The following is a 57,671-nucleotide window of genomic DNA, read 5'->3' as shown; positions in this document are numbered from 1 at the left end:
CCGCGGTCTTCGGGATGTACGCCTTGCAGGTAGTCGCTGATCGGCAACCGGCTGGCGTCGCTTGGATCAACCCCGTGCAGGTAGGCGAAGTGCGCGTCGGCGATAAAGCGGTCTTCGCCAATGTCCCAGTCCCAGGTGCCCACCGCATCGGTGGCGGCCAGGGCCAGTTGCAGGCGTTGTTCGGTGTTGTGCTGGGCCTTGCGCCGTTCGTTGGTTTCGATGGCCGTGACCAGGATGCCGGCCACATTGGCGCTTTCATCGCGGATCGGGCTGTAGGTCAGGTCCAGCCAGATTTCGGTGTCGCGATTGTTGCGTTGCAGGACAAAACGCTGCTCGCTGAAGGTGCGCACCTGGCCGGTCAGCACGGCGTCGTAGATCGGCGCAGTGAAGCTTTCGAGTTCCGGCCAGGTCTGGTGCGCCGGCTGGCCCATGGCGTCCGGGTGTTTATTGCCCGCCAGCAGGGCGAAGCCGTCGTTGTAGAGTTGGGTGAGTTCGCTGCCCCACAGCAGGAGCATCGGCATCGGAGAGTGGATGACGATGTCCACGGCTGTGCGCAGGCTTTGCGGCCAATCATTGGCCTCACCGAGGGGGCTGTGCGCCCAGTCCAGCCGCGCAATCAATGCAGCGGCTTCGCTGCCGGTGGTTGTTCCCTTCATAAAAAGCCCTGAGCGTAACGCTTTGAAAAATGACAACACCCATTATCCCGTGGGACACCGATGGGTGACTACCCTCGAAAAATAGCATGCATTGAGGGTTTGTCTTCAAATGAGTGCGGCAGGGCTGAAACCTTTCATCTTTCCGCCAGTTCGGGGCGGTCGCGAAATTGCTCCAGGGCCTGCGGGTTGGCCAGTGCGTCGGTATTCTTCACCGGCTCGCCGTGCACCACGTTGCGCACCGCCAGTTCGACGATCTTGCCGCTGATGGTGCGGGGGATATCGCTGACGGCGAGGATCTTCGCCGGCACATGGCGCGGCGTGGTGTTGGCGCGGATCACCTGGCGGATCTGCTGCGCCAGGGCCTCATCCAGTTCGATGCCGTCATCCAGGCGCACAAACAGCACCACCCGCACATCGTCCTGCCAGCGTTGGCCGATGGCCAGGCTTTCCAGCACCTGCGGGACTTTTTCCACCTGGCGATAAATCTCCGCGGTGCCGATGCGCACGCCGCCGGGGTTGAGCACTGCGTCGGAGCGGCCGTGAATCAGCAGGCTGCCGTTGGGGCGTTGCTCGGCGTAGTCGCCCTGGGCCCACACGCCGGGAAACTGGCTGAAATACGAGGCGCGCAGCTTCTTCTGGTGCGGGTCGTTCCACAAACCGATGGGCATCGCCGGGAAGTGCCGGGTGCACACCAGCTCGCCTTTTTCCCCGACCAACGGTTGGCCCTGGTCGTCCCACACCTCGATGGCCATGGCCAGGCTCTTGCACTGCATTTCCCCGCGCCGCACCGGCAACACCGGATTGCCGATCACAAAGCAGGAGACAATATCGGTGCCGCCGGACATCGAGGACAGGCACAACTCGGCCTTGATCTCGCGGTACACGTAGTCGTAGCTCTGGGGCGACAAGGGCGAGCCGGTCGAAATCAGGCCCTTGAGGCTGCCCAGGTCGTGGCTCAGGCGCGGTTGCAGCCCGGCCTTTTCCAGGGTGGCGAGGAACTTGGGGCTGGTGCCGAACACGCTGATCTTTTCCGCGTCGATCAGGTCGATCAAGCGTTCCGGGCCGGGGTGAAACGGCGAGCCGTCATACAGCACCGCCGTGGCCCCGATCGCCAGCACCGAAACCAGCCAGTTCCACATCATCCAGCCGCAGGTGGTGTAGTAGAACAGGCAGTCCTCGCGGTAGATATCCGCGTGCAGGCCGTGTTCCTTGAGGTGGGTGAGCAGCACGCCGCCGGTGCCGTGGATGATGCATTTGGGCACGCCGGTGGTGCCGCTGGAGTAGAGGATGTACAGCGGATGGTCGAACGGCACTGCGACGAACACAGGCTCGCCGCCGGGTTGGTAGAAGTCGTTCCACAGGGCGACGCGGGCCTGGGTCTGATAGTCCTCGACGCAGGCCTGGGGCCGTGCATACGGGACGATGATCAATTGTTCCAGGGACGGCAGGCGTTCGAGGATTTCATTGAGCTTGACGCTTTGGTCGATGGTTTTACCGGCGTAGCGGTAGCCGGCGCAGGTGATCAGCACCTTGGGCTCGATCTGGCCGAAGCGGTCGATGACGCCTTGGGTGCCGAAGTCTGGCGAGGAGCATGACCAGATCGCGCCGAGGCTGGTGGTGGCCAGCATGCCGACCAGGGTTTGCCAGGTGTTGGGCATGCAGGCGGCGACCCGGTCACCGCGGCCGACACCGGCCGCCCGCAGGCTGTCCTGCAGGCCGGCGACGTGGGCGGCCAGTTCGGCGTAGGTCAGTTGTTCACGCTGGCCGTCTTCGCTGATCGCGACCACCGCCGGGTGATCGTCGCGGCGGCGCAACAGGTGTTCGGCAAAATTCAGGGTCGCGCCGGGAAACCACTGGGCGCTGGGCATCTCGACGTCTTCGATCAGCACTGCGCTGGGCGGGCTGCGAAACTGCACCTCGAAGAATGCCACGATCGCCTGCCAGAAATCCGGGCGCCGGTCGATGCTCCACTGGTGCAGGGCCGGGTAGTCGCTGAGCTGCACGCCGTGGCGATCATTGATAAAGCGTCGGAACTGGTCCATCCGCGTGGTGCGGATGCGTTCGGGGGAAGGTTGCCAGAGGATTTCGGACATCAGCACGGTCTCTTGTTCTTATGCAGGTTTTCCAAACTATAGAGTTCTAATGTGTCTGGCCTTATTGGGCCAGCCAGCCGCCATCAATGTTCCACGCCGCCCCCCGCACCTGGGCTCCGGCCTCGCTGCACAAGAACAGCACCAGCTCACCCAGCTGCGACGGCGTCACAAACTCCAGGGACGGCTGTTTCTCCGCCAGCAGATCATGTTGCGCCTGCTGCGGATCGACGCCATTGGCCACGCGATCATCAATCTGCTTCTGCACCAGCGGCGTCAGCACCCAGCCGGGGCAGATCGCGTTGCAGGTCACGTTGCTGGTGGCGGTCTCCAGGCCCACCACCTTGGTCAAGCCGATCACGCCGTGCTTGGCTGCCACATACGCGGCCTTGCCCACCGAGCCGACCTGGCCGTGCACCGAGGCGATGTTGACGATACGCCCCCAGCCCTTGGCCTTCATGCCCGGCAGGCTCAAGCGCGTGCTGTGGAACACCGAGGACAGGTTGATCGCGATGATCGCGTCCCAGCGTTCCACCGGGAAGTCCTCCACCGCCGCCACGTGCTGGATGCCGGCGTTGTTGACCAGGATGTCGACACCGCCGAACTCACGCTCGGCGTAGGCCAGCATGTCGGCAATCTGCGCCGGGTCGCTGACGTCCGCCGGGTGGTGGCCGACCTTGCCGCCAAACGCCTGCACCTGGGCGACCACCGCGCTGGCGTCGCCGAAGCCGTTGAGGATCAGGTTGGCACCGGCCTTGGCCAGGCTCAGGGCGATACCCAGGCCGATGCCGCTGGTGGAACCGGTGACCAGGGCGGTCTTGCCGTTCAATCTTGTCATGAAAACCTCACACAATGCCGGTGGCGTAGAAAGTACCGATCACCACGAACACCGCGAGGGTCTTGATGATCGTGATGCCGAAAATGTCCTTGTAGGCTTCGCGGTGGGTCAGGCCGGTCACCGCCAGCAGGGTGATCACCGCGCCGTTGTGGGGCAGGGTGTCCATGCCGCCGCTGGCCATGGCCGCGACCCGGTGCAGCACTTCAAGGGGAATATTGGCCGCATGGGCCGCCGCAATAAAGCTCTCGGACATGGCCGCCAGGGCGATGCTCATGCCACCGGACGCGGATCCGGTGATACCGGCCAGCAGGGTCACGGTAATCGCTTCGTTGACCAGCGGGTTGGGGATGCCCTTGAGCCAGTCCGCCAGCACCAGGAAGCCCGGCAGCGAAGCGATCACCGCGCCGAAACCATATTCGGAAGCGGTGTTCATCGCCGCCAGCAATGCGCCGCTGACCGCGCTCTTGCTGCCGTCGGCGAGCTTACTTTTGATCGCCGACCAGCCGAATACCAGCACCATGATGATGCCCACCAGCAACGCCGCCTGCACCGCCCAGATCGCCGTGAGCTTGGCGATTTCGGTGGTCACCGGTGCGCTCATGCCCGGCAGGCTGAGGCTGTGGGTCTTGCCATACCATTGTGGGATCCAATGGGTGAACAGCAGGTTCATCACGCCCACCAGGATCAGCGGCGACAGTGCGATCCACGGGTTGGGCAGCGTGAGGTTCTCGGCGGTTTCCGGCTCGTTGCGCAGCTGGGTGCCGTAGCCTTCACCGGCGCGCTGGGCCTTGTTGCGCTGGCGCGCCAGGTAGAGCATGCCGGCGCAGAACACGAAAATCGTGCCGATCAGCCCCAGCCACGGCGCTGCCCAGGCGGTGGTGTTGAAGAAGGTGCTGGGGATGATGTTCTGGATCTGCGGCGTGCCGGGCAGGGCGTCCATGGTGAACGAAAACGCACCGAGGGCGATGGTCGCCGGGATCAGGCGCTTGGGGATATTGCTCTGGCGAAACATCTCCGCCGCAAACGGGTACACCGCAAACACCACCACAAACAGCGACACGCCACCATAGGTGAGCAGGGCGCAGACCAGCACGATCACCAGCATCGCCTGGCGCGTGCCGAGCAAACGGATCGCCGCCGCCACGATAGAGCGCGAGAAACCCGACAGCTCGATCAGCTTGCCGAACACCGCACCGAGCAGGAATACCGGGAAATACAGTTTGATAAAGCCGACCATTTTCTCCATGAACACCCCGGTAAAGGCAGGGGCGACGGCGGACGGGTCGGTGAGCAGCACGGCGCCGAGGGCGGCGATGGGGGCAAACAGGATAACGCTATAGCCACGGTAGGCAGCCAGCATCAGCAACGCGAGCGCTGCCAGGGCAATGATCACACTCATGGTGTGTCTCCATCGGATTGTTATTGTTGTGGGTGAAGCGGTGGGGAGGGCTATAGCGAGATGTGTGCCATATTTTCAAGCTATTGAAATATATGGATATTTTTTAGTTTCTTTCGAGTATTTCGGGGTGCTGTCTCAATTTTGAGACAAATGAATATCAAATGTGGGAGGGGGCTTGCCCCCGATAGCGGTGTATAAGCCAGCATATGTGTTGACTGACCTAATGCTATCGGGGGCAAGCCCCCTCTCACAGGGAATGTCTTTATATGGAGAATCTTGTCTCTGTTTGGAGATCAGGCAATTCCCAGTGCCACCATTTTCTTGTACAACGTCGACCGCCCCAACCCCAATCGCCTGGCCGCCTCGACCACATTGCCCTCACACGCCCTGAGTGCCGCCGCAATCACCTGCCGATCAAACCGCTCCCGCGCCGCCGCAAACGTCTCGCCCTCAACCGTGTCCACCGCACCGCGTTCCACCGGGCTGAACGTGCCAATCGCCGCACGAATGTCCCCAGCGTTCAACACCAGGTCATCGCTCAGCAACGCCGCGCGCTCCAGCACGTTGCGCAGTTCGCGGATGTTCCCCGGCCACGCATGCTGTGCCAACAGCGCCAGGGCCTCGCGGTCCAGTTCATGCTGGCTGCGCAGTTCCTCGAGGATCGCTTCGCTCAGCGCCGGAATGTCCTCCAGCCGCTCACGCAGCGGCGGCACCTGGATCGGCAATACGTTCAGGCGGTAATACAGGTCCGCACGGAACTCACCGCGCTTGATCGCCGCTTCCAGGTCCATGGAGGTGGCCGCGATCACCCGCACATCGCTGTGCAGCATTTCGTTGGAACCCACCGGTTCGAATTCCTTTTCCTGCAACACCCGCAGCAGCTTGCTTTGCAGCGGCAGCGGCATATCGCCGATTTCATCGAGGAACAGCGTGCCGCCCTGGGCAATCTGGAACTTGCCCGGACGGCCCTTGCGATCTGCACCGGTAAAGGCGCCCGGCGCGGTGCCGAAGAACTCGGCTTCCAGCAGGTCATGGGGAATCGCCGCGCTGTTGATGCTGACAAACGCCTTGTGCGCCCGCGGTGAGGCGCCGTGGATCGCCTGGGCGAGCAATTCCTTGCCGGTGCCGGTCTCGCCCAGCAGCAGCACCGGTGACTCGGCGCTTGCGCTGCGCCGGGCACGGCGTTTGACTTCCAGGCTGGCGGCGCTGGTGCCGATAAAGTGCGCGAAGTTGTATTTGCTCTGGCGTGAGCGCAGCAACGAGCGGGTGGAGGCCAGTTCCTGCTGCATGCTCAGGTAGCGTTCGATCAGTGGCGACAGGTTGCGCAGCTCATCGAACAAGGCAAAGCCAATCGCACCGATCACTGCACCGGCGTCGTTGTGGATCGGCAGGCGCATCACCACCAACGGGCCTTTGGGGGTGTCCTGGATGTCCAGCAGAATCGGCCGGTCGGTGCGCACCACCTGGCGCAACAGGCTGTTGGAAATCACCTGCTCGCACGGCTGGCCGATGGCTTCATCGGCACTCTTGAGGCCGAAGCGCTTGGCGTAGCGCTCGTTCATCCAGACGATATTGGCGTCGCGGTCGACAATCACCGTGCCTTCGCTGGACTGCTCGATGATCTCGAACAGCGACTGGATCGCCAGGCCGCGAACCTGTTGGTAGTCCGTCAGGCTGGTACTCATGACGACAGCCCGCCGGCCGCCGCCAGGAGTTCTTTGGTATACGGGTGCTGCGGTGCTTCGAAAACGTCATGGCTCGGCCCGCGCTCCACCACCTTGCCGTCCTTGATCACGATCATGTCATGGGCCATGGCGCGCACCACGGCGAGGTCATGGCTGATAAACAGGTAGGTCAGGCCGTACTTTTCCTGCAATTCACGCAGCAACGCTACGACCTGCTTCTGCACCGTACGGTCCAGTGCCGAGGTCGGTTCATCCAGCAGCATCAGCGCCGGCTTGAGCACCAGCGCGCGGGCGATGGCGATGCGTTGGCGCTGGCCGCCGGAGAATTCATGGGGGAAGCGATGGCGGCTGGCGGGGTCGAGGCCCACGTCCTTGAGCACCTGGATCACTTGCGCATCGCGGTCGGCCAGGCTGCACGGCGCATGCACCTCCAGGCCTTCGCTGATGATCTGCTGCACCGACATGCGCGGGCTGAGGCTGCCGTAGGGGTCTTGGAAGACCACTTGCATCTGCTTGCGCCACGGGCGCATCTGCTTGTGGTTGAGCGGGTCGAGGGCCTCGCCCTGGAAGCGGATGCTGCCGGTGGAATCCAGCAGGCGCAGGATCGCCTGGCCGAGGGTGGACTTGCCCGAACCGGACTCGCCGACAATCCCCAGGGTCTTGCCGCGCTGCACGCTGAGGCTGATGCCATCCACCGCGCGCAGGTAGGTCTTGCGCCGGAACAGGCCGCCGCCCAGTGGGAATTGCACGCTCAGGTCGTGCACGTCCAGCACGGTCTCCCGTGGCTCGCTGCACAGCACATCGCCGGACGGCTCGGCGTCCAGCAGCAGGCGGCTGTAGGGGTGTTGGGGGGCCGTGAACAAGGTCTCGCAGTCAGCCTGCTCGACAATCTCGCCGGCACGCATCACGCACACCCGCTGGGCAATGCTGCGCACCAGGTTGAGGTCATGGCTGATCAGCAGCAGCGACATGCCCAGGCGGTGTTGCAGGGACTTGAGCAGCAGCAGGATCTTGCGCTGCACGGTCACGTCAAGGGCGGTGGTGGGCTCGTCGGCGATCAACAGCTCCGGCTCACAGGCCAGGGCCATGGCGATCATCACCCGTTGGCGCTGGCCCCCTGAGAGTTGGTGCGGATAGGCCTTGAGGCGTTCCTGGGGTTTCTGGATGCCCACCAACTGCAGCAACTCGAGGATGCGCGCCTGCGCCGACTTGCCGCCCAGGCCCTTGTGCAGCAGCAAGGTTTCGCCGATCTGTTTTTCGATGCTGTGCAGCGGGTTGAGGGAGGTCATCGGCTCCTGGAAGATCATCGCAATGCGGTTGCCGCGCAGTTTCTGCAAGGTCGGTGCCGAGGCGCCGACCAGTTCCTGGCCGCGATATTTCACGGAGCCACGGGTGTCGGTGCCGGCTTCGGGCAACAGTTGCAAGATTGAGTGCGCCGTCACCGACTTGCCGGAGCCGGACTCACCCACCAGCGCCAGGCACTCGCCGGGACGGACGTCCAGGCTCAGGTTGCGTACCACGGTCTGGCCGCTGAAGGCGACGCTGAGGTCGCGGATTTCGATCAGGTTCATACGCAGTCACTCATGAACGTGGGTCGAAGGCATCACGTAGTGCCTCGCCGATAAAGACCAGCAGCGACAGGATCAGCGCCAAGGTGAAAAACGCCGTCAGGCCCAGCCACGGCGCTTGCAGGTTCTGCTTGCCCTGGGCAATCAGCTCGCCCAGTGACGCACTGCCCGCAGGCATGCCGAAACCGAGGAAGTCCAGGGCGCTCAGGGTGGAAATCGCCCCGGTGAGGATGAACGGCAGGTAGCTCAAGGTGGCGGTCATGGCGTTGGGCAGGATGTGCCGGCGAATGATCTTGCCGTCGCCCAGGCCCAGGGCCCGTGCGGCCTTGACGTACTCCAGGTTGCGCCCGCGCAGGAACTCGGCGCGCACCACATCCACCAGGGCCAGCCAGGAAAACAGCGCCATGATCCCCAGCAACCACCAGAAGTTCGGCTCGACAAACCCCGACAGGATGATCAGCAGGTACAGCACCGGCAGCCCGGACCACACTTCAAGGATGCGTTGGCCGAGCAGATCCACCCAGCCGCCGTAATAGCCCTGCAAGGCCCCGGCGGCGATGCCGATGGTGGCGCTGATGGCGGTGAGTGCCAGGGCAAACAGGATCGACACGCGCGCGCCGAAGATCACCCGCGCCAATACATCCCGCGACTGGTCATCGGTACCCAGCCAGTTCACCGTCGAGGGCGGGCTGGGGGCCGGGCGGGTCAGTTCGTAGTTGGGCGTGTCGTCGCTGAACGGGATGGGCGGGAACAGCATCCAGCCGCCGTCCTGCTTGATCAGCTTTTGCACGTAGTCACTGCGGTAATCGGCCTGGAACGGCAGTTGCCCGCCGAACTGCTGCTCGGTGTAGCGCTTGAATGCGGGGAAATACAGCTCGTTCTTGTAGCTGAGCACCAAGGGCTTGTCGTTGGCGATCAACTCGCCGCCCAGGGTCAGGATAAACAGCCCGATAAACAGCCACAGCGACCACCAGCCACGACGGTTTTTCTTGAAGCGTTCGAAACGTCGACGGGCCACGGGAGACAGGTTAAGCATCAGGCGTTCCTCGCGGCGAAGTCGATACGCGGGTCCACCAGGGTGTAGCAGAGGTCGCCGATCAGTTTTATCAGCAGGCCGAACAAGGTGAAGATAAACAGCGAGCCAAACACCACCGGGTAGTCCCGGGACACGGCCGCTTCGTAGCTCATGCGGCCGAGGCCATCGAGGGAGAAAATCACCTCGATCAACAGCGAACCGGCAAAGAACACGCTGATGAACGCCTGGGGAATCCCCGAGATCACCAGCAGCATGGCGTTGCGAAACACATGGCCGTACAGCACCCGCCGTTCGCTCAGGCCCTTGGCGCGGGCGGTCACTACGTACTGGCGCGTGATTTCATTGAGGAACGAGTTTTTGGTCAGGATGGTCAGGGTGGCGAACCCGCCGATCACCAGTGCGCTGACGGGCAACACCAGGTGCCAGAAGTAGTCGGCGATCTTGCCCACGGTGCTCAGCTCGGCGAAGTTTTCCGAGACCAGCCCGCGCACCGGGAACCAGTTCAATGACGTGCCTCCGGCGAACACCACGATCAGGAACATCGCGAACAGGAACGCCGGCATCGCGTAGCCAATCACGATGGCGGTGCTGCTCCACACATCAAAGCTGCTGCCATGGCGCACCGCCTTGCGAATGCCCAGGGGGATCGACACCAGGTAGGTGATCAGCGTGGCCCACAGGCCGAGGGAAATGGTCACCGGCATTTTTTCCAGGATCAGGTCGATCACGGTGGCGCCGCGAAAGAAGCTGTTGCCGAAATCCAGCTGGGCGTAGCTCTTGAGCATCAGCCACAGGCGTTCCGGCGCGGGCTTGTCGAAGCCGTATTGTTTTTCGATGTCCTTGATCAGTTTCGGGTCCAGCCCGCGGCTGGCACGGGAGCCGCTGCTGACACCGTCGCCGGATGAGCCGCCGACCGCGCCGCCGCCGATGCCCTGCAAGTGGGCGATGGCTTGTTCCACCGGTCCGCCGGGGGCGGCCTGGACGATCACGAAGTTGACCAGCAGGATGATCACCAGCGTCGGGATGATCAGCAGCAGGCGCCGCACGATATAGGCAAACATCAGCGAGCTCCCGCGCGTTTTTTCAACTCGGTATTCATTTGTTCATTGGTCAGCGGGGTAGGGCTGATTTCCCACCAGGTTTCCAGGGCTTCATCATTCCTGGCCTCGATGGCCGGGCGGCCGAAGCGGTTCCACCACGCGGCGGAGGTGCCGGGCGGGTAGTAATTGGGGATCCACAGGTAATTCCATTGCAGCACCCGGTCCAAGGCATGGGCATAGGTAAGCATCTGCGCCTGGGTGTCGGCCTTGACCAGGCCCTTGATCAGGCTGTCGACGGCCGGGTCCTTGAGCACCATGTAGTTGTTGGCGCCCGGATCGAATGCGGCGGTCGAGCCGAAGTAGTTGTACAGCTCCATGCCGGGCGAGGTGGTGACCGGGAAGCCGGTGACGATCATGTCGTAGTCGCGGGCCATCAGGCGGTTGACGTATTGCGAAGAATCGATGCGGCGGATGTTCAAGGTAATGCCGATCTGTGCGAGGTTGCGTTTGTACGGCAACAGCAGGCGTTCCAGCCCGTTCTGGGCATTGAGGAAGGTGAACTCCAGCGGCTCGCCCTCGGCGTTGACCAGTTTGTCGCCGTCTGGCTTCCAGCCGGCTTCTTCCAGCAGCGCCAGGGCTTGCAGCTGTTTGTCGCGGATCATGCCGCTGCCATCGGTGACCGGGGCCTTGAACACCTGGGTGAATACCTCGTCGGGAATCTGCCCGCGCAAGGGTTCCAGAATCGCCAGTTCTTCCGGGGTGGGCAGCTGGGTGGCGGCCAACGGGCTGTTGGAGAAGTAGCTTTGCTGGCGGATGTACAGGTTGCGCATCATCTGCCGGTTGGCCCATTCGAAGTCCCACAGCATCGCCAGGGCCTGGCGCACGCGACGGTCCTTGAACATCGGTTTTTGCACGTTGAACACATAACCCTGGGCCGGTTGCGGCATGTCCTTGGCCAGGTGCGCACGTTGCAGGCGGCCATCGTCCAGGGCCGGGCCGTTGTAGCCGATGGAATAGCCGGTGGCGGAAAACTCACGGTTGAAGTCGTAGGCGCCACCGCGCAGTACCTGGCGGGCCACTTCGGTGTCACCGAAGTACTCCAGGCTCAGGTGATCGAAGTTGTACAGGCCGCGGCTGACGGGCAGGTCCTTGCCCCACCAGTCGGGGTCGCGGGTAAAGGTGATGGTGCTGCCCGAGTCGATCTTGCCGACCTTGTACGGGCCGCTGCCCAGTGGGGCTTCGTAGCCACCGCCGTTGGCGAAGTCGCGGGTTTTCCACCAGTGCTCGGGAAACACCGGCAGGGTGGCGACATCCAGGGGCAGGGTGCGGTTTTCATTGCTGGAGAAATCAAAACGGACCTGGCGCGGGCCTTCGACTTCGACGTGCTTGACGTCGGCGAACAGCGTGCGAAAGCGCAGGCTGCCTTGGGTCATCAGCAGGTTGAAGCTGTAGCGCACGTCTTCGGCGGTGATCGGCTTGCCATCGGCAAAGCGCGCCTTGGGGTTGAGGAAGAAGCGCAGGGACAGGCCGTCCTCCGCGCGTTCCATCTTCTCGGCCACCAGGCCATACACCGTATAGGGCTCATCCAGGGAACGCAGGGCCAGGGGCGCATACAACCAGCCGTCGACCTGGGAGACGCCGATGCCTTTGTCGATATACGGCAGCACATGGTCGAAACGCCCGATCTCCAGCGCCGAGCGCCGCAGGCTGCCGCCCTTGGGGGCGTTGGGGTTGGCGTAGTCGAAATGGCTGAAACCGGCGGGATACTTGGCCGGTTCGCCGTACACGGTCATGGACGGTTGGGGCGCCGCGATCACGGCGCTGCTGGCCAGCAGCAGGGCCAGGGAGGTACTGAACAGTCTGGAAAAAGCCAATCGCATTGTCAGCCTTGAACGCCGGGTGAAGAAGAATAAGGATTTGTACGCTAACGGCATCAGCGTCGCCAGTCGTCACATGCACAACGGCCCACCAAGAGGCGGGCCGTTGTTTCAAGCAGCAGCGCGGATGGGATCAGTCCTGGCGGCTGGTGACTTCCAGCAGGTGGTAGCCGAACTGGGTTTTTACCGGGCCTTGCACGGTGTTGACCGGGGCGCTGAAGACGACGGTGTCGAATTCCTTGACCATCTGGCCTGGACCGAACGAACCCAAGTCACCGCCCTGGCGGCTGGATGGGCAGCTGGAGTTGGCTTTGGCGACTTCTGCGAAATCGGCGCCGCCTTCGATTTGGGCCTTGAGTTCGTTGCACTTGTCTTCAGTGGCAACGAGGATGTGACGGGCGGTGGCTTTGGCCATGGGGATTAACTCCTTGAGTAAAAACGGTGAGCGTACCGGATTCAGGCGGTTATTTCCTGGCAAAGTTCCGCTGGGGTTCAGGTTGGGGCGTTGGGCTTGGGGATTGGCGTGATGGAGTGAGACCCAGAGCAGGCTGGTATCTACCTGATGCATAGAGATCACATGTGGGAGGGGCGGTGCGACGATTCGACTTGCTCCCGATGGCGGCCTGATGGCCGACCAGGATTTGGGATCAGACCGAGTACATATCCGTTGCTGCGGTAACGGCCACCTAGGGTTCCGCCCTTACGGCGGCTCACTTTGGAAAAGCCCCAAAGTAAGCAAAGGGCTCTTGCCCCAACACTCGGCACCTCGCCTAGGCTCGGTGTGCCCTCACTCCGGCTTGACTCCGTGGGCCGCCGTCATGGGCCATCCCTGGCCCAGGACGGCTAACCCGGCGTCCTGCCGGGTTACCCACGGATTCAAACCTGCGTTCGGCCAGCGTGTTTGACGGGGCGCCTGAGATCAAGAGCAACAGCAACAGCAACAGCAACAGCAACAGCAGTGTTACGTCTGACGTTGCTGGAGTTATCTGATGTCAGGTCGAATAAGCCTCCATCAATTTAAGACGATATAGTCGTTCTGCTGAATGATCGGCCGATGGGCGCCTTGCATCAGGTGAAGGTAGCGGCCGTCCACCAGGTCGATGGGCAGGCAGTCGTCGATATCCATCACGCCGTCGGTGTGGGCCTGGGACCAGTGGCGCAGCATTTGTTGCTTGCCCTTGCTGGTCGCCTCCCGTTTGTTGCGGGCCACCACCAGCAGGTAGTGGTGGGCCTCGCCAAAGCTATTGGTTTCATAACCGCCAAGGTTGATGAAGTACAGGTGATGGGCGTCGGCAGCGGGGGCCAGGTGGCTGAGTTCGACTTTCCAGCCGTCGACGCCGTCCACCCCCATCCACGAATCGATATGCACGCCCTTTGGGCTGCCAAACCAGCCCTCGCGCAGTTGCGGGTAGGTGCCTTCCAGGGTGTCTGCTACGGCGAACACTACATCGTGCACTTCAATCCTTGCCCGTGGGTGCTTGCCCCCGAGCATCACGACAAACAGCATTGCAGGTCCTTCCTGGCGACTTGGCAAAGGGCAACCATACTTCGATTGAACCCTTTTGTCTGGTCAATGCCACACTGTTAATTCGCGAACTCATCAGGAGGTTGTCATGCGCACCATTGATCTGGCGGGTGTTCCCGTCCCTGTCATCGGCCAGGGAACCTGGCGCATGGGCGAAGACCCGGACCGGCGCCGCGCTGAAGTCGCGGCATTGCAACTGGGGATCGACGAGGGCATGACCCTCATCGACACCGCCGAGATGTATGGCGAGGGTGGCGCCGAGGAAGTCGTCGGCGAAGCCATCAGCGGCAGGCGTGACCAAGTGTTCCTGGTGAGCAAGGTCTACCCGCACAACGCCAGCCAAAAAGGCGTGCCCCGTGCCTGTGAAGCCAGCCTCCGGCGCCTGGGCACGGACTACATTGATCTGTATCTGCTGCATTGGCGTGGCCAGTACCCCCTTGAAGAAACTGTCGAAGCGTTCGAGCGCCTGCGTGAGGCCGGCAAGATCGGCCGCTGGGGCGTCTCGAATTTCGATGTGGCCGACCTGCAGGAGCTCGCATCCCCGGCCTGCGCGACCAACCAGGTGCTGTACAACATCGAAGAGCGCGGGATCGAATTCGACCTGTTGCCCTGGTGGCAACAACACCATTTGCCGCTGATGGCGTACTGCCCGATTGCCCAGGGTGGGGCGTTGCTGTCCAGCCAGACCCTCAAGCAGATCGCCCGCCGCCACGAGGTCACGCCTGCCCAGGTTGCCTTGGCCTGGGTGCTGCGCCAGGACGGTGTGATCGCCATTCCCAAGGCGGTCACCCCGGAGCATGTACGGCTCAATGCGGCCGCCGCCAAGGTGGTGCTCGATGAGCACGACCTGGATGCCATCGACCGGGTGTTCGGCGCACCCAAGCGCAAGCATCCCTTGGCGATGGTGTAGTTGCCTGGCAGAAACGGTGCCGTCCCTGGCTCCCGTTCCTGCTCAGGTCCGACTTAGCCCGCTACCGGGTTGCGCCAGTCATCCGATCCGGATGTGCCCGACACTTCGTGGGTCCACACGATCTTGCGATAGGTGAAGTACACATCCTCCAGGTGAGTGAAGTGGGCATTGTCCGGGTCCTGGCAATTGGGCATGCGGGACTGGATGTCCACGAGCGTCGCGCCCTCCAGTTCTATCGTGAAGTAGTGCTCCTGGGTGCCGGCCGATGATGTGCGGAACCACTCCAGTCGGCATTTGACCTCTTCACCGCTGGTCAATGCGCTGAACAGCAAGGGCGATGACTTATCGAAGACCTTGCTGATCATCAGCGGCTTATGGACCCTCTGGCCTGTCGGCTGACCCGACTGCGGATCGCGGGGGATGATTACTTGATGAGCAAAGGCCTGGACCAGAATCTGGTCTTCATGACCTTCCTGATAAATGTTGCCTACCGAGTCCTGGGTAAATGTGCCTGCCGTAATCAAACCTTGTTTGACACCGGTGATGGAAAGATACGCGGGTGTTGGCATGACGGGTTTCCTTGTCTGATTGATGAAGTAGTTCCAACGGTTAATCGTACCGGTTGGAAATGTGGTTATTACAAGAAGCGTGCCGGAAAGTGCGGGAACCAATACGGACTTGGCATGCTGTGGATATAGGCGTTGGGTTTAAACGGATGTTATGGTTTTTTTGGATGTTTTACGGAAAGTGTTTGCGCATAAGTGCGCATTTAGTTGCTCATATTGCTACGTCTCTTAGTAGTTGATTTTCCGCTGGGGTTAGGTGAACTACATCTCTGTAGCTGCGCAAAAGTCTGCATATGCCTTGGTTTACGGGGTGTGTAGGAAATGTCTTAAGTGTGAGCCTGTTGCTTGCTGGATGTTATTGTCGTGGCTAAGGTTTACGAACTTCGCGGCGAATCAAGCGAAGGGTTCATGGCAATCTGGTGTGAAAGTTAAATGCACTTAGTTTGTCTCTCGTGCCTTGGATAGTCGAGTGCGCCCCTAAATGGTCCATTCAGAAAAACTCTGCGCTTATTACCTCGAGCTTGCCCGGCAGCCCTGTTTACCAGCGAACTTTGCCGGCAGTGATATGCGCTATTCAAATGAATATGAAACCCTGGAGTCCGAACTGGCAAAGATGCAGTCCATGCATGGCGCCGGCCAGCCGGACTGGCAAAAGCTCCTGGAAATCAGCGAATGCCTGTTGCGTGAGCAGTCCAAGGATCTGCGCGTGGCCGTCTGGCTGACCTGGGCGCTGTACCACCGCGATTCCTTTGCCGGACTGCTGGCTGGCCTCGGGTTGCTGCGCCATCTGTGTGAGCACCATTGGTCGGCGGTATACCCTGGAAAGCTGCGCACCCGCGGCGCGGCGTTCGGCTGGCTGGTCCTGCGCCTTGAGACACTGCTTGTCCAAGACCTGTCGGTTCAGGACCAGCAACCCCTATTCCAGTCCATGCTTGAACACCTCACGCGCCTTGATGAACTCTGGACTGCACATTTGGGAGGCGACGCGCCGCTGTTGCTGCCGATTCGCAAACAATTGGAGCAGTGGTTGGCGCTTGCTGTGCAAGGCCATCCCCCTGTCGCCGGGTTGAACGCCGCCGTTGCGCAAGTGCAACCCGCTGCTACGCCATCCTCAACGGCCAAACCGACGGTAAACAACGAAAAAGACGCGCATGAATTGCTGTATGCCTTGCAGGAACAAGCTCGTCCGTTGTGTGCCTGGTGGTTACGCCAGGACGCCGCCGACCTACGGGCCTTGCACCTGAGTCGAACGCTGGCCTGGCTGTCCATCGTTCGCTATCCGGATGCCGACGGTGAGCGAGTCACCGCGTTGTGCGGGCCTGCCCCCGACAGACTCAAGTACTACCAGCAACGTTTTGCCCAAGGCCATCACGCCGAGCTGCTGCCTGAACTTGAGGCCGGCCTCTCAGGTGCGATGTTCTGGTTCGATGGGCTGTACATGCTCTGGCAATGCCTGGAAGCCCAGCAGGCGGAACTGGCCATGAGCGAGTTGGAAGTGAGTTTCGCCCTGCTGTTGCAACGATTGCCGGACTTGCCGGCGTTTCGCTTTCAAGGGGGCGCTCCTTTTGCCGACGACGCCACTCGCGACTGGATCGCACTGCATGTCTCCCATTACCTGCAAACCCCTGAGGCGCCCCGCGTGGGGGGCGATGCCGAGCCCTGGGAGATCGCCTTGCAGGATGTGCTACCGCGGCTGCGCAAGGATGGGCTCAAAGCCGCGGTACATGAGCTCAATCAAGGCCTGCATGCCGCTCGCAGCGATCGCGCCCGCTTTTATTGGCGGTTGGCCCTGGCGCGCTTGTGTGCACACGCTGGCAAACATGAACTGGCGAAGATCCAGCTCGAACAACTGGACTTCGAGCTGCAGCGCTCGGGCCTGGAGCGCTGGGAGCCGGAGCTGGCGTTTCAAGTGACACGCCTCTTGCACCGCTGCTGCGACCTGCTGCCACAAAACCATGCCGTGCGCGAGCGCAAGGAAGACACCCACCGCAGGCTGTGCCTCTTCGATCTGGAAGCGGTACTTGAATAGGCTTACGAGCCGCTTGAAAAGGAGATTTACCATGGCCAAAGAAGGTTCGGTAGCACCCAAGGAACGCATCAATATCACCTTCAAACCCGCCGTCGGCGGTGTGCGGGAAGAAGTCGAGCTTCCGTTGAAACTCCTCGTGCTGGGGGACTTCACCCAGCGTGAGGACCTGCGCAAGCTTGAAGATCGCAAGCCCATCGCCCTCAACCAGAACACCCTCGATGAGGTGTTGGCCAAACAGGCGCTGAGCCTGACGCTGAATGTCCCCAATCGGCTCCAGGACGGCGCCGAGGTCGAAGACCTGGCCATCCAGTTACGAATCAATTCGATGAGGGATTTCAACCCGGCGAACCTGGTGGAGCAGATCCCCGAGTTGCACAAGCTGATGGCCCTGCGTGAGGCGCTCATGGCGCTCAAGGGACCACTGGGCAACACGCCGAGCTTTCGCAAAGCCATCGAACAGGCCCTGGCCGACGACGAATCCCGTGCCCGAGTATTGGCGGAGCTGGGCCTGAGCGGCCGGACCGCCTGACATTCTTCAGTAAAAGGACACTGGCGCCATGACGACTCAACACACCTCGATACCCGTACTCATCACTGACGAGCACAGCATTCTCGACAACATCATCGCCCAGACTCTGTTGAGTGCGGATGATGAGGCCTACGGCATAGCCAGGCGTGGCGTCTCGGCATTTATCGAAGAGCTGATCAAGCCGCAGAACAGCGGGGAACCGGTCAAGAAACACCTGGTTGACCGGATGATTGCGGAGATTGACGAGAAGCTCGGTCGGCAAATGGATGAGATTCTGCACCACCCGCGCTTCCAGGCCCTGGAATCCTCATGGAAAGGCCTGCAGTTGTTGGTCGAGCGCACCAACTTTAGAGAAAACATCAAGATCGAACTGCTGAATGTCTCTCGGTAAGACCTGCTGGATGACTTCGAAGACTCACCCGAGGTGACCCAGTCCGGGCTCTATAAGCACGTCTACAGTGCGGAGTACGGTCAGTTCGGCGGTCAACCTGTGGGCGCAATCATCGCTGACTTCTTTCTTTCCCCCAGCGCCCCCGATGTGAAGCTGATGCAATACGCTTCCAAGGTCGCCTGCATGGCCCATGCACCGTTTATCGCGGCCGCCGGGCCGACTTTTTTCGGCTTGGAAAGCTTCACCGATCTGCCTGACTTGAAGGATCTCAGGGATCACTTCGAAGGTCCGCAGTTCGCCAAATGGCATAGCTTTCGCCAGAGCGAAGATGCCCGTTATATCGGGCTGACGGTGCCGCGATTCCTGCTGCGCACGCCTTACGATCCCCTTGAATGTCCGGTCAAGACCTTCGCCTACCGGGAAACCGTGGTGAACAGCCACGAGCACTACCTTTGGGGTAATACCGCCTACGCCTTTGCCACACGATTGACCGACAGTTTTGCGCGGTTTCGTTGGTGCCCGAACATTATCGGTCCGCAAAGCGGCGGCGCAGTGGAGGACTTACCCCTGCATCACTTCCACAGCATGGGCGAAATCGAAACCAAGATTCCCACTGAAGTGCTGGTATCCGACCGTCGCGAATACGAACTGGCGCAAGAGGGTTTCATTGCCTTGACGATGCGCAAGGGCAGTGACAATGCCGCGTTTTTCTCCGCCAGCTCGGTGCAACAGCCAAAGCGTTTCGGCATCAGTGCCGAGGGCAAGGAGGCCGAGCTGAATTACCGCCTGGGCACCCAGTTGCCCTACATGATGGTGGTCAACCGCCTGGCCCATTACCTCAAGGTCCTGCAACGGGAGCAACTGGGCTCGTGGAAGGAGCGTACCGACCTGGAGCTGGAGCTCAACAAGTGGATTCGCCAGTACGTGGCCGACCAGGAAAACCCCAGTGCCGAAGTGCGTGGGCGGCGGCCATTGCGGGCGGCACGTATCGTTGTCAGTGATGTCGAGGGCGAGCCTGGCTGGTACCGCGTCAACCTGAGTGTGCGACCGCACTTCAAATACATGGGGGCGGATTTCACCCTGTCCCTGGTTGGCAAGCTCGACAAAGAATGAGCAGGGGCCAAGGGATGATGCGTAACCAAAACCTCTTCGAGCGACTTGAAAGTCCGGCCGCAAAATCATCATGTGCCGTGACGTCCGTCGCAGCTCATCTGGGAAAGATGCTCAGCATCCGCGCTGGCAGCGTGCAGACACTGGAGGATTACGGTATGCCGGATCTCAATGACATGAGTCAGAGTCTGCATGAGTCATTGAGCCAGTCGCGCTTGTTGATCGAGCGGTTTATCCGGGCCTATGAGCCCCGCTTGAAGGATACGCACGTGAGGGCGTTGCCTTGTGGTGACGATCCTCTGGCGCTGGCGTTTGCCATTGACGCCACGCTCTGCGTCGACGGGGTGACGCAGCCCGTGGTGTTCACCGCGCGCCTGCAGGATGCTGGACAGGTTGAGGTCTTGCCTGATGTCCTTTAACCACTATTACCAGAGCGAACTCAGTGCGTTGCGACAGCTCGGGCGGCGCTTTTCCGAGCGCAATCCTGCTCTCGCGCCCTTTTTAGGGGAGGCCGGTCAGGATCCGGATGTGGAGCGGCTGCTGGAAGGCTTTGCTTTCCTCACCGGTCGCCTGCGCCAGAAGCTGGATGACGAGTTGCCTGAGCTGACTCATTCCTTGATGCACCTGCTGTGGCCCAACTACATGCGGCCCCTACCTGCGTTCAGTATCCTGCAGTTCGAGCCGTTGAAACATGCGGGGCCCGGTGTGATGGTCGCACGGGATACACCGGTCGAAAGCGCTGCGGTCGATGGTGACCGCTGTCGTTTTCGAACCTGCTACGCCACCTGCATCTTGCCGCTGCAACTGAGCGCGCTGGAGTACTGCGTCCAGGGAGAGCAGGCGTTGCTGAGCCTGCGCCTGGACATGGGCGGCGAAGGCAATTTCAGCGAATGTGCGTTCGATCAATTGCGCCTGCATTTGTCGGGAGACCGCTACATCAGTCAAGCGTTGTACCTGAGCCTGTTGCGCGAGGTTGAGGGTATCGAGTTGCTGCCATTGGGCGGTGATGGGCTTGCGGTCAGCGGGGCTGATGGCCAGCCCCTGCTGTTGCGATTGGGTGGCGATCAGGTCAGTCCGGTGGGGTTCGCGGAGGAGCATGCGCTGATGCCTTATCCGCAGAATACCTTTCGTGGATACCGCCATCTGCAGGAGTATTTCGCCTTTCCTGAAAAGTACCTGTTCGTCGATGTGCTTGGCCTGGATGCGTTGCAGCGGTTGCCCCAGGACGTACTCAAGCAAATCTGCAGCGTCAGGCTGTGCTTCAAGTTACGCACCCGGTGCCAGGCAACCGGATACCCCACGCTGGACAACGTGAGGCTGTACTGCACGCCCATCGTCAACCTGTTCAAACATGATGCGGTGCCGATTCGCCTGGACGGCAAGCAGGACGAATACCTGTTGATTCCTGGGGAATATGCGCGCGCAAACGCCTGTGTATTTTCCGTCGACAAGGTCACGGGCTGGCGCCCCGGCGGGCTGGGGTATCAGGCGTACGTACCGTTTGAATCCTTTGAGCACGACGGCGTTATCGATGCATCGGCAGCGCCCACCAGCTACAGCATTCGTCAGCGTGCTTCGGCGCATCATGCCGGGCTCGATACCTGGCTGGGGTTCGGAAGCGGGCGGGGGCATACCCAGGAAACGCTGTCGATCGAGCTGACATGCACCAATCACAACCTGCCTCGGCAATTGCAGGCAGGGGAGATCAATCAGCCCTGTGAGCAGACACCGGAGGGCTTGTCATTTCGCAATATCTGCGCACCGACTGCGAGTTTCGCACCGCCCCTGGACCAGGACTTTCTCTGGCGACTTATCAGCAACATGTCGCTCAACTATTTGTCACTGAGCGACATCAATGTCTTGAAGGTGGTCCTCGAAACCTATGACGTGCCGCGTTACCACGATCTGCAAGCGAAAAAGGTCAGCCAGAGAAGGCTGGGGGCCTTGCGATCCATCAGCCATACGGCCGTCGACCGCTTGCACCGGGGCATGCCGCTTCGAGGGTTGAGGGTCGACCTGAGCATTGATTCCCAAGGTTTCCTGGGGGCGGGCGAAGCGTTTTTGTTCGCCTCGGTGCTCAACGAGTTCTTCGCGCTTTATGCCAGCCTTAATGCCTACCACGAGCTGCGTGTCATCAGCACACAAGGAGATGTGTACCTATGGCCACCTCAGATGGGGCAGCAGCCCCTGCTTTGAAGCAACTGTGCCGTGCCATCCGTGAATATTCGCTGTTCCAGGCGATTTCGCAGGTGATCAAGCGCCTGCGCGATGCCCATCCGCTACTGGATGACAACGCACTCTATGAGCGGCTGGAGTTTCAGGCCAACCCGGGTCTTGGTTTTCCCGGTCACGATATTGACCGGTTGGAGTTTTTTGTTGAACACGATCAATTGCGTGCGCGTCTTCGCCTCAATGTCCTGGGCCTCTGCGGCGCAGGTTCACCCTTGCCGGCCTTTTACGGTGAGCAGGCGAGTGCCGATGGAGCGGGCGGCCACGCGACTCGAGACTTCCTGGACCTGTTTCACCATCGTCTGCAACGGCTGATGCTGCCGATCTGGCGCAAATACCGCTACCAGGCGTGTTTCCAGGCGCAGGCGCGTGATGCTTTTTCCGAGCAGATGTTTGCGTTGATCGGGTTGAGGGGCCAGCGCATCCGTACCGCCGCGCAGTTGGACTGCAAGCGACTGTTGCCCTACCTGGGGTTGCTTGGCCTGCGGGCGCACTCGGCGGCGGTGATCGAAACAGTGCTGCGTTACTACTTCGGGCATGAGCGCGTGTTTATAGAGCAATGGGTGGAACGCACGGTTGCCATTGCTCCCCCGCAGTTGAACCAGCTTGGCTGTGCCAACAGCCTGTTGGGCTTCGACCAGGTACTGGGAAGCCGGATCACCGACTGCAACGGTAAGTTCCGGGTGCATATACAGGATCTGGATTGGCAGCGCTTCCATGGTTTCTTGCCGACGGGGTCGGAGTATCCACTGCTGTGTTCGTTGGTGCGACTGGCTGCACGAGACCCGCTGGAGCATGACCTGCGGCTGGTGCTGGCCAAGGAGGCGCTCAGGCCGTTGCACGTGGGTGAACACAATGTCTGCAGGCTGGGGTGGACCACTTGGCTGGCACACGAGTGCGCCGATGGTGCGGTCATCGTGGCCAGCAATGCTCACTAGGGACTAATGACCATGATGAATGTAGACCTGCAACAGCTGATCCTGACATTGACGCCCGCAGTCCGTCAGGACCTGGAGCGCTCGGCCGAACGTTGCGTGACGCGAGGTGGCAGGGAGGTCCTGGTGGAAGACCTGCTACTGACCCAGCTGGAACGTCCCAGGGGGCTCTTGATACGAGCCTTGGCCGACGCCGGGATCGAGGCGCAGACGCTGCAAGCAACGCTGCAGCCCAAGGGGCAGGCAAGTGCCACGCGTAATCCGGTGTTCGCCCCGGCCCTCGTGCAGTGGTTGCAACAGGCGTTGATGGTTGCCCATCTGGAGTTGCGCCAGAGCGTCGTGGACCACGGTGCACTGTTACTGGCGTTGTTGCGTCACCCGCTGCAGCACGCGGGTACCGGCTATCACGCGTTGTTGAGCGGTTTGGATGCACAGCGTATACAGGGGTTTGTGCTGGACCAGGGGCCTGACGTCTGCCCGGCAGCAGGCGGCGAGTCACTGCTGGCGCGCTTTACCCATGATCTGACACGCCAGGCCCAGGAAGGGCGTATCGACCCGGTGCTGTGTCGCGAGGGTGAGATCCGCCAACTGATCGACATCCTTATGCGGCGGCGCAAGAACAATCCGATCCTTGTCGGCGAGGCCGGGGTGGGCAAGACCGCGGTTGTCGAAGGCCTTGTCCTGCGCATCGCCAGCTCGCAGGTGCCGGAGCCACTCAAGGGTGTGCGTGTGCTGACCCTGGACATGGCACTGCTGCAAGCCGGTGCCAGCATCAAGGGCGAGTTCGAGCGGCGTCTCAAAGGCGTGATCGACGAAGTGAATGCCGCGCCGACACCGGTGATTCTGTTTATCGACGAGGCGCATACCCTGGTGGGGGCGGGTGCCCAGGCGGGTGCCGGCGATGCCGCCAACCTGCTCAAGCCGGCCCTGGCCCGCGGTGAGTTGCGTACCCTCGCTGCCACCACGTGGTCCGAATACAAGAAATACTTTGAAAAAGACCCTGCCTTGGCGCGGCGTTTCCAGCCTGTGCTGGTTGGCGAGCCCAGCGTTGAACAGGCGACTTCGATCCTGCGCGGGCTGGTCCCGGCCTACGAATCCAGCCATGGCGTGCATATACGTGACGATGCCGTCGTCGCGGCGGCGCAGATGAGCGCCCGCTACCTGGCAGGGCGTCAGTTGCCCGATAAGGCCGTGGATGTGCTGGACACCGCCTGCGCACGTGCGCGAATCAACCAGATAATGGTGCCCGAGGCATTGGAGCGCCTGTGTACCGAGCACGCTGAAGGCTCGCGGCAGCGCGACTCGCTGAATCGAGACAGGGACGCCGGATTGCCAATGGATGAGCCGGCTGCACAAGCATTGGGCCTGCGATTGGCGGCTGTCGAGAGTGAGCGTCAACTTCAGGAGCAGCGCTGGCTGGAACAGCGCGCGTTGGCGGAGCCGTTGCGTGTATGCCCGCGACTGGTGGCACAGGTCATCAGCGCCTGGACCGGCATTCCGGTTGAACAACTGTCCCTTGAGCACAGTGCATCGGTGCTGGGGGTTGCCGATGCGCTGCGGTCGCGCATTCTCGGCCAGGAACCTGCCATACAGGCGCTCGACCGCAACCTGCGCGCTGTGGCTGCCGGACTGAACAAGGCCGATGCGCCGGTCGGTGTGTTTCTGTTGGTAGGCCCAAGTGGTGTGGGCAAGACCGAAACGGCCTTGGCCCTGGGTGATTTGCTGTATGGCGGCGAGCGTTTTGTCACCACCCTCAACATGTCGGAGTTTCAGGAAAAACACGCCCTGTCTCGGCTGATTGGCGCACCTCCCGGTTATGTCGGCTATGGAGAGGGCGGAGTGCTGACGGAAGCCGTGCGCCGGCGCCCCTATTCGGTGGTGCTGCTCGACGAAGTCGAAAAGGCCGACCCGGAGGTGTTGAACCTGTTCTATCAGATCTTCGACAAGGGGCTGGTCAACGATGGCGAAGGCCGGGAAATCGATTTTCGCAATACGCTGATCCTGATGACTTCCAACCTGGGCAGCGATTGCATTATCGACTTATGTGCAGGCGGCCGACGACCTGGCACACAGGTGCTGCAGGACGCAATTCACCCTCTGCTGCGCGACTATTTCAAACCGGCACTGCTCGCCCGGATGCGAGTCGTACCCTATTACCCGTTGATGGGCGCTGTGTTGCATGACCTGGCAAGACTCAAGCTCGACCGTCTTGGGCGAAGGTTGCAGTCACGCAAGCTGGCCTTGAGCTATACGGCCGAACTGGTCACGCATATGGCTGAGCGGTGCGTCCATAGCGACAGCGGAGCGCGGTACATCGACCAATGGATCGAGATCCACCTGTTGCCGCAGATGGTCGATCGACTGCTTGGGGCGGTGGCGATGGGTGAGCCGCTGTCGCGGGCCCACGCCTGCCTGGATGGTGACGGGCTGCCGATCTGTGAGTTCAGCCAATGATGAACGATGTGCTGGCCCCTTTACCCCAGCCCCTGGCCTACGCCGAGACGTTGCTGGCCTGGTTCACCCGAATGGGCATCGAGGGTGACGAGACAACGTTGCCAGGCCTGTGTGTTGCAGCGGCTGCGCAACTGAGTGAATGCGAACTCGGCCAGTTATATTGGCGGGACGAGGACACGGGTCGGCTGGACTTGATTGCCCAGTATTTTCCTGGCGCATTGCCCCTCGGCGAGGGTGCTTGCGGCGCAGACTTTCAGCATCAGCAACTGTTGCGTCACGTGCTCGGCCATCCCAGTATCCTGAGCGTGGATAACCTGGACGACAGTGTGTACGAAAGCGGTTTTCTACCCGCGACAGCTACGCCCTGGCACTCGTTGATATGCCTGCCGCTGTTCGCTCGCCACAAGGCCGTTGCCGGTCTATTGCTGTGCGCCAGCCAGCGGCCGAAACTGCTCCAGGACTACGGACCCTCGTTAAGCCAACTGGCAAGCTTCGCCTTGAGTCAGCTGGCGCTGTTGCGACGTGTGCGTCCGCCGCACAACGGCTCCCAGGCCAGGCCTTGTCTACCCTCGGCGCGTATGACGTATGGGCTGATCGGCAACAGCGCAGCCATGGAAGAAACCTACCGGCTGATCGGCAAGGTGCTGAATGCGCCCTGCACGGTGCTGCTGCGCGGGGAGACCGGAACCGGCAAGGAGGTGGTGGCACGGGCCATCCATGCTGCCGGGCCGCGCAGTAGCAAAGCCTTTGTGGTGCAGAACTGTGCGGCCTTTCCCGAGGGGCTGCTGGAGAGCGAGCTATTCGGTTATCGCAGGGGCGCCTTTACAGGCGCCGAACGTAACCATGCGGGGCTATTTGACGCCGCCGATGGCGGCACGTTGCTCCTCGACGAAATCGGCGATATGCCGCTGTCACTCCAGGCCAAGCTGCTGCGGGTGTTGCAGGAAGGCGAGGTTCGCCCGTTGGGAGCCGATGCGGCCCATAAGGTCGATGTGCGAATTATCGCAGCGACCCATCGTGATCTGGCTGCAATGGTGGCGGAGGGCAGTTTTCGCGAGGACCTGTACTACCGACTGGCGCAGTTCCCGATCGAATTGCCGGCCTTGCGCGAGCGCGACGCAGATGTGCTGCTGTTGGCGCGACAGTTCGCACAATCGGCCTGCGCGGCAATGGGGCTCTCGCCGGTGGAATGGTCTGCTGCGGCCTTGGATCAACTCTCGTGCCACCCTTTTCCCGGGAATGTCCGTGAACTCAAATGCCTGGTCGAGCGCGCGGTACTGCTGTGTGACGACGCAGTGGTGCTGCCTGAACACCTGGGCCTGTCGTCCGGGCCGACCACTATTGCCGTCGGCGCGACGTTGCGCCAGCGCCTGGAACGGGTTGAACGGGTATTCCTGATCGACTGCCTGCACAAGAACCGTGGCAACCGGACCCGTACGGCACGCGAGTTGGGGCTAGCACGCCGCACCCTGCTTTACCGCCTTGCACGCTTGAACATCCCTGGCGGCGATGTCCGAGGGGGACGCTGAATGGTGCACGTATGGCTTCCACTCTTCGCCGCCAGCCTTACTTTCATTGGAGATACCTGATGCCACTTCGTACTTGGAAATCCTTGGGGCTTGTCCTGTGCTTGTTGAGCGGCTGCAACGCCAATTACGTTTTTGATGACGCTGACTACCGTCCGCTGGGTGACCCCCAGGCGACACGTCGCAGCGATTGAACAGCGGAGCCTTGTCATGCAACTAGTGTTTGAGGTGTGCAATACCGGAAGCGGTGAGCCTGCATCCTGTAAGACATTCGACGGCGTCGGCGGCGTGATCGGCCGCGGGATCGGCTGTGACTGGGTCATCCCGGACGCGAGTCGCTTGCTCTCCAGTCATCATGGCCTGGTCAGTTACCGGGATGGCCAGTATTTTTTCACCGACATCAGCAGCAATGGCATTGGCGTGTCGGGCAGCGCGGAGCGCTTGTGCAAAGGGCAGGCACGACTGATCAGCGAGGGTGATGTCTACCAACTGGGGCCAGTGGATATCCGTGCACGACTTGTGGCGCCCGGGAGACAAAATGGCCGGCAGGTGTTTTTCGGCAACGATACGATTCCGGATGACGCGTTTTTGGTGCTTGACCCCTTGCGAGCACTCGATAGCGAGCAGGTGCATGGCAGCTCACCCGGGGATCCGGAGGCGCTGAAACTCTCGGCTGCGAGGGCGGCCTGCGCACTGTCCCACTGCCCCCTGGAACGGGATCACCTGATCGTGCCGAGATGGGCCGAGCCAGTAACGGAAGAGGCCTCGACTCAACCCGCCCAGGTGACTGCAGCCAGTCGTGCTCCATTCTGGTCGCAGTTCGCGGACGCGATGGGCGTGCCCCTGGATACGCTTGATACCCAGGCATGCGAAGCCCTGGCGATCAAGGTGGCTGGTCTGTTCAGGCAAACCATCGAAGGGCTGCAGCAGAGTCTGCGTACTCGCGATGAGCTGAACGGCGAGTTGAACCTCGGTTGGACCGTGCCTGCCATTAAGAGTCACAACCCCTTGAAGGATTGCACCGATACCCCGTCTGCCCTGGCCTCACTGTTGGGCCTCGGTGAGCCGGGCCCGCTGCCTGCAGAGGTAGCGGTCGCCCAGGCATTCCGGGAAATGCAAATCCACCAGCTGGCCTTGGTCGTGGCTTGCCGTGCTGCAATACGTGGCGCTGTGGAGGCATTTGCACCAAGCCATCTGTTGCTGTGCTTCGAGCGCCAGGACATGCCGGCCAGGTTCTCTACCGATGGAGCCCACTGGCGGGCCTACCAGCGCCATTACCGACACCTTATCGACGAGCAACCCTTGGGCGAGCAGCTGTTGCGTAACCAATTTTCCAAAGCCTACGCGGAGCAGGTGCGCCTGGTCGCCACGCTGCATGCGCCTTATCCGGGATGACTGTCATGTATCGAGCTGCCGTTCTGTCAATGCTGCTTGTACTCGGCCTGCTGACCGGGTGTGCCAGCGTGTCACCGTATTCAACCCTGACCAAGCTGGACCTGGCGTTGAGCGCCAGCGACGGCGTCAACCGCGACCTTCACGGTCGCCCGTCTCCCATCGTGGTGCGCCTGCTGGAGCTGCGGCACGCGGTGGCGTTCGAAAACGCTGATTTCTTCACCCTCTATAGCCGCGCAGAGCAGGCGCTGCCCAAGGACTGGGTCAACAGCGAGGAGTTGGAGCTGCGCCCCGGTGAGCGGCTGGCGCTGAAGCTCAGTGTCGAACCACAGAGTCGTTATGTCGGGGTGGTGGCTGCCTATCGGGACCTGCCCCATGTGCAATGGCGGCTTGTGCTGCCCGTCGCCCGGCAGCGCCTGACGCGTGTCGAGCTGATGCTCGACGAGTCCGGGGTTCGCGTCGTTACCCCTCAAGCCCGGAGGTCGGAGGATAGACATGCAGGTTCATAAAGTCGTGTGGCAGGAGGGCATGCTGCTGCGCCCCCAACACTTGCAGCACAACGACCGTTACTACCACCAGCAACTCAACCGTACCCGTTTGCTGGGCATTGATGGTTGGGGGTTCCTGACCCTTGATGTCGATATGCAGTACCTCAATCTGGGGAAGCTGGTCGTCAACCAGGCCAGCGGTGTATTTCCCGATGGCAGCTTGTTCGAGCTGAGCAGCGTGATGGAGCCACTGGCGTTGCAGGTTCCTGCCCACACCAGTGGGCAAGCCATTTACCTGGCGTTGCCGTTGGCCATCGGCAATCAGGTGGAAGTGCGCCAGCAGGAGCACAGTGATGTGCTGGCGCGCTACGTAAGCTGCGAAGCGGAGATCACTGATTCGAACGCTGGCTTTGATTCCCGTTGCCGGATCAACTGCGCACGCCCGGACCTGCGATTGCTGTTAGGGGAGCAAACCAGTGACACGTTGCAGGTGAAACTCCAGGTTGCCCGGGTGCTGGATTCGACCCGCGAGGGCGGCGTGCGGCTGGACGCGGATTTCGTACCGGCGTTTATCTATGTGCAGGGCTCAGGCTATGTCGCGTCATGTATCAAGGAAGTGCTGAGTCTGCTGGGCACCCGAGGCGATGCGATTGCCGCGAGGATCCGGGGAGGTGGCGGGGCGGAGGGGGCCCAGGTCGGCGATTTCCTGATGCTGCAACTGATCAATCGAACCGAGCTGGTGTTGCGTCACTTCCTGAGTCAGAGCCAGGTACGTCCGGAGGTGTTGTACAGGCAGTTGTTGTCGATCCTCGGCGAGTTGTCGACGTTCGCCACCGACAACAAACGCGCGCAACTGGAGACTCGTTACCAGCATGGTGAGCAGGGGGCGAGTTTTCGTGGGTTGATGGAAGGCATTCGCACCGTGCTGTCGTTGGTGCTGGAACAACACGCCACTGAGCTCCCGTTGGAGCCGCGACAGTATGGTGTGCTGGTCTGTCCGGTGAGTGATCTCAAACTGCTGGGTAGCGCAACATTCATTCTGGCGGCAACTGCCCAATGCGATTCGGAGGAGCTGCGCCACCGCCTTCCGGCGCACTTGAAAATCGGCTCCGTGGAACGCATCCGCGAGCTCGTCAATCTGCATCTGGCCGGCATCAAGGTCAAGCCACTGCCGGTGGCGCCCCGACAGATCCCGTTCCATGCCGGCAAGACCTATTTCATGCTCGAACTCAGTGCCCGTGATATCACGCAGCTGGAACAATCGGGCGGTTTTGCCTTCCACGCCAGTGGCGAGTTTGCCGAACTCAAACTCAATTTCTGGGCCATCAGGAACTGAATGCCATGACAATGGACAGCGAATACCCGCAGGACGAAAAAACTATCCTGCTTGACCTCGATGGTCGCGCGCCCGCAGGGGCGCCGGTGACGGACTTCCCATCGCCACCGCGCTTCGAACGGTTGGAAGACCGGATGATCTACACCGCCAGCCTGCAAGGGGCACAGAGTTTCAAGATCGGGCCCAACATCCTGGTGGCCGCCGCCTGGGAACTCCTGTCGCAGGTCGTTCGACTCAAGCGCAGTTCCGGCCGGGAAAGCTTGCAGGCCCTCAATGACCGGTTGTCGTCGGGGATCACGGCGTTTGAAGCGTATGCCTTGCACCAGGGTGCAGAGGACAGGCAGGTCATGTCGGCGCGCTATGTGCTGTGCAGCGTTATTGACGAAGCCGTGGTCACTACCCCGTGGGGCAGTCGCAGTGACTGGTCGAAATCCAGCTTGTTGAGCCGCTTTCACAACGAAACCTTCGGTGGCGAAAAATTCTTCCAACTGCTGGAGCGTTTATCCCGCGACCCCGTCAAGCACCTGGCAATGCTGGAGTTGATGTACCTGTGCCTGTCGCTGGGGTTTGAAGGTAAATACCGCGTCATGGAGCGGGGCGGGCCGCAGTTGGAAGCGGTACGCGATGGCTTGTATCGACAGATCCGGCATGTGCGCGGTGAGCGCCCGCCGATGCCTGTACCCGCTGCCGCAGCACAGGCACCGGGTGCCGGGATGCACATCTTTTCCCCTGCCGGGGTCGTCGTCTTCACGCTCGCCTGTTTGCTGGCCATGTACCTGGGTTTTGCCTGGGCATTGGGCAATGAACGCATGGCGGTGCTGCAACCTTTTCAATCTTTGGCGTCGGATCAGACACGGTCGCCGTTGTAACGCTGGGAGCAATGAATGAACGCATTCTTCAAGGGCGTGGGCACGGCGCTGCGCAAGACTTGGGTCTGGAGCCTGTTTGTGGTGTTCGCCAGCGCGTTGCTGGTGTGGTTTTTCGGGCCATTGCTGGCGGTGGACGACCACCGTTTCTGGCAGGGCGCTCCAGCTCGTCTGTTGACCATAAGCGGGTTATTCCTGCTGTGGGGGTTAGCGATGGTCATGGTCGACTCACGCCGTACCGCACGATTGAATCGGCGCCAGCACCAGGAGCGCCACCAACGCAAGGGGTTGATTGACGAAGAGCGGAGGCAGGTGCGGGGGCGTTTCAAGGAGGCGTTGCACACACTGAAAACCTCCCGTCGTTATGGCGAGCGCAATGAGCGTTGGCGCAACGACTTGCCGTGGTATCTGTTGCTTGGCCAGCAGGGCAGCGGCAGAACCCGTCTGCTGGCCGCCTGCGGATCGCAGTTCCCACTTGATCGGGAGGAAGCGATGGCACCGGGCGCAACCCAATATTTTGATTGGTATCTCGCCGACGAAGCTGTCCTTGTCGAGAGCGCAGGGCGCTACCTGGCCCAACCTGACAGTGCCGTGGATGGGGCCGGTTGGGCGACGTTTCTGGAGCAGCTCAGATTGCGGCGCAGGGCTCGCCCCCTCAATGGCGTGGTGGTGACGCTGGCGGTGGAGACGCTGCTTGGCAGCAATGATCGCGACCTGGACATGCATGCGCGCCACGTGCACACCCGGTTGCAGGACGTACAGCAGATGCTGCATGTGGATGTGCCGATCTATCTGGTATTGACCCAGGCTGACCGGTTGCCGGGCTTTGTCGAGTTCTTCGATGCGTCCCAGGGCGACGGCGCCGAAGCCCTGCTCGGAGAACCTGTGGCAACAGGTCCGGCCGGTACCGCGATCACCCAGGTTCGCGAAGCGTTTGAGGCGTTTCTGCAACGCCTTGGAGCAGAGCTGATTGCGCGTTTGCATCAGGAACGCAATATCGAACGTCGCGGGCTGATGCTCGATTTTCCTCGGCAGGCTGCGCAAATCGGTGAACGTTTGTGCCTGTTTGTGGAGTCTGCGTTCTCCTCTCATCGCTTTCAGCGTATTAACGGATTGCGTGGCTTTTACCTGACGAGTGCGCAGACTGCCGACAGGCGTTCCTACTTCGTCCAGGGCCTGTTCAAGCGGGTGATTTTTGCCGAGGCCAATCTCGCCGGGCTGCAGACTCCGGAACGACAGCGTATCCGTCGACACCAAGGGTTGCTGGCGTTGGCCGCCTCCCTGGTCATTGTCGCGGCGGGGTGGCTGTGGGCACACAGTTATTCGATCAATCACCAGCGGCTGGTGCAACTGGCGCAACTGCTCAAGCCACAGCCGCCCGCGTCACCCGGTCTGGACGATACCCTGGTGCTCCTGCGTCTGCTGGACGACCGCCTGGCTGCGACCCAAGTGTTTCCAGCGTTGGCGGAGGCCCGTGCGGTGGAGCGGGGCGGCTTGTATCAAGGGGAGGCGAGTCGGCCACTGTTGGTCAGTGCCTATGAAGACTTGCTGCACCAGCAGTTGTTGCCGCTGGTATCTACGATGCTTGAAGAACAGGTACGGGCCAGCCTTGGCGACCGCGAGGGGCTTTTGGACATCCTGCGGGCTTACCTGATGCTCAGTCTTCGCGAGCGTCGCGATAAGGTTTGGCTGGCGCAGCGCGTGGCCGTTCATTGGGCTGTGCGCTATGCCGGGGATGCTTCGGTGCAGAAACGATTGAATGCACATTTTGCACGGCTGCTTGAGCGCCCCTTCGCGATGCCCTTGAACGTTGAGCTGCTCGCCGAGGCCCGCCAGGAACTGCGCGGCGAGTCGTTGGCGGGCGTGGTCTATCGGGTGCTGCGTGACCAGGCGCGTGACCTTGAGCCCTTGCGCCTGGCCGAGGGGAGGGGGTTCGCAGCGGTCGAGCAGCCCATCCCCGGCTTCTATACCCGGCGGTATGTGCAGTACTTCGAAAGGCAGGGCTCTCGGCTGGTGAATGCCATTGTTCAGGACAACTGGGTACTTGGGGAGGACGCAGACCTCAGCAGCCTGGATTTGCGCCAGTTGATGCTGGAGCTCGAGCAACGTTATTTCAGTGAGTACGCCGGCACCTGGAGCCAAGCCATTGGCCAGGTGCGCCTGCAGGAAAGTGACAGCCTGAGCCAGCATGCTGACGGGCTTGCCAGCCTGGCGTCTGCGCAGTCGCCGTTGGTGCAGCTGTTGCGACAGGTTCGGGAAAACACACGCCTGCTGTCGACCAACGATCCCCTTGAGGATTTCAGCCCGCCCTCCGGCGAGTTCGGGACCAGCGCTTCCAGCGTGCTGCCCAGCCAGCTGCATGGGCAGGCAAAGCCTGATTCTGCCCGGCGTGCACTGCAGCGTCGGTTCGAGCACCTGCATCAATTGCTGGACGCGGATCAGAACCCTGGAGCTGAACTGACGCAGGCGTTGCGGCTGCTCGATGAATGGCATCTGCAACTGGCGGCCCTTAACCGCGAAGCTACCCCAGGGCAGGCGGCATTCATGATGGCCAGGCAACGAATGGAAGGGCAGCAGCCATTGCTGGGGAATCTGCGGGATGCTGCCGGGCGCCTGCCGTTGCCGGTCAAGGGGTGGTTTGAAGGCATTGCCGATGACAGTTGGCGGCTGCTGCTCGATGATGCGTATGTGTATATAAATCAGCGTTACCAAAGTGAGGTCTATGGCTTTTACGCCAAGGCGATCCAGCGTCGGTACCCATTCAACCCACGGTCCGAGAGTGATGTTGCCCTTGGCGATTTCCAGGACTTTTTCAAGCCGCGGGGTGGCATGGCGCGCTTTTATGAAAGCTACCTGCGGGCCTTTGTCAGTGCCGAGTCCGGTCGCTATCGTCTACGCGGCCTGGATGGCCGTAGCCTGGCGCTGTCGCGCTCATTGCTGGACCAGCTGACGAAGGCCCAGGTGATTCGCCAGGGGTTTTTTACCGAGGACCAGGGTGAGTGGGCGGTTCGCTTCACGCTGGCGCCCTATAGCCTGGACCAGGCGGTCAGCCGAGCGATCCTGAGCATTGGTGATCAACACCTTGAATACCGCCATGGCCCGATCGTGCCCATGGCTTTCCAGTGGCCAGGCGAGGCGGACGATGGCCGTAGCAGCCTGGTGCTGGAGCGGGGGGCGGAGCGGCCGCTGGGCATGGAAAAAAACGCTGGTCCCTGGTCGTTGTTCCGGTTTTTCGAGCTGATGCAAAGTGAGCCTGGGAGCGGCCGGGGTTCTCGGCTGCTCAAGGCTGAGCTCGCTGGCACGCATGCCACCTTCCTGCTCAACAGCCATCGCAACCCTGGTCCTTTTCAGATGGCGAACTGGCGCACCTTCCGTTTGCCGGAGCAACTGTGAGGCAGGTGCATGCCGATGGGTGCAGCGCCGGGCGAACGGCGCGAGGCAAGACGCGCGCGCGTAATGAGGATGCGTTCCTCGACTGCCCCCGGCGCGGTTGTTGGGCGGTAGCGGACGGAATGGGTGGGCATCTGGCTGGGGATGTGGCCAGCCACTGGGTCATCAGCAGCCTGGCTTCGTTGCCCGACCAGGGCAGCTTTGACGAACGGATCGATGCCATACGATGCTGCTTGCGACGGCTCGACCGTCAAATGGGGCAAGCCACCACGGAACAAGCTGCCGACGGCATCATGGGCAGCACCGTGGTTGCGTTGCTGCTGGAGGGTAATCGCGCAGCCTGCATCTGGGTCGGGGACAGCCGTTGCTATCTTTGGCGGGGACGACGTTTGTACCAACTGTCGCGGGACCATTCCCTGTGGCAGCAACTGATGGACAAGCAGCAATTGAGCCTGGAGCAGGCCCTGGCGCATCCGGATGCCAGGGCCTTGACCCGTGCCATCGGTGGGCGGCAGCCATTGAGCCTGGCGGTGCTGGAGTTCATTACCCAACCTGGGGATGTGTTTTTATTGTGCAGCGATGGTTTGTATCAGGGGCTCAGCCATGGCGAGTTGGGCAGCGCCCTGAGTGTGGGGCCGCCCCGCCAGGTAGTGGATCGGTTGTTTTCCGACGTGCTACGGGGGGCGGCCCAGGATGACCTGACGGCCGTGGTAGTCCAGCCATGAGCGAGGTCGCCGGCCCGCCGAAACTGCTTGCGGGGCGCTATCAGCTGGATCGGTTATTGGGCAGCGGTGGCATGGGAGTGGTCTACCGAGCCCGGGATATGCTGCACGAGGCGTTCGGCGAGCCCGACGCGTGGGTGGCACTCAAGTTGTTGAGCGATACGCTTGCCGAATCTTCCGACGGCCATGTATTGCTGTACAGCGAGTTCGCCCTGACCCGGAGCCTGCGGCACGATCACGTGGTCAGAACGTACGCTTTCGAGGTCGATACTCCGCGTCAGGTGGCGTTCTTCACCATGGAACTGCTGCAGGGCAGGACCCTTGACCGCATCCTCTCGGAGTGCCCGGATGGATTGCCGTGGCGGGAGTTGCAACCCATCGCCCTGCAACTGTTGGATGCACTGGCTTATGCCCACAGGCGGGGCGTTCTCCATGGCGATGTGAAACCGGCCAATATCATGCTGGGCGAGCAGGGAGTGCGGCTGTTCGATTTCGGCCTGGGCCATGCCGAGGCGGAGCAGGCTGCGGGGCTGCCCACTTTGAGTCGCAGTCGCTTTAAGGCTTGGACGCCCGGGTATGCGGCGCCGGAACTGGTGGCCGGGGGGAACATCTCCGCCAGGGCCGACTTGTATGGCGCCGCCTGCGTAATCTATGAGCTCGCCCAGGGACGGCGCCCCGGCGAGCATCAGTCGGATCAGCCATTGTCCAGGCCTCGGCAATTACCTCGGCGGTGCTGGCCGGCATTGCGTTCTGCGCTGGCCCTGGACCCTGAGTGCCGAACCATTGCCATCGAGGAGTTGGGCGAAGCGATGAATAGACGACGGCGCTACTGGTTTGTGTAGTGGGGGTGTCAATCAGCCAAATCATGCAGTTGGCAGTATTCGGTCCAACTCAAGCCGGCCATCTGGGCAACTTCCTTGTGTACTTCCAGGCGCCGCGCCTCGAAGTCAGCAGGGGATTGGCTGGTCAGCCTGAGGGTCAGCTCCCAGGCAAACAAACCCAGGCGTTCTGCTTCCGCCTCGAAGGCTTCATGCAGCCGTTCGGCGCGGTACTGTGCCAGGGTTTCACCCTTGGCCTGAGCGGCCAGTGGGTTCAGGGTGTTCAGTTCGGCAGCCACATCGGGATGTTCGTTCAGGAATCGATCCAGCGCGAGCTGGTGGTTATCGCCGGGAGGTGACAAGGGCGTGCTCCAAATCAGGTGGGACCAGGCCTCGGTTTCTGGCCCGGGGCAAGCCGTGTGTGCACAAGCAACACGGATAACGGGTATTGAAGCAGATTCCAGGACCGGTCCAGACCAGAAAATTAAACTATTGGAGATACCCGGCTTTGACTGTCACTCATTGCTGGAAATTCACCGATACCCATGGCAAAGGACTTTCGCTCCCGGTGCCAGGACGTGTAGCGTTAGCCCCGGTGCTTCCGACCCTGCTTTCCAAGGGCAGCGGGCGATGGGCAGAGGGATGGGTCATGGCGCAAACGCTGTTCAAACTTTTCTTTACCCAGCGCCTGGCCGCTTTGGCCAGTGCCGATTCGTTGCGAGCGATCCGCGAAGGGCTGCTGTGGATCTTGCCGTGCCTGCTGGTGTCTGCGGCCTTTCTGATCCTGTCCGAATGCGCTCGGGTGTTGGGCTGCAGCCCGCAGGTGGTAAGCTTCCTGGCGGGGTTGCACAATCAGATCAGTTCGGTGATCCCGTGTCTGGTGGCCGCCTCCATTGGCTACATGCTGGCGATCCAGCACCGCCTGCCGCAATTGCCGGTGGCGTTCCTGTGCCTGGCCCATGTGGTCTTGGCGACGTTTATCCTGCGGGAATATCCCCGGGCATCGGCCACCTTCCTGCTTTTTATTGCTATTGCCTCGCCGCTGCTGAATGTACCGGCCTTGGCCTGGCTGCACCGTTTTCGCTGGACGCGCCTGGTTAATGAAGACCTGGTGGGGTACAACCTGCGAGGCACGATCAATATGGTAGTGCCTGGGGCTATTACCGCCCTGGCGCTGGTGGCTGCGCTGTCCTTGTTGTTGCAGATACCCTATGTGGCGCAGCTGCAGGGCCCCCAGGTGCTCGATGCGCTGGAGTCGCCCTACGGCAGCGGTTTGTTTGTCACCGTGATGAACTCGCTGTTGTGGTTTTTCGGGGTTCACGGCGTCTATGCCATGCAACCGCTGTTTGATGTGCTGGACCAGGCCGTGGTGCTCAACGGCGCCGCGTTGGCAGCGGGCGAGCCAATCAGGTATGTGCTGAACGGCGGCCTGTTGGGCAGCTTTGCCTTTATCGGTGGTTCGGGCGGTGCGTTGTGTTTGTTGATCGCAATCCTGCTGTTTTCCAAGAGCCAGTCCATGCGCCTGGTGGCCGTGGCGAGTTTGCCGCTCTCGCTGTTCAACGTCAGTGAAGTCCTGCTGTTCGGCCTGCCGATCATCCTCAACCCGCGTCTGTTCATTCCGTTTCTGCTGGTGCCTGCGTTGAACGCAATGGTGGCGCTTACCGTGGTGCAACTGGGCTGGGTATCCCCGGCGGTGGCCAGCGTCCCGTTTACCGCACCGGTGTTGCTCAATGCCTACCTGAGTACTCATGGCGACCTGGCGGCCGTCGCGCTGCAAGTGACGCTCCTGGGCCTGGGCACGCTGGTGTATGCACCCTATGTGCGCGCGATTCATCGCCAGGCTGCCGAAGGTGGCACGGTGTACCTCAAGTCCCTGGACATGACCTTCCGCGGCCTGGAAGAAAAAGGCCGGCTGCGCGAACTGGACCCGGTCCTGGCTTCCCACAAGGCGCTGGCGCGCCAGGCCAATGAACTGAATCGCATCCAGCAGATCAGCGATTATGAGTTCTACCTTGAATACCAGCCCCAGGTCTCGACCCGCACCGGGCTGTGTACTGGCTGCGAAGCGCTGATGCGCGCCCGCGATGCCCAGGGTACGGTGCATTCACCGTGGGAGTTCCTGCAATGGCTGGCCCAGGCGCGGTTGATGCCGGACGTGGATATGTGGGTGGCATCCCAGGCGATTCGCCAGTACCAGAAATGGCAGAAACTCGGCTTTACCCTGCCGATGACCATCAATATTTCCAGCGCCACCCTGACCGACGCCGCCCACGGCGAGCGCCTGGTGGAGATCCTCGCCCAGGCCCATGGCCAGGTATCGGTGGAGATCACCGAAGACGCGCTGGTCAGCGATATCCCTGCCACGCGCCAGAACATCCAGAAACTGCAGGGCATCGGCGCCAAGGTCTATATCGATGATTTCGGCACCGGGTTTTCGGCCTTGAGTTACCTGCACCAGTTCCCGGTGGACTTCATCAAGATCGATCGCAGTTTCGTGGTGGCGCAGCACGATCCCAAGGGCGCCCAGGTCCTGACCGGCATGCTGCGTTTCTGCGAAGCGCTGAACCTGGGCGTGGTGGTGGAGGGCGTGGAGACCGCCGAGCAGTTGGCCTTCTTGAACACCGGCGCCGAGCTGATTATCCAGGGCTGGTATTTCAGCAAGGCGTTGCCCGGAGATCAGTTGGAGGGCTTTGTGCGCCAGCGTGCGGCCATGGCGCAGGTCTAGTAGCCGCGCTGGGTCTGTTCGATCTCCTCGACCAAGCGATCGATACCCGCCAGGCGTGCACGGTTGTCGTGATCCCAGGGGTGAAAGCCGGGTTTGAAGTAGTGCAACCACGGCCTCAGCATGCGTGGGAAGACGCCCTTGGGGCCATAAAGAAATTTCAACATGCGCCAGAAGCCTTTGAGGTGCCCACCCGCCTTGCGGTCGGCAATCAACAGACGCACATGAAAATCCAGCACCACCAGCCAGAAAAACACCGTAGTTGTCAGCATGGTCCCGGTGCGCAGCAGGTAACGCTTGGGCCCGGGTTTGATCACCGTGTTCCACACATCAAAGGCCACGGCCTTGTGTTCGGTCTCTTCCAGGGCGTGCCAATACCACATCTGCTGGTAGCCCTTGAGCGAATCGCCAAAGCGCGACGGGTCACTCAGGAGGATTTCCGCGAGCATCGCCGTGTAGTGCTCAAGGGCAATGGTGATCGCCAGGTTGAACGACGGTGCGAAGTGTTTCTTCTGCAGATCGAGAATGAATTTAAGCCGACGGTCCAGGGTGTGCGCCGGAAGCCCGGCTGCTTGCATCAGGTCGTTATAGGCCACATGTTCGCGGCTGTGCATGGCCTCCTGGCCGATAAATCCCTGGATCTGTTTCTTTAGCGCCGGATCGTCGACGCGTTTGCGGTAGTGACGCACGCTGTCCATGAAAAACAGTTCGCCCTGGGGGAACAGCAGCGACAAGGCATTGAAGAAATGCGTGATGAACGGGCCCTGTTCGTGCCAGTCGGTGATGCGTTCGGCGGGCAGGGCAAAATGGAGGTCGCGGCGGATCGGCAACATGATTCGTGCTCCTGTTCAGAGACGGGGCTCGTCGTTGGTTTCAAACACTGGCCTGCGTTGCTTGGGGGCCATGCGCTTGCTGGCCAGCACCACCAGCGCTTGATAGGCCGCCGGCAGGCAACGGGCGAGCAGGTCGAGGAAATACGCGTCGCGGCCAATCAGCACGCGACGCTTGTTGTTGCGCACGCCTTGCAGGATCACCTTGGCGGCCTGGTCGGCATCGGTGATGAAGAGTTTTTCGAAGTCGGCGCGGGCCTGCTGTTCGCTGTGGATCAGGAAGCCGGTCATGTTCGCGTCGATGCGGCTGCTGCGGCAGATATCGGTGCGGATGCCGCCGGGGTGCACGCAGGTGGCCGAGACGCCGCAGCGTTGCAGGTCCAGCTCCTGGCGCAGGGCTTCGGTAAAGCCGCGCACGGCGAATTTGGTCGCGTTGTAACCGCTCATGCCGGGCTGGGCAAACAGGCCGAACACGCTGGACGTGTTGATCACATGGCCGTCGCCACTGGCCTTGAGGTACGGCAGGAACGCCTTGGTGCCGTGGACCACACCCCAGAAGTTGATGCCGACGATCCACTCCAGGTCGGCGTAGTCCACGCCTTCGACCGTACTCGACAGGGCCACGCCGGCGTTGTTGAACACCAGGTTGACCTGGCCATGCTCGGCCACGCAGCGCGCCGCCCAAGCCTCCATGGCCTGGCGGTCGGACACATCCAGCACCTGGGTGGTAATCGTCACCGGCGCCAGGGTTGAGGTCTTGATCAGTGCCAGGGTCTGCTCCAGGCCTTGGGCGTTTTTGTCCGCCAGTGCCAGGTGGCAACCTTCGCGCGCGAGTGCCAGGGCCAATGCGCGGCCCATGCCGGATGCCGCGCCTGTAATCGCCGCCACGCGGCCGTTGAATGACTTCATGAGAGGCTGCCTTCTGCGGTGGAGTGGGGCGCCGTGGCCGGGCGGGAGGGAACAGTGAGGGGCAACAGGTCGACCGCATAGTCCTTGAGTGCGAACTGCCGGGTGACCCGCTTGAAGCGCCATGTCGAAGCGGGCCACAGGGTGGTGTTCTTGCCGGTACGCGGGTCGAGGTACCAGCTCTGGCAACCGCCGGTGTTCCAGATGGTGCGCTTGAGTTGGTCTTGCAATTGACGGTTGTAGGCCTGTTCCACCATCGGTTTGACGTCCACCGTGGCGATGCGATGGCGCTGCATCTGCCTGAGCGCGTCGAGGATGTAGGTCACCTGTGCCTCGATCATCAGGATCATCGAGTTATGGCCCAGGCCGGTGTTCGGCCCGATGATCAGAAACAGGTTGGGATAGCCCGGCACCGTGGTGCCCTTATAGGCGTGTGCACCGTCGCGCCAGGTGTCCATCAGGTCCACACCGTCGCGACCGATGATGCAGCCCCGGGGCAGCGGGTCGGTGGCCTGGAAGCCGGTGCCGAAAATCAGGCAGTCGGCCGGGTGCTTGATACCGTCGGCGGTGATCACACCGTCGGCTTCGATGCGCAGGATTTTGTCGGTCACCACCTCGACATTGCTGCGCGACAGCGCCGGGTAGTAGTCATTGGAGATCAGCACACGCTTGCAGCCGATGGTGTAGTCCGGCGTCAGGGCCTTGCGCAGGGAAGGGCGCGCCACTTGTTTGCGAAGGTGGCGCAGGGCGACTTTCTGCACCATTTTCATCAGCCGTGGGTGCAGCGCAAAGCCCAGCACGCGGCCTTCCAGTGCCCAGTAGAAGGCGCCACGCACCAGACGCTGGGTAACAGGCAGGTGCCTGAACAGCCAGCGTTCGAACGCTGAAATCCCGCGGTCGGGCTTGGGCATGATCCACGGTGGCGTGCGCTGGAACAGATCCAGGTGCGCCACCTGCGGCGCAATCTGCGGCACGAACTGGATGGCACTGGCCCCCGTGCCGATCACCGCCACGCGCTTGCCTTTCAAGGCGTATGCGTGATCCCACTGCTGGGAGTGGAAGCGCTTGCCCTTGAAGGTGTCCAGCCCCGGAATCGCCGGCAGCGCCGGGCGTGCCAGGGCGCCCATGCCCGACACCAGCACCCGCGCACTGACGTGGCGGCCATCGCTGAAACTCAACTGCCAGCGTTGTAGCTGTTCATCGAACACCGCGCGCTTCAGGCCCATGCCGAAACGCAGGTAGGGCGCCAATCCGAAGCGCACCGCGCAGTGTTCCAGGTAGGCGCGGATTTCCGCTTGCGGCGCGAACTGTCGAGTCCAGTCCGGGTTGGGTGCAAAGGAAAACGAATACACGTGGGACTGCACATCGCAGGCGCAACCTGGGTAATGGTTGTCCCGCCAGGTGCCGCCGAGGGTGTCGGCCTGCTCGGCGATAAAGAAGTCGGTGAACCCCGCTTCCTTGAGTTTGATGGCCATGCACAGGCCGGCAAAACCCGAACCGATGATGGCGATGTCGATGGAATCACTGTGGGCATTCATAGGCGGTCCTTCATGGGCATCGGATGTGCTCCTGTTTTTGTTGTGTCTTTTAGATAGAACACCATTGCAAAGAAAAATTGAATTAATTATTTTAAAAAAGATTTTAAATAATCTACCTGAAAATAGCGCCTACGCTAGGACCTTGTGCCTTATGTGCGACTTGTCCGACGGACGAGCGTGGTACGCGCGCCGTTCAGGTCCAGGGTGTGGACGTTGGCCGAGGCCTTGATCAATTCCGGTCAGGTCGCCGGTCACAGGGAAGCCGAGGACGAGCTATGGCTGTGCAATGGGTGACTGCTGCAGGTGTGCTGGTGGGGGCAAGTGCGGTGCTATGGGGTTTCAGCGCCTGGATGACACGGCGCATCGAAGCCGCTGTTCCAATCAACGGGCGCTTCGTGGAGGTGGATGGCGAGCGCTTTCATTATGTGGAAGAGGGCAAGGGCCCACCGCTGGTGATGATTCACGGGCTGATGGGCAGCAGTCGCAACCTGACCTATGCCTTGTCCGGCCAGCTGCGTGAGCACTTTCGGGTGATCACCCTCGACCGTCCCGGGTCGGGGTATTCCACGCGGCATAAAGGTACCGCTGCGGACTTGCCGGCCCAGGCGCGGCAAGTCGCGGCCTTCATCAACCAGCTTGGCCTGGACAAACCCCTGGTGCTCGGGCATTCCCTCGGCGGCGCGATTTCCCTGGCCCTGGCCCTCGATCATCCTCAGGCTGTATCGGGCCTGGTGTTGGTGGCACCGTTGACCCATCCCCAACCCAGGTTGCCGCTGGTGTTCTGGTCGCTGGCGGTGCGACCGGCCTGGTTGCGACGCTTTGTGGCCAATACCCTCACCGTGCCCATGGGCCTGTTGACTCGACGTTCGGTGGTCAAGGGCGTGTTTGCGCCGGACGCCGCTCCCGAGGACTTCGCCACCCGGGGCGGCGGCTTGCTGGGGATGCGCCCCGACAACTTTTACGCTGCCTCCAGCGAGATTGCGCTGGTCAACGACTGCCTGCCCGGGATGGTCAAGCGCTACCCCCAACTGACCCTGCCCATCGGCCTGATCTATGGCGCGCGGGACAAGGTGCTGGACTTTCGCCGGCATGGCCAGGCCCTCGCCGATAAAGTGCCTGGCCTCAAGCTGCAAGTGGTGGAAGGGCGTGGCCACATGCTGCCGATCACCGCCACGGCGCGGGTGGTCGAGGCCGTGCTGCACGTGGCCAAGCGCGTGCGCCCGGTGGAAACGGCCACGGTCCTGCATCCGCCCTTTGCCTTGGCGAACAAATAATCGTGGCCCTCATTGTCGGGTCGAACGTCGCAAATGCCTGCCCTAGAGACCTGACCAAACAGCTGAAAAACAGACTGTCCAGTCACGTAAAAAAGGCCTCGAAAAAGTAGTTGACGACCTAACGATTCCGCGCTATTTATTTAAAAAAATATTTCAATATTTATTTTGAAATGATTTTTGAAATGCCTAAGAGCGAATAAAAATGAAAAAAACGTCTTTTATCGCATGGTTGATTTCCCGGAGCACCCAGCGCTCCCTGAACCTGTTTTCCGCCTGCCTGCCAAGGAGGCTGCCATGAACCGGACTCTGGCAGCGCCAAGCATTTGGACCGACGGCAAGCGCCACCTGTGGTGGCTGGGCATCCTGCCATTGGCTACTCCTCTGTTGTCCGGCGCACTCGCCATTGCCACTGGCATCCAGCAACTGTGGTGGGTCGGTGTACTGGTGATCTTTGGCCTGATCCCCCTGATCGACGGGCTGCTCGGCGAAGACATCAGCAACCCGCCCGAATCCGCCGTCAACCACCTGGAATCCCAACGCTACTACCGCTGGATCGTCTACACCGGTGTGCTGTTCGTCATCGCGTCGGTGGTGATTACCGGATGGCTGGCCGCCGGCGGCATCGACTGGATCATCCGGGGCGGCCTGGTGCACGCCACCGCCAACCTTGAGCCTTCCAGCTGGCTGGCCCACGCCGCCGGTTACATCACTGAGCGTGCGCAACTGCATGGCCAACCAAGCTGGTTTACCTACCTGGGCATGGCCATGTCGACCGGCGCCGCCACCGGTATCGCGATCAACACGGCCCATGAACTGGGGCACAAGCCTAATGCCCTGGAAGTGTTCCTCGCCAAGGTCACCCTGGCGCCGACCTTCTACGGGCACTTCTACACCGAGCACAACCGTGGCCATCACGTGCGCGTCGCCACGCCGGAAGACCCGGCCAGCTCGCGGCTGGGTGAAAGTTTCTGGGCCTTCCTGCCGCGCTCGGTGTGGTTCAGCGCACACTCGGCCTGGAACCTGGAGCGCGAGCGCCTGCGCAAACTCGGCCTGCCGGCCTGGCATTGGAAAAACGCTGTGCTCAGTGCCTGGATGTACAGCGTGGTGTTGTGGGGCGCGATGATTGCCTGGCTGGGGGCTGCGGTGATTCCGTTCCTGGTTATCCAGGGCATCTACGGCTTCTCGTTGCTGGAAGTGGTGAACTATGTGGAGCACTACGGCCTTAAACGCCAGAAGTTGCCCAACGGTCGTTATGAACGGTGTTCGCCTCGGCACTCCTGGAACAGTAATCGGATTGTCACCAATATCTTTCTGTTCCAACTGCAGCGGCACTCCGATCACCACGCCAACCCGACGCGCAGTTATCAGTCGTTGCGCCACTTCGATGAGTCGCCGCAACTGCCTTATGGTTACGCGAGCATGATTGTCTGGGCCTATGTACCGTACTTGTGGCGGCGGCGCATGGATCATCGAGTCCTTAATCATTATGCCGGGGATATCACCCTGACCAATCTTCAACCTTCACAGCGTTTGAAGTACCTGGAGAAGTACAGCGGCAGTGCCAAGCCGTTTTGATCTGAAGTAACACTTAGTGTTGTCGTGTACTCGGGGCCTGATTGCCGCGCAGGATTTTATCGCCCCGAGAAAGTGCTTTGACCCGAACAACAATAATTAAAGGGAAGGACGTACACCATGCAAACACCTGCCAAGTTCACCACCCATATCGTATTGGCCGTGCTGGGCCTGATCGCCTATCACCAGGCCCAGGCCGCGCGTATCGAACCGGCGGGCAGCGCCTTTACCGCCCAGGGCCCGATCAGCTTCTCCAAAGGCGCGCTGATCAGCGCCGATTGCACCATCAAGGTGGCCGGCAAGGTCGCTGCGGACGGTTCCTCGGTCAATGTCGACAAAGTCGAATTCGACGGCGGCCTCAAGTGCAGCCGGGTCGAAGCCATCAACTTGCCGTGGATCCTGGTCGCCAAAGATACCAGGAGCGGTTCCATGTCGAAGATCAGTGTGGATGTTCACGCCTTCGGCCTGGGCGGCAAGTGCGGGCCTTCTACCGCCGATGGCACCTGGGATAACGCCACCGGCAAGTTGGAAGCCGCCAATGTACCGATTGGCGAAGACTGCAAGATCAAGACGGTGTCGATCAAGATGCCGCCGAACTTCAAAGTTGTTGAATAGCGTGCTGCGGTAATTGAATTGAAATTTGGCTGGAAAGGGAAGTTCTGCAGTTTCACCGTGACCTCTCGTTCATGGCCATTACCCCCTGGCGAAATGACTCGCCATAACATGTGAGGAAAAACAATGAAAAGCTTGAAAACCCTCGTATCGTTGTCTGCTTTGGCTGTTTGCATGGGTGCTGCTTCGATGGCCAATGCCTATAGCATCACCCCGGTGAACTCGAGCTTCACTGCGCCAGGCACCATTTCGGTGAAGTCGCCATCCTCGTTCCAGGCCACTGTTAACTGCGGCGCAACTTTTACCGGGAACGTCGATGCCAGCGGTGTGGCAAAAATCACCGGTGTGGCGGTGACCGGCGGTGGTCTTTGTGCGCTGCCGAAAATCACCGGTCTGCCATGGACCTTGACCGCCACCGGTGCCGCTGCGGGCTCGGTCAGCAACGTTGGTTACACCATCGCCGCGTCGGTTCTGTATCCGGCGTCCAATTGCGGTCCATCCACCATCACCGTGGGCTACAGCGGGGGTGTGCTGACCGCCTCCAACCAGACCTTGAGCGGCAGCTGCACCGTGGTGAGCCTGAGCGTTACCCCAAGCCCGACATTTACCATCGTGCCTTGATGGGTAACTGACACACCGGGCTGATCACCTGTTGAAAGACTGGCGCCTCGATCGGGCGCCAGTTTGTGAACTGCCGGAAGCAAAACGAACCGGTGGGGCCGGCTCAGAGAAATAACAATAAGGAGTGCCGCATGAATAATAAGAAACAACACGTGCAGGTTTTGCTGGGGCTGGCACTGATAGGCGGGGCGATGGTGAACGCGCCTGCACAGGCCGGCGGTTTTTCAACTCCGACCTACGGTGCACCCGGTTGGGGCCGGGCATTTGCCGGTGGCTCGTTGTTCAAGAACGATCCCAGTTCCGCATACAACAACCCGGCGGCCATGGCGTTTGTCGAACACAACGTGGCGCAATTTACCGTCGACTACGCCCGCATCAAGATCAAATACAAAGGTGACGCCTCTGATTATGCAGGCAACCCGATTTCCAATACGCCCTTGGACGCCAATGGTTTTCCCGACGTCGCAGCGACCACGGTGAATAGCAACGACGGCGGTCAAGGCGGGTTCACTGCCTGGTTGCCAACCGGTTTCATGGTCATGCCCCTGGGGGATCGGTTTGCTTTCGGCCTGAGCCAGGTTGTGCCGCAAGGTATGCGCTCCACTTGGGATCAGGACTCGAAACTGCGCGACTTTGCAGTGGACACCAAAATTGAAACCGTAGGATTGACCGGATCCCTGTCCTTTAAGGTGAATGATCAATTTTCTATCGGCGGTGGCGTGATCGTGCAACACAGTAAGGGCTTCGTCAGCCAAAACGTGGACTTGTTGTCTGCCGCCGCGGTGTCCGATTCCGTGCTGGGCGGGATCAATTTTCCATCTGATGTCGGCAATGCCTTGATGCGTGTGAAGGTCGACAACATTTCAGCGGGCTGGTTTACCGGCATTGTTTGGAAACCCACGGAGCGAGACACCCTTGGCTTGAATTACCACGCCAAGATCAAGAACAAGATGACCGGCAAATACAATATTTACGCCGATCAGTTTTCCTACAACCTGATGACCCAGCCAAGTCCGTTTGGCGGTAGCGGTACGTTGGTGAATACCGCTTATCCAGGGTTAGAGCTGGCACCGGACGGCGCCCATGCCAGTGTCCAACTGGACATTCCTGCCACGGCCGGCCTGGACTGGGTGCACCAGTTCAACGATCGCTTCACGATGGGGGCCAGTGTGACCTGGACTGAGTGGTCCTCTTTCAAAGACCTGACGCTCGAGTCCGGTGGCACCACCATTGTGTCCATTCCCTACAACTACAAGAACACCTGGATGTACTCCCTCGGCGGTGACTACCGCTTGACCGATGAGTTGACCTTGCGTGCAGGTGTAGCCCTTGACCAGACACCTACACGCAATTCGACCCGCGACCCGCGAATCCCGGATGGCGACCGTACATTCCTGTCGTTGGGGGCTGGTTACGATGTGAAAGCAATCAAGGGCCTCAGTCTTGACCTGGCCTATTCCCACCAGTTCGTGCAAGAGGTCAAGCTCAAGACTCAAAACGTCGATCGCCTGGGTGGCGCAAGCCTGAATGGCAAGGCGGAGTCGTCGGGCGATGTGGTGAGCGTGTCGGCCACCTACGCGTTCTGATATTTCATAGAGGGTGATGGAAAAGGCACCAGGCGCATCTTGATGCCTTCACCCTCATTCCACGTCGACAGTTCCTTGAGTATTGGCATTCCAGGCTGATTCATTCAGCCGCTATTTTTTCGCCCAAGCATTAAATAAAAATTTCAAAACAAAATTTGAATTTATCTTTCCAAGTTTGTAGTGTGGCTTTACGCCGCAGGTCGATCCGACCTTTCGCACGTAAACCACGCCCTGAATCGAGTAGAGGTATCCCCATGGTTATCTGGTTATTGGTGGGTGTCGCAGCCGCGATTGCCCTGGCGTATCGACAAGCTGCCGCCACCCTGTGGCTGGGCGCTGGCCTGATCTGGCTGACAGCGGGTTACCTGTTCAATGGGGTGGCGGCTTTCGGCGCCACCGTCGCGGCCGTGCTGGTGGTATTGCCGGCGTTGTTGATGAGCCTCAAACCGCTGCGCCGCGCGCTGTTGACCGGCAAGGCCCTCAATCTGTTTCGCACGATCATGCCGGCGATGTCCGACACCGAACGCGCCGCCATCGAGTCCGGCACCGTGTGGTGGGACGCCGAGCTGTTCAGCGGCAAGCCCGACTGGCAGCGCCTGCTGCAAGCGGCCCCGGCGAGCCTCAGCGCCGAGGAGCAAGCCTTTCTCGACAATGAAGTGGAAACCCTGTGCGACATCGCCAACGACTGGGAAACCACCCAGGTCTGGCAGGACATGTCCCCCGAAGGCTGGCAGTACACCAAGGACGCCGGCTTCCTTGGCATGATCATTCCCAAGCAGTACGGCGGCAAAGGCTTCTCCCACTATGCCCATTCCCAGGTAGTGATGAAGCTGTCGACACGCTGCTCGGCGGCGGCGATTTCGGTGATGGTGCCCAACTCCCTGGGCCCGGCCGAACTGCTGCTGCATTACGGCACCGATGCCCAGCGCAATTACTACCTGCCACGCCTGGCCCGGGGCGAAGACATCCCGTGCTTTGCCCTGACCAGCCCGTACGCCGGCTCCGATGCCGGGGCGATTCCCGATGTGGGCATCGTCTGTAAAGGCACCCATGAAGGCCAGGAGGTACTGGGGTTTCGTGTGACCTGGGACAAGCGCTATATCACCCTCGGGCCGATCGCCACGGTGCTCGGTCTGGCGTTTCGCGCGGAAGATCCGGACGGATTGCTGGGGCCGAAGGGCTCTCTCGGCATCACCTGTGCCCTGATCCCCACCTCCCATCCCGGCGTAAACAGTGGTCGCCGGCACTGGCCGCTCAACGCGGTATTCCAGAACGGCCCGACCACCGGCAAGGACGTGTTCATCCCGCTGGAGTGGGTGATCGGCGGCCGCGAACAGGTCGGCAACGGCTGGCGCATGTTGATGGAGTGCCTGGCCGCCGGCCGCGCGATTTCCCTGCCGTCGGCCAACGTCGGCCTGGGCAAGGTCGCGGTGCGTGGTACCACGGCCTACGCGGCGATGCGCAAACAGTTCGGCTTGCCCATCGGCAAGTTCGAAGGGGTGCAGGCGCCGCTGGCGCGCATGGCCGGGCATCTGTATGCCTGCGATGCGGTGCGCAAGGTCTCGGTGGCTTCATTGGATGCCGGTGAGAAGCCCTCGGTGATCTCGGCCATCGCCAAGTACCACGTCACCGAACGCGCGCGGATGATCGTCAACGACGGCATGGACATTGTTGCCGGCAAGGGCATCTGCATGGGCCCGAATAACTTCCTGGCCCGTGCCTATCAGCAAAGCCCCATCGCCATCACGGTGGAAGGCGCGAACATCATGACGCGCTGCCTGATCATCTTTGGCCAGGGCCTGATTCGTTGCCATCCCTATGTGTTCCGCGAAATGGAAGCGGCGCGCAACCCGGACCGGCGCCAGGCGCTGGAAGACTTTGATAGCGCGATGTTCGGCCATGTGAGCTTTGTATTGGCCAACACCGTACGTTCGGCGGTGCATGCCCTGACCGGCGGGCGCCTGATTTCCGTACCGGCCAAGACCGACCCGGCGCTGGCGTCCTACTATCGCCAGGCCAATCGCCTGTCGGTGGTGCTGGCGCTGATCTCGGATATTTCCATGGGCGTGCTGGGCGGTGCCCTCAAGCGCAAGGAAAGTATCACCGGGCGTTTGGGCGATATTCTGTCGCAGCTGTACATCCTGTCCTGCGTGCTCAAGCGCTTCGAGGACGACGGCCGGCCCCAGGCAGACCTGCCGCTGGTGCATTGGGCGGCACAGGACGCATTGCTGCGTGCCCATGAAGCCCTTGCCGAAGTGCTGGACAACTACCCCTCCACAGCGGCGGCGGCGGTGCTGCGTGGCTTGACGTTCCCGTTCGGTATTGCGTTGCGCAAACCTTCGGATCAGTTGCTGGCCCAGGTGGCCGATGTGGTGCAGACCCCCGGCGAAACCCGCGACCGCCTGCTGGCCAATTCCTACATTCCGCGTCCGGAAATCGACAAGCTGGCCTACGGCGAGTTGGGCTTGCGCCTGCTGCCGCAAGTCGAGCTGATCGACGCCCGGCTCAAGCCGGCCATCAGGCAAGGCCTGCTCGAACCGATGCCGATTGCCGCCACGGCCTTTACCGCCTGGCGCGTCAAGGCGCGGGCGCTGGACCTGATCAGCGACGACGAAGACGCCTTGCTGGCGCGCTATGTGGAATACGCCGACCACGCTATCCAGGTGGATGACTTCCCCCAGGACTTCGGTTTGCTGGAGGCGTTGCAGCAGCGCAGGCAGGCGTTGGAACCGGCGCCCAAACGCCGAGCCGCCCAAGGTGAAAACGCCCCGGTCAACTGATGTGGGAAGGGTCTTGCCCCCGATAGCGATTTGTCTATACCCATCCTGTGGTCTGACACACCGCTATCGGGGGCAAGCCCCCTCCCACACAGACCGGGTTTACACGGCAAGTTTGTGTGGTGAGTGGATCTATCTATGAGTGACAGCTACCTATCGTTCGTCAATTCCCCCTGGGGCCGTCGCCTGGCCCAGGTGGTGGGCTTGCCCCAGCCCGTGCCGTTGCAGCGCCATCGCAGCGGTCAGCCAGGCCTGGCCAACCCGGTGATTGTCGCCGGGGCAGGGCGCCTGGCTGCGCAGGTGCAACAGGTGTTCAGCGCCACCGACACGGTCACCGCCACCCCGGCGACGCCCAAGGCGCCGTCCACGGTCAAGGTGCAGGGCGCAGTGTTCGATGCCAGCGACATAACCGGCCTGCAGCAACTGGACGAGCTCTATGAGTTCTTCCACGCCAACGCCAGGCGCCTGGGCCAACACGGCCGCGTTGTGGTGCTGGGCACCGCGCCGGAACACTGCACCGAGTTGCCCCAGGCCATCGCCCAGCGTGCGCTCGAAGGCCTGGTACGTTCATTGGCCAAGGAGTTGCGCCGGGCGATCACCGTGCAGTTGTTGTACGTGGCGCCGGGAGCGGAAGACGCACTGGACAGCAGCCTGCGTTTCTTCCTGTCGCGGCGTTCGGCCTATGTGTCGGGGCAGGTGGTGCGCCTGGAAAAACCGGTGGATGGGCAGGTCGCCGTCAATTGGGACAAACCCTTCGCCGGCCGCCGCGCGCTGGTCACCGGCGCTTCCCGAGGCATTGGCCTGGCCATCGCCCAGGTCCTGGCCCGCGAGGGCGCCCATGTGGTCTGCGTGGACGTGCCCCAGGCCCAGGACTCGCTGCAACAGGCGGCCGCGAGTGTGGACGGTTCGGCGCTGCCGTTGGACATCACGGCAGCGGACGCCGCTGCCCAGTTGCATGCCCATGTCGGCCAATACGGTGCCTTCGATGTGGTGGTGCACAACGCCGGGATCACCCGCGACAAGACCATCGCCAAGATGCCTGAAGCGGCCTGGCGCAGCGTGTTGGCGGTCAACCTTGAAGCGCCGTTGAACCTGAGCAATGCCTTGCTGGACAACCAGGGTTTGAATCCTGGAGCTCGCATCGTGTGCGTGTCGTCGATCTCCGGCATTGCCGGCAACCTCGGGCAAAGCAACTACGCCACCTCCAAGGCCGGCGTGATCGGCCTGGTGCAAGGCCTGGCCCCGCGTGCGGCGGCGCAACAGGTGACGGTGAATGCGGTAGCACCTGGATTTATCGAGACCCAGATGACCGCCAAGATCCCGCTGATGATTCGCGAGGCCGGGCGGCGCATGAACTCGATGTCCCAGGGCGGGCAGCCGATCGATGTGGCCGAAACCATTGCCTGGCTGGCGCACCCGGCGTCGGGCGGGGTCAACGGCCAGGTCGTGCGCGTGTGCGGCCAAAGCCTGCTGGGAGCCTGAGCCATGGACTACGTGACGCAGATCATCGACCCACCGCCATCACGCGCGCGCCTGTTGCTGGACGGCGTACGTGCCCTGCGCAAACCCAAGCTCGACGGCGCACCGCTGTTGCCCAGGGAGCGCCTGGTGCGCTCGGCGGTGGAATTGTCCGCTGCGGGCATTGCGGCTTACGGCCGTGCCTGTGGCTTTCGCCGCGAACAGGGCGTGCCGCTGTCGTACCCCCATGTGCTGGCGTTCCCCCTGCACCTGATGCTGCTGACCCGTCCGAGTTTCCCGTATCCGGCCAGCGGCATGGTGCACCTGGCCAACCGCATTCGGCAGCACCAGCGCCTGCAGGAAGGCCAGGCACTGCGCCTGGAAGTCTTTTGCGAACGCTGGGTGGCCCATGCCAAGGGCCAGGCGCTGAGCATCGCCACCCGGGCCTACAGCAGCGGCACCCTGGTGTGGGAAAGCGACAGCCTGTACCTGCGCCGCGAGGTGAAAGGTCCCGTCGGCGAGCCATGGGAGGACGCGCTGGCGTTGCAGGAGGAGGGCCTGTTACGCACCCAGCGCTGGATACTGCCTGCGGACCTGGGCCGGCGCTTCGCCACGGTCTCGGGGGATTTCAATCCGATCCACACCTCGCTGATCGGCGCCAGGCTCTTCGGCTTTCGCCGCGCCATCGCCCATGGCATGTGGACCCTCGGCCGCGCATTGGCCGCTCAACAACCCCCCGGGGGCCTGGGTCAGGCCGAAGCCCATTGCGACTTCAAGCTGCCGATCTTTCTGCCCGGCCAGGTCGCCCTGTGGCAACACCCCGTGAGCGGCCCGCGGCGCGAATTCGAAGTGCGCAATTTCGCCGGCGACAAACCGCATATGCGCGGGCTATTTGTCTGGAATGAGAGCCCTACATGAGTGACTACAGCTTCAACCCGGCCCCGACCCGCCGCGTGGCGATCATCGGCGGCAACCGCATTCCGTTTGCCCGTTCCAACACGGTGTACGCCCACGACAGCAATCAGGACCTGCTGGTGGCGGCGCTGCAAGGCCTGGTCGACCGTTACAACCTGCACGGCCAGCGCCTGGGCGAGTTTGCCGCCGGCGCGGTGATCAAGCATTCGCGGGATTTCAACCTGGCGCGTGAATCGCTGCTGTCGACCACCTTGTCCCCGCAGACCCCGGCCTACGATGTGCAGCAAGCCTGCGGCACCGGCCTGGAAGCGGCCTTGCTGGTGGCGAATAAGATCGCCCTCGGCCAGATCGACGTGGGCATCGCCGGTGGCGCCGACACCACCTCCGACGCGCCCATCGGCATCAATGAATCCCTGCGCCACACCTTGCTCGCGGCCAACCGCGCCAAGGGCATGGGCGACAAGGTGAAGGCACTGCTGAAGGTGCGTCCGTCGATGTTGTTCAAGCCGCTGTTGCCGCGTAATAGCGAGCCGCGTACCGGTTTGTCCATGGGCGAACATTGCGAAGCAATGGCCCAACGCTGGCAGATCAAGCGCCTGGCCCAGGACGAGTTGACCCTCACCAGCCACCAGCGCCTGGATGCCGCGTATCAGCGCGGTTTCTTCGACGACCTGATCAGCCCCCATCGCGGCCTGGCGCGGGACAACAACCTGCGCGCCGACGCCAGCCTGGAGAAACTCGCCGGCCTGTCCCCGGCCTACGACCGCCAGCACGGTACCCTCACGGCGGGCAACTCCACGCCACTGACGGATGGCGCCTCGGTGGTGCTGCTGGCCAGCGAAGATTGGGCGGCCGCCCATGGCTGGCCGGTGTTGGCCTACCTGCGCACGGGCGAGACGGCGGCGGTGAATTTTGTCGACGGCAGCGAGGGCCTGCTGATGGCGCCGGCCTACGCCGTACCGCGCATGCTCAAGCGCGAAGGGCTGAGTTTCGCCGACTTCGATTTCTTCGAGATCCACGAAGCCTTTGCCGCCCAGGTGCTGTGCACGCTCAAGGCCTGGGAAGACGCCGACTACTGCCGCGAACGGCTCGGCCTGGAGGCGCCGTTGGGGGCTATCGACCGCGCCAAAATGAACATCAACGGCGGTTCCCTCGGCTGCGGCCACCCGTTTGCCGCCACCGGTGGCCGGCAATTGGCGGCGCTGGCCAAGGCCATTCACGAGCGGGGCGGCGGTCGCGGCCTGATTTCCATCTGCGCGGCGGGCGGGCTGGGCATTACCGCTATCGTCGAAAAGTAGCCCCATCAAAAACAACAATAAGGAGACTGCCATGAACGCTATCAGCCTGGAACATACCGAACGGGTCTGGTTGAACGCTTACCTGCCCGGCGTCCCGGCGGACATCGATGCCGGTATCGAGGACTACCCGTCGTTGCGCGAGGTGTTCCTGGAGCACCTGGAGAAATTTCGCGAGCGGGTCGCCTACGTCAGCATCGGCACCGAAATGACCTACGCCGACTGGCAGGTGCAAGGCATTGCGTTCGCCGCCTGGCTGCAGGGCCAGGGCGTACAGAAGGGCGACCGCGTGGCGCTGATGATGCCCAACTGCTTGCAGTACCCGATCTGCCTGCTGGGCACGATCCTGGCCGGTGCGGTGGTGGTCAACGTCAACCCGTTGTACACCGCCCATGAGCTCAAGCACTTGCTCAAGGACAGCGGCGCTGAAACCGTGGTGATCTTCGAAAACTTCGCCCATACCCTGGAAAAAGTCATCGCCGGCAGCAGCGTCAAGCGCGTGGTGGTGGCCGCCATCGGTGATCTTCTTGGCAGCTTCAAGGGCGCGGCGATGAACTTCATCCTGCGTCGCGTGCAAAAGCAGGTGCCGGCGTTCAACCTGAGGGGCTCGGTGCGTTTCAACCAGGTGCTGAAACAGGGCCGCGCGCTCAACCACTTCCCGGTGGACATGCACCTCGACGACCTGGCCTTCCTGCAATACACCGGCGGCACCACCGGGGATGCCAAGGGCGTGATGCTCAGCCATCGCAATATCATCGCCAACCTGTTGCAGGCCAAGGCCTGGGTCGGCGACCAGCTGGACCAGGACAAGCAGGAAACCAACGTCACCCTGCTGCCGCTGTATCACATCTTTTCCCTGACGGTGAACTGCCTGATGTTCATGTGCCTGGGCGGGCGCAACATCCTCATCGCCAATCCGCGGGACGTGAAGCGGGTGCAGATGATCCTGCGCAAGGAGCGCTTCAATGGCATTGCCGGGGTCAATACGCTGTTCAACGGCTTGCTGGAGAATAAGGAGTTCTGCGCTCGGGACTTCTCCGACCTGCGCATGGTGATCGCCGGCGGCATGGCCACGCACACGGCGGTGGCCAAGCGCTGGAAGGACGTCACCGGCCTGCCGATCATCGAAGGCTACGGCCTCACCGAATGCTCGCCGGTGGTGAGCATCAGCCCGATCGACATTGCGCGCATGCGCGAAATGGAATTCACCGGCAGCATCGGCGTGCCGCTGCCGTCGACCTGGGTACGGTTTATGCGTGAAGACGGCGAGCTGGCCGATATCGGCGAGCAGGGCGAACTGCAGGTGCGCGGCCCACAGGTGATGCAGGGTTACTGGAAACGTCCGGACGCCACCGCCGAAGTGCTGGACGCCGAGGGATGGTTGTCGACCGGTGATATCGGGGTGATGGATGAACGCGGCTATATCCGCCTGGTGGACCGCAAGAAAGACATGATCCTGGTCTCGGGCTTCAACGTGTACCCCAATGAAATCGAAGACGTGGTGGCGCTGCACCCGGGCGTCGGCGAAGTGGCGGCCATCGGCGTGGAAGACGGCGTGACGGGGGAAAAGGTCAAGATCATCGTGGTGCGCAAGGACCCGAACCTGACCCAGGAACAGCTCCTCGCCCATTGCCGGGAATACCTGACGGGCTACAAGGTGCCCAGGTATGTGGAGTTTCGCACTACCGAGTTGCCTAAAACGACGGTGGGCAAAGTGTTGCGTCGAGCCTTGCGCTAGAAAGGCCGGAACTGATTCGGACAGGCTTGCCACATAAGGACTACTTGCAACCCAGCGTTATCGCTGTGTATCTGCGTCCTGGTGCGACGCTGGACAGGCAGGTGAACACTTTTTGGCCAAACCGGACTGGAGACATCAAACGATGTTGGCGCCTGCTCTTGATAAACCTGTTACTTCCTCACGCCTGGACCCGGAGGTGGATCAGGGCAATAGCTCTTCCCCAAAACCAACGGCGAATGCGTCCGCCACCCCGCAAAAGAGCGCCTCAATCAGCTTTCAGTCGAGTGACACCCCGCGGTCGGCAGCGTTTTACGCGAACGCGGGTACCGCCGGCTTCGAGGCGCGTGACCGTGCACAGCAGATCAAAGCAGGTTATTGGCCGGCGGGGGTTATGAGCAATTTCAAGCAGTTCGTCCGTCACTGCTTTGGCGCCCATCGCCCTCCAAGGCCCGACCCGTTCCCCTGCAAGCCCTGCTACGGTTTTGGTAGCAAGAGCAATGCGGACCTATCACGCATGCTGCTCGACAGGTTCGATGACTTCAAGGCACCCCATGGGATCATCACCAAGGACGGCCTGAAGAATATGGCCGGCAAACCGCTGACCGGCGATTATGACAAAGACCAGAATATCCGCCTGGCACGGGAACTGATGAGGCGTGGAGACCTGGTCGACGATATGGACCGTCACCATATCACCGGCGGGCTGGATAGCCTGATCGATCGAAACAACCTCAACATCACGATGTTTAAAAACCAGAATGACAAAGAGTTGGCCCGAGAGCTGATGCGTGATTTCGATCTGTTCAAGGACCCGCAGTGGCCCATCCACCTCAGCCTCGAAAAACTGCATGAAGTTGCCAACTGGACCGTTACCAGGCATCCCTACTTCGGTCGCCAGGCCTGGCTGGCGAAGGAACTCCTCAGGCGTCCCGACATGCTCGACAGGCTTCACTTCCGCTGATTGAGAGGTGTGCAGGTGATCTGAAAGTTGGGAGGGGGCTTGCCCCTCCCACAAGGGTTTTGCATTGCGCTTCAGAGCGAGTTTAGGTTGACCCAGCGCTCTTCACGGGCCGCCACACGAATCGCCGTCGCCAGCCGTTCCACCTCCCACGCCGCGTCAAAGTCGGTACCATCCGCGCCTTGCCCCGCCACGGCCATGATCAACTCCTGCACCTCCAGGGTCTTCAGCTCGTTGTACCCCAGTTGATGCCCCGCCGCCGGGCTGAATGCCGCGTAGCCGGGCAGGGCAGGACCTGCCAGCAGACGCTGGAAACCGTCCTGGCCGACACGGCACAGGCGCAGTTCATTCAAGCGCTCCTGATCGAACGCCAAGGTGCCCTTGGTGCCGCTGATCTCGAAACTCAGGTGGTTCTTGTAACCGTGCTTGAGCCAACTGCTGCTCACCGTGCCGCGCGCACCGTTGGCGAAGCGCAGCAGGGCGTGCACCTGGTCATCCACGGCGATGGCTTTCTGCTCGGCGCTGCCTTTGACGGCCGGGCGTTGGGCGTGGACGGTCTGGGTGTCGGCACACACGCCGGTCACATCGCCCACCAGGTAACGCGCCATCGACAGCAAGTGGCTGCCCAGGTCCGCCAGGGCGCCACCGGCATGCTCCACTTCACAGCGCCACGACCACGGTGACGCCGGGTCGGCCATGAAGTCTTCGCTGAACTCGCCCTGGAAGCTGATGATGTCGCCGAGGTCGCCCTCGGCAATCAGTTGCCGCGCCAGGCCGATCATCGGGTTGTGCTGGTAGTTGTAGCCGACCCGCGTCACCACCCCGGCTTCGCGGGCGGCCTGGCGCATGGCATCGGCCTGCTCCAGGCTGACCGCCAGGGGTTTTTCGCAGTACACCGCCTTGCCCGCTGCAATGGCCGCCATCGCCATGGGAAAGTGCAGGTGGTTCGGCGTGGTGATGGCCACCACATCCACGGCCGGGTCGTCGATCAGCGCCTGCCAGTCGCCGTGGGCCTGGGCAAACCCCCAGGCCGTGGCACAGCGCTGGGCGCGCTCGGTATCGGCATCGGCCAGGGCGGCCAGCTTGAGGTGTACCGGCAGTTCAAATACCGCCCGGGCATTGTTGAATGCCAGGGCGTGGGCGCGGCCCATGAAGCCTGTGCCGATCAAGCCGATTCCGAGTTCACGCATAGCCGTGGTCCTTTGGATTATTGTTTTCAGGAAGGCTATTAATGGAATAAAAATTCCTAAATTTCAATAGATGGAATAAAAATTCATTAATCAGCCTGGTTGATACCCGCCTATTCAGGCATGGCCAAACGCCGTCAGTTAACAAAAGATAACGTAGCACCGATTGTCAGACGATTCGAAAGCCCGATAGGATGGCCCCTGCTTCCTCCAGGCGCTCTAGATTGCAGGTTTCAGGGCCCGGGAAGGCGAGACGACCTAACAATAATAAATGGGA

Annotated in this window: 45 protein-coding genes and 1 pseudogene (1 of these 46 only partly in view); 29 read left to right on the top strand and 17 right to left on the bottom strand. The window is 61.6% G+C overall.

Going from position 1 to position 57,671, the window contains the following annotated elements:
• The 11 genes from J1N02_RS00575 to J1N02_RS00525 all read right to left on the bottom strand — a co-directional run.
• Nucleotides 1-656: the start of a PAS domain-containing hybrid sensor histidine kinase/response regulator gene (locus J1N02_RS00575; protein WP_027608626.1), read on the bottom strand. Its footprint begins 1,852 nt before the window's first position; only the first 656 of its 2,508 coding nucleotides appear in the window; it begins with the start codon at nucleotides 654-656; the stop codon falls past the left edge of the window.
• A 134-nt stretch (nucleotides 657-790) separates the two neighbouring features.
• Nucleotides 791-2,749 carry an acetoacetate--CoA ligase gene (locus tag J1N02_RS00570; RefSeq protein ID WP_421147051.1) on the bottom strand — a complete coding sequence of 653 codons (1,959 nt, stop codon included), beginning with the start codon at nucleotides 2,747-2,749 and terminating at the stop codon, nucleotides 791-793.
• A gap of 61 nt (nucleotides 2,750-2,810) precedes the next feature.
• The gene (locus J1N02_RS00565) at nucleotides 2,811-3,584 is read right to left on the bottom strand and encodes a 3-hydroxybutyrate dehydrogenase (protein WP_092356753.1); all 774 of its coding nucleotides are present in this window, start codon (nucleotides 3,582-3,584) and stop codon (nucleotides 2,811-2,813) included.
• A 7-nt stretch (nucleotides 3,585-3,591) separates the two neighbouring features.
• A complete protein-coding gene (locus J1N02_RS00560; protein WP_421147050.1) occupies nucleotides 3,592-4,983 on the bottom strand; it encodes a GntP family permease in 1,392 nt (463 codons plus the stop codon).
• A gap of 293 nt (nucleotides 4,984-5,276) precedes the next feature.
• Nucleotides 5,277-6,668, bottom strand: a complete 1,392-nt coding sequence (locus J1N02_RS00555; protein ID WP_098479294.1) for a sigma-54 interaction domain-containing protein — start codon at nucleotides 6,666-6,668, stop codon at nucleotides 5,277-5,279.
• Nucleotides 6,665-8,239, bottom strand: a complete 1,575-nt coding sequence (locus tag J1N02_RS00550; protein ID WP_421147049.1) for an ABC transporter ATP-binding protein — start codon at nucleotides 8,237-8,239, stop codon at nucleotides 6,665-6,667. The genes J1N02_RS00555 and J1N02_RS00550 overlap by 4 nt, the downstream gene beginning before the upstream one ends.
• 10 nt (nucleotides 8,240-8,249) lie before the next feature.
• Nucleotides 8,250-9,272 carry an ABC transporter permease gene (locus J1N02_RS00545; protein ID WP_065927157.1) on the bottom strand — a complete coding sequence of 341 codons (1,023 nt, stop codon included), beginning with the start codon at nucleotides 9,270-9,272 and terminating at the stop codon, nucleotides 8,250-8,252.
• Entirely contained in the window at nucleotides 9,272-10,333 is a 1,062-nt protein-coding gene (locus J1N02_RS00540) for a microcin C ABC transporter permease YejB (protein WP_027608619.1), read from the bottom strand. The genes J1N02_RS00545 and J1N02_RS00540 overlap by 1 nt, the downstream gene beginning before the upstream one ends.
• Complete coding sequence (locus J1N02_RS00535; RefSeq protein ID WP_027608618.1) at nucleotides 10,333-12,192, bottom strand: extracellular solute-binding protein; 1,860 nt, start codon at nucleotides 12,190-12,192, stop codon at nucleotides 10,333-10,335. Before J1N02_RS00535 ends, J1N02_RS00540 begins: the two co-directional genes overlap by 1 nt.
• Before the next feature lie 130 nt (nucleotides 12,193-12,322).
• The gene (locus J1N02_RS00530; RefSeq protein WP_003208024.1) at nucleotides 12,323-12,604 is read right to left on the bottom strand and encodes a peptidylprolyl isomerase; all 282 of its coding nucleotides are present in this window, start codon (nucleotides 12,602-12,604) and stop codon (nucleotides 12,323-12,325) included.
• 597 nt (nucleotides 12,605-13,201) lie between these two features.
• Nucleotides 13,202-13,696, bottom strand: a complete 495-nt coding sequence (locus J1N02_RS00525; protein ID WP_421147048.1) for a DUF1543 domain-containing protein — start codon at nucleotides 13,694-13,696, stop codon at nucleotides 13,202-13,204.
• Nucleotides 13,697-13,802: 106 nt separating this feature from the next.
• Here J1N02_RS00525 and J1N02_RS00520 point away from each other — a divergent pair, with 106 nt between their 5' ends.
• The gene (locus J1N02_RS00520; protein WP_027608616.1) at nucleotides 13,803-14,624 is read left to right on the top strand and encodes an aldo/keto reductase; all 822 of its coding nucleotides are present in this window, start codon (nucleotides 13,803-13,805) and stop codon (nucleotides 14,622-14,624) included.
• 53 nt (nucleotides 14,625-14,677) lie between these two features.
• On the opposite strand, the gene J1N02_RS00515 is transcribed toward J1N02_RS00520, so the two are convergent.
• On the bottom strand, nucleotides 14,678-15,193 hold the full coding sequence (locus tag J1N02_RS00515; protein WP_027608615.1) for an Hcp family type VI secretion system effector: 516 nt from the start codon (nucleotides 15,191-15,193) through the stop codon (nucleotides 14,678-14,680).
• Between the two features lie 478 nt (nucleotides 15,194-15,671).
• On the opposite strand from J1N02_RS00515, the gene tssA reads away from it, so the two are divergent.
• The 16 genes and pseudogenes from tssA (at nucleotide 15,672) to J1N02_RS00435 (ending at nucleotide 35,429) form a co-directional block, all read left to right on the top strand.
• Entirely contained in the window at nucleotides 15,672-17,219 is a 1,548-nt protein-coding gene (gene tssA, locus J1N02_RS00510) for a type VI secretion system protein TssA (protein WP_421147047.1), read from the top strand.
• A 31-nt stretch (nucleotides 17,220-17,250) separates the two neighbouring features.
• Entirely contained in the window at nucleotides 17,251-17,748 is a 498-nt protein-coding gene (gene tssB / locus J1N02_RS00505; protein ID WP_027608613.1) for a type VI secretion system contractile sheath small subunit, read from the top strand.
• A 28-nt stretch (nucleotides 17,749-17,776) separates the two neighbouring features.
• Nucleotides 17,777-19,252 (top strand): annotated as a pseudogene (gene tssC, locus J1N02_RS00500) (type VI secretion system contractile sheath large subunit).
• A gap of 14 nt (nucleotides 19,253-19,266) precedes the next feature.
• The gene (gene tssE / locus J1N02_RS00495; protein WP_421147046.1) at nucleotides 19,267-19,668 is read left to right on the top strand and encodes a type VI secretion system baseplate subunit TssE; all 402 of its coding nucleotides are present in this window, start codon (nucleotides 19,267-19,269) and stop codon (nucleotides 19,666-19,668) included.
• Nucleotides 19,658-21,445: a type VI secretion system baseplate subunit TssF gene (gene tssF, locus J1N02_RS00490; protein ID WP_421147045.1), complete on the top strand. Its 1,788-nt coding sequence runs from the start codon at nucleotides 19,658-19,660 to the stop codon at nucleotides 21,443-21,445. Before tssE ends, tssF begins: the two co-directional genes overlap by 11 nt.
• A complete protein-coding gene (gene tssG, locus J1N02_RS00485) occupies nucleotides 21,409-22,416 on the top strand; it encodes a type VI secretion system baseplate subunit TssG (RefSeq protein ID WP_098479298.1) in 1,008 nt (335 codons plus the stop codon). The genes tssF and tssG overlap by 37 nt, the downstream gene beginning before the upstream one ends.
• A 12-nt stretch (nucleotides 22,417-22,428) precedes the next feature.
• Complete coding sequence (locus J1N02_RS00480) at nucleotides 22,429-24,867, top strand: AAA family ATPase (protein WP_092356771.1); 2,439 nt, start codon at nucleotides 22,429-22,431, stop codon at nucleotides 24,865-24,867.
• On the top strand, nucleotides 24,864-26,396 hold the full coding sequence (locus J1N02_RS00475) for a sigma-54 interaction domain-containing protein (protein ID WP_108572858.1): 1,533 nt from the start codon (nucleotides 24,864-24,866) through the stop codon (nucleotides 26,394-26,396). Before J1N02_RS00480 ends, J1N02_RS00475 begins: the two co-directional genes overlap by 4 nt.
• A gap of 59 nt (nucleotides 26,397-26,455) precedes the next feature.
• Nucleotides 26,456-26,587, top strand: coding sequence for a type VI secretion protein (locus J1N02_RS00470; protein WP_081744502.1), 132 nt, complete (start codon nucleotides 26,456-26,458; stop codon nucleotides 26,585-26,587).
• 16 nt (nucleotides 26,588-26,603) lie between these two features.
• Nucleotides 26,604-27,788 carry a type VI secretion system-associated FHA domain protein TagH gene (tagH, locus tag J1N02_RS00465; protein WP_027608606.1) on the top strand — a complete coding sequence of 395 codons (1,185 nt, stop codon included), beginning with the start codon at nucleotides 26,604-26,606 and terminating at the stop codon, nucleotides 27,786-27,788.
• Between the two features lie 5 nt (nucleotides 27,789-27,793).
• Nucleotides 27,794-28,294 carry a type VI secretion system lipoprotein TssJ gene (tssJ, locus tag J1N02_RS00460; RefSeq protein ID WP_027608605.1) on the top strand — a complete coding sequence of 167 codons (501 nt, stop codon included), beginning with the start codon at nucleotides 27,794-27,796 and terminating at the stop codon, nucleotides 28,292-28,294.
• Nucleotides 28,281-29,609, top strand: a complete 1,329-nt coding sequence (tssK, locus tag J1N02_RS00455; RefSeq protein ID WP_092356780.1) for a type VI secretion system baseplate subunit TssK — start codon at nucleotides 28,281-28,283, stop codon at nucleotides 29,607-29,609. Before tssJ ends, tssK begins: the two co-directional genes overlap by 14 nt.
• Nucleotides 29,610-29,614: 5 nt before the next feature.
• Nucleotides 29,615-30,478, top strand: a complete 864-nt coding sequence (gene icmH / locus J1N02_RS00450; protein WP_092356783.1) for a type IVB secretion system protein IcmH/DotU — start codon at nucleotides 29,615-29,617, stop codon at nucleotides 30,476-30,478.
• Nucleotides 30,479-30,493: 15 nt separating this feature from the next.
• The gene (tssM, locus tag J1N02_RS00445; RefSeq protein WP_421147044.1) at nucleotides 30,494-33,868 is read left to right on the top strand and encodes a type VI secretion system membrane subunit TssM; all 3,375 of its coding nucleotides are present in this window, start codon (nucleotides 30,494-30,496) and stop codon (nucleotides 33,866-33,868) included.
• A 5-nt stretch (nucleotides 33,869-33,873) separates the two neighbouring features.
• The gene (locus tag J1N02_RS00440; protein WP_092357246.1) at nucleotides 33,874-34,590 is read left to right on the top strand and encodes a PP2C family protein-serine/threonine phosphatase; all 717 of its coding nucleotides are present in this window, start codon (nucleotides 33,874-33,876) and stop codon (nucleotides 34,588-34,590) included.
• The gene (locus J1N02_RS00435) at nucleotides 34,587-35,429 is read left to right on the top strand and encodes a serine/threonine-protein kinase (protein WP_368962458.1); all 843 of its coding nucleotides are present in this window, start codon (nucleotides 34,587-34,589) and stop codon (nucleotides 35,427-35,429) included. The genes J1N02_RS00440 and J1N02_RS00435 overlap by 4 nt, the downstream gene beginning before the upstream one ends.
• A gap of 8 nt (nucleotides 35,430-35,437) precedes the next feature.
• On the opposite strand, the gene J1N02_RS00430 is transcribed toward J1N02_RS00435, so the two are convergent.
• Nucleotides 35,438-35,767 (bottom strand): DUF6388 family protein, encoded by a 330-nt coding sequence (locus J1N02_RS00430; protein ID WP_027608599.1) that lies wholly within the window; start codon nucleotides 35,765-35,767, stop codon nucleotides 35,438-35,440.
• Between the two features lie 287 nt (nucleotides 35,768-36,054).
• Between J1N02_RS00430 and J1N02_RS00425 the strand changes: the two genes are divergently transcribed.
• Nucleotides 36,055-38,130: an EAL domain-containing protein gene (locus J1N02_RS00425; RefSeq protein WP_098479301.1), complete on the top strand. Its 2,076-nt coding sequence runs from the start codon at nucleotides 36,055-36,057 to the stop codon at nucleotides 38,128-38,130.
• On the opposite strand, the gene J1N02_RS00420 is transcribed toward J1N02_RS00425, so the two are convergent.
• The 3 genes from J1N02_RS00420 to J1N02_RS00410 are packed head-to-tail and all read right to left on the bottom strand — an operon-like array spanning nucleotide 38,127 to nucleotide 41,401.
• Nucleotides 38,127-38,960 (bottom strand): metal-dependent hydrolase, encoded by an 834-nt coding sequence (locus tag J1N02_RS00420; protein WP_027608597.1) that lies wholly within the window; start codon nucleotides 38,958-38,960, stop codon nucleotides 38,127-38,129. The two genes, J1N02_RS00425 and J1N02_RS00420, sit on opposite strands and share 4 nt — an antisense overlap.
• Before the next feature lie 15 nt (nucleotides 38,961-38,975).
• The gene (locus J1N02_RS00415; RefSeq protein ID WP_098479302.1) at nucleotides 38,976-39,866 is read right to left on the bottom strand and encodes an SDR family NAD(P)-dependent oxidoreductase; all 891 of its coding nucleotides are present in this window, start codon (nucleotides 39,864-39,866) and stop codon (nucleotides 38,976-38,978) included.
• On the bottom strand, nucleotides 39,863-41,401 hold the full coding sequence (locus tag J1N02_RS00410; protein ID WP_098479303.1) for a flavin-containing monooxygenase: 1,539 nt from the start codon (nucleotides 41,399-41,401) through the stop codon (nucleotides 39,863-39,865). The genes J1N02_RS00415 and J1N02_RS00410 overlap by 4 nt, the downstream gene beginning before the upstream one ends.
• 275 nt (nucleotides 41,402-41,676) lie before the next feature.
• On the opposite strand from J1N02_RS00410, the gene J1N02_RS00405 reads away from it, so the two are divergent.
• The 11 genes from J1N02_RS00405 to J1N02_RS00355 all read left to right on the top strand — a co-directional run bounded on the left by J1N02_RS00405 (nucleotide 41,677) and on the right by J1N02_RS00355 (nucleotide 56,210).
• Complete coding sequence (locus tag J1N02_RS00405) at nucleotides 41,677-42,675, top strand: alpha/beta fold hydrolase (protein ID WP_098479304.1); 999 nt, start codon at nucleotides 41,677-41,679, stop codon at nucleotides 42,673-42,675.
• 294 nt (nucleotides 42,676-42,969) lie between these two features.
• A complete protein-coding gene (locus tag J1N02_RS00400) occupies nucleotides 42,970-44,250 on the top strand; it encodes an alkane 1-monooxygenase (RefSeq protein WP_421147043.1) in 1,281 nt (426 codons plus the stop codon).
• A gap of 117 nt (nucleotides 44,251-44,367) precedes the next feature.
• Nucleotides 44,368-44,862, top strand: coding sequence for an alkane oxidation protein activator PraA (praA, locus tag J1N02_RS00395; RefSeq protein ID WP_027608592.1), 495 nt, complete (start codon nucleotides 44,368-44,370; stop codon nucleotides 44,860-44,862).
• A 123-nt stretch (nucleotides 44,863-44,985) separates the two neighbouring features.
• Nucleotides 44,986-45,480 carry an alkane oxidation protein activator PraB gene (gene praB, locus J1N02_RS00390; protein WP_027608591.1) on the top strand — a complete coding sequence of 165 codons (495 nt, stop codon included), beginning with the start codon at nucleotides 44,986-44,988 and terminating at the stop codon, nucleotides 45,478-45,480.
• A gap of 131 nt (nucleotides 45,481-45,611) precedes the next feature.
• Nucleotides 45,612-47,066 carry an outer membrane protein transport protein gene (locus tag J1N02_RS00385; RefSeq protein ID WP_027608590.1) on the top strand — a complete coding sequence of 485 codons (1,455 nt, stop codon included), beginning with the start codon at nucleotides 45,612-45,614 and terminating at the stop codon, nucleotides 47,064-47,066.
• A gap of 254 nt (nucleotides 47,067-47,320) precedes the next feature.
• The gene (locus J1N02_RS00380; protein WP_027608589.1) at nucleotides 47,321-49,846 is read left to right on the top strand and encodes an acyl-CoA dehydrogenase; all 2,526 of its coding nucleotides are present in this window, start codon (nucleotides 47,321-47,323) and stop codon (nucleotides 49,844-49,846) included.
• Nucleotides 49,847-49,981: 135 nt separating this feature from the next.
• Complete coding sequence (locus tag J1N02_RS00375; protein WP_421147042.1) at nucleotides 49,982-51,325, top strand: 3-oxoacyl-ACP reductase; 1,344 nt, start codon at nucleotides 49,982-49,984, stop codon at nucleotides 51,323-51,325.
• A 3-nt stretch (nucleotides 51,326-51,328) separates the two neighbouring features.
• Complete coding sequence (locus J1N02_RS00370; RefSeq protein WP_092356806.1) at nucleotides 51,329-52,219, top strand: MaoC/PaaZ C-terminal domain-containing protein; 891 nt, start codon at nucleotides 51,329-51,331, stop codon at nucleotides 52,217-52,219.
• Complete coding sequence (locus tag J1N02_RS00365; RefSeq protein ID WP_421147041.1) at nucleotides 52,216-53,514, top strand: acetyl-CoA C-acetyltransferase; 1,299 nt, start codon at nucleotides 52,216-52,218, stop codon at nucleotides 53,512-53,514. Before J1N02_RS00370 ends, J1N02_RS00365 begins: the two co-directional genes overlap by 4 nt.
• Before the next feature lie 31 nt (nucleotides 53,515-53,545).
• Nucleotides 53,546-55,249 carry an AMP-binding protein gene (locus J1N02_RS00360; RefSeq protein WP_092356813.1) on the top strand — a complete coding sequence of 568 codons (1,704 nt, stop codon included), beginning with the start codon at nucleotides 53,546-53,548 and terminating at the stop codon, nucleotides 55,247-55,249.
• Between the two features lie 142 nt (nucleotides 55,250-55,391).
• Nucleotides 55,392-56,210 carry a hypothetical protein gene (locus tag J1N02_RS00355; protein WP_133822097.1) on the top strand — a complete coding sequence of 273 codons (819 nt, stop codon included), beginning with the start codon at nucleotides 55,392-55,394 and terminating at the stop codon, nucleotides 56,208-56,210.
• 71 nt (nucleotides 56,211-56,281) lie between these two features.
• On the opposite strand, the gene J1N02_RS00350 is transcribed toward J1N02_RS00355, so the two are convergent.
• Nucleotides 56,282-57,397 (bottom strand): Gfo/Idh/MocA family protein, encoded by a 1,116-nt coding sequence (locus tag J1N02_RS00350; protein ID WP_098479310.1) that lies wholly within the window; start codon nucleotides 57,395-57,397, stop codon nucleotides 56,282-56,284.
• Nucleotides 57,398-57,671: the final 274 nt, after the last annotated feature.

Source organism: Pseudomonas sp. NFX5, from assembly GCF_049132125.1.
GTDB classification, from domain to species: domain Bacteria; phylum Pseudomonadota; class Gammaproteobacteria; order Pseudomonadales; family Pseudomonadaceae; genus Aquipseudomonas; species Aquipseudomonas marginalis.
The sequence above is the reverse complement of the archived record's forward strand: the minus strand, read 5'-3'. Positions and strand labels throughout refer to the sequence as shown.

What these genes read in the sequence shown, in the direction of transcription:
- J1N02_RS00550 (WP_421147049.1), bottom strand. Translation starts at nt 8,239, where the DNA reads ATGAACCTGATCGAAATCCGCGACCTCAGCGTCGCCTTCAGCGGCCAG.
- J1N02_RS00470 (WP_081744502.1), top strand. Translation starts at nt 26,456, where the DNA reads ATGCCACTTCGTACTTGGAAATCCTTGGGGCTTGTCCTGTGCTTGTTG.
- J1N02_RS00375 (WP_421147042.1), top strand. Translation starts at nt 49,982, where the DNA reads ATGAGTGACAGCTACCTATCGTTCGTCAATTCCCCCTGGGGCCGTCGC.
- J1N02_RS00370 (WP_092356806.1), top strand. Translation starts at nt 51,329, where the DNA reads ATGGACTACGTGACGCAGATCATCGACCCACCGCCATCACGCGCGCGC.
- J1N02_RS00520 (WP_027608616.1), top strand. Translation starts at nt 13,803, where the DNA reads ATGCGCACCATTGATCTGGCGGGTGTTCCCGTCCCTGTCATCGGCCAG.
- J1N02_RS00350 (WP_098479310.1), bottom strand. Translation starts at nt 57,397, where the DNA reads ATGCGTGAACTCGGAATCGGCTTGATCGGCACAGGCTTCATGGGCCGC.
- tssB (WP_027608613.1), top strand. Translation starts at nt 17,251, where the DNA reads ATGGCCAAAGAAGGTTCGGTAGCACCCAAGGAACGCATCAATATCACC.
- J1N02_RS00400 (WP_421147043.1), top strand. Translation starts at nt 42,970, where the DNA reads ATGAACCGGACTCTGGCAGCGCCAAGCATTTGGACCGACGGCAAGCGC.
- tssK (WP_092356780.1), top strand. Translation starts at nt 28,281, where the DNA reads ATGCAGGTTCATAAAGTCGTGTGGCAGGAGGGCATGCTGCTGCGCCCC.
- J1N02_RS00475 (WP_108572858.1), top strand. Translation starts at nt 24,864, where the DNA reads ATGATGAACGATGTGCTGGCCCCTTTACCCCAGCCCCTGGCCTACGCC.
- J1N02_RS00565 (WP_092356753.1), bottom strand. Translation starts at nt 3,584, where the DNA reads ATGACAAGATTGAACGGCAAGACCGCCCTGGTCACCGGTTCCACCAGC.
- tssG (WP_098479298.1), top strand. Translation starts at nt 21,409, where the DNA reads ATGGCCACCTCAGATGGGGCAGCAGCCCCTGCTTTGAAGCAACTGTGC.
- J1N02_RS00525 (WP_421147048.1), bottom strand. Translation starts at nt 13,696, where the DNA reads ATGCTGTTTGTCGTGATGCTCGGGGGCAAGCACCCACGGGCAAGGATT.
- tssJ (WP_027608605.1), top strand. Translation starts at nt 27,794, where the DNA reads ATGTATCGAGCTGCCGTTCTGTCAATGCTGCTTGTACTCGGCCTGCTG.
- J1N02_RS00515 (WP_027608615.1), bottom strand. Translation starts at nt 15,193, where the DNA reads ATGCCAACACCCGCGTATCTTTCCATCACCGGTGTCAAACAAGGTTTG.
- tssF (WP_421147045.1), top strand. Translation starts at nt 19,658, where the DNA reads ATGTCCTTTAACCACTATTACCAGAGCGAACTCAGTGCGTTGCGACAG.
- tssE (WP_421147046.1), top strand. Translation starts at nt 19,267, where the DNA reads ATGATGCGTAACCAAAACCTCTTCGAGCGACTTGAAAGTCCGGCCGCA.
- J1N02_RS00415 (WP_098479302.1), bottom strand. Translation starts at nt 39,866, where the DNA reads ATGAAGTCATTCAACGGCCGCGTGGCGGCGATTACAGGCGCGGCATCC.
- J1N02_RS00435 (WP_368962458.1), top strand. Translation starts at nt 34,587, where the DNA reads ATGAGCGAGGTCGCCGGCCCGCCGAAACTGCTTGCGGGGCGCTATCAG.
- J1N02_RS00535 (WP_027608618.1), bottom strand. Translation starts at nt 12,192, where the DNA reads ATGCGATTGGCTTTTTCCAGACTGTTCAGTACCTCCCTGGCCCTGCTG.
- J1N02_RS00420 (WP_027608597.1), bottom strand. Translation starts at nt 38,960, where the DNA reads ATGTTGCCGATCCGCCGCGACCTCCATTTTGCCCTGCCCGCCGAACGC.
- J1N02_RS00380 (WP_027608589.1), top strand. Translation starts at nt 47,321, where the DNA reads ATGGTTATCTGGTTATTGGTGGGTGTCGCAGCCGCGATTGCCCTGGCG.
- J1N02_RS00545 (WP_065927157.1), bottom strand. Translation starts at nt 9,272, where the DNA reads ATGCTTAACCTGTCTCCCGTGGCCCGTCGACGTTTCGAACGCTTCAAG.
- praB (WP_027608591.1), top strand. Translation starts at nt 44,986, where the DNA reads ATGAAAAGCTTGAAAACCCTCGTATCGTTGTCTGCTTTGGCTGTTTGC.
- J1N02_RS00560 (WP_421147050.1), bottom strand. Translation starts at nt 4,983, where the DNA reads ATGAGTGTGATCATTGCCCTGGCAGCGCTCGCGTTGCTGATGCTGGCT.
- J1N02_RS00355 (WP_133822097.1), top strand. Translation starts at nt 55,392, where the DNA reads ATGTTGGCGCCTGCTCTTGATAAACCTGTTACTTCCTCACGCCTGGAC.
- praA (WP_027608592.1), top strand. Translation starts at nt 44,368, where the DNA reads ATGCAAACACCTGCCAAGTTCACCACCCATATCGTATTGGCCGTGCTG.
- J1N02_RS00570 (WP_421147051.1), bottom strand. Translation starts at nt 2,749, where the DNA reads ATGTCCGAAATCCTCTGGCAACCTTCCCCCGAACGCATCCGCACCACG.
- J1N02_RS00480 (WP_092356771.1), top strand. Translation starts at nt 22,429, where the DNA reads ATGATGAATGTAGACCTGCAACAGCTGATCCTGACATTGACGCCCGCA.
- tssA (WP_421147047.1), top strand. Translation starts at nt 15,672, where the DNA reads ATGGTCCATTCAGAAAAACTCTGCGCTTATTACCTCGAGCTTGCCCGG.
- J1N02_RS00360 (WP_092356813.1), top strand. Translation starts at nt 53,546, where the DNA reads ATGAACGCTATCAGCCTGGAACATACCGAACGGGTCTGGTTGAACGCT.
- J1N02_RS00410 (WP_098479303.1), bottom strand. Translation starts at nt 41,401, where the DNA reads ATGAATGCCCACAGTGATTCCATCGACATCGCCATCATCGGTTCGGGT.
- J1N02_RS00555 (WP_098479294.1), bottom strand. Translation starts at nt 6,668, where the DNA reads ATGAGTACCAGCCTGACGGACTACCAACAGGTTCGCGGCCTGGCGATC.
- J1N02_RS00540 (WP_027608619.1), bottom strand. Translation starts at nt 10,333, where the DNA reads ATGTTTGCCTATATCGTGCGGCGCCTGCTGCTGATCATCCCGACGCTG.
- J1N02_RS00385 (WP_027608590.1), top strand. Translation starts at nt 45,612, where the DNA reads ATGAATAATAAGAAACAACACGTGCAGGTTTTGCTGGGGCTGGCACTG.
- J1N02_RS00365 (WP_421147041.1), top strand. Translation starts at nt 52,216, where the DNA reads ATGAGTGACTACAGCTTCAACCCGGCCCCGACCCGCCGCGTGGCGATC.
- icmH (WP_092356783.1), top strand. Translation starts at nt 29,615, where the DNA reads ATGACAATGGACAGCGAATACCCGCAGGACGAAAAAACTATCCTGCTT.
- J1N02_RS00405 (WP_098479304.1), top strand. Translation starts at nt 41,677, where the DNA reads ATGGCTGTGCAATGGGTGACTGCTGCAGGTGTGCTGGTGGGGGCAAGT.
- J1N02_RS00425 (WP_098479301.1), top strand. Translation starts at nt 36,055, where the DNA reads ATGGCGCAAACGCTGTTCAAACTTTTCTTTACCCAGCGCCTGGCCGCT.
- tagH (WP_027608606.1), top strand. Translation starts at nt 26,604, where the DNA reads ATGCAACTAGTGTTTGAGGTGTGCAATACCGGAAGCGGTGAGCCTGCA.
- tssM (WP_421147044.1), top strand. Translation starts at nt 30,494, where the DNA reads ATGAACGCATTCTTCAAGGGCGTGGGCACGGCGCTGCGCAAGACTTGG.
- J1N02_RS00530 (WP_003208024.1), bottom strand. Translation starts at nt 12,604, where the DNA reads ATGGCCAAAGCCACCGCCCGTCACATCCTCGTTGCCACTGAAGACAAG.